This is a genomic window from Brevundimonas sp. DS20 (assembly GCF_001310255.1).
Lineage (GTDB): Bacteria > Pseudomonadota > Alphaproteobacteria > Caulobacterales > Caulobacteraceae > Brevundimonas > Brevundimonas aurantiaca.
In genome coordinates, this window is the sequence record NZ_CP012897.1 from 2,050,050 (window position 1) to 2,106,970 (window position 56,921).

The 56,921-nt window shown below is 67.6% G+C and carries 51 protein-coding genes and 1 pseudogene (2 of these 52 cut by a window edge); 36 read left to right on the forward strand and 16 right to left on the reverse strand.

The window, feature by feature from the left end; genetic code table 11:
• The 11 genes from nuoL to JL11_RS10050 all read left to right on the forward strand — a co-directional run.
• Positions 1-1,118, forward strand: the 3' portion of a protein-coding gene (gene nuoL / locus JL11_RS10000; protein ID WP_054765541.1) for an NADH-quinone oxidoreductase subunit L. It extends 985 nt beyond the left edge of the window; the window shows 1,118 of its 2,103 coding nt (coding positions 986-2,103); its start codon lies off the left edge, out of view; the stop codon is at positions 1,116-1,118.
• A 4-nt stretch (positions 1,119-1,122) separates the two neighbouring features.
• Positions 1,123-2,607, forward strand: a complete 1,485-nt coding sequence (locus tag JL11_RS10005) for an NADH-quinone oxidoreductase subunit M (protein ID WP_054765542.1) — start codon at positions 1,123-1,125, stop codon at positions 2,605-2,607.
• An 8-nt stretch (positions 2,608-2,615) separates the two neighbouring features.
• Positions 2,616-4,058, forward strand: coding sequence for an NADH-quinone oxidoreductase subunit NuoN (gene nuoN, locus JL11_RS10010; RefSeq protein ID WP_054765543.1), 1,443 nt, complete (start codon positions 2,616-2,618; stop codon positions 4,056-4,058).
• Between the two features lie 4 nt (positions 4,059-4,062).
• The gene (locus JL11_RS10015) at positions 4,063-4,812 is read left to right on the forward strand and encodes a biotin--[acetyl-CoA-carboxylase] ligase (protein WP_082382675.1); all 750 of its coding nucleotides are present in this window, start codon (positions 4,063-4,065) and stop codon (positions 4,810-4,812) included.
• Positions 4,809-5,588 (forward strand): type III pantothenate kinase, encoded by a 780-nt coding sequence (locus JL11_RS10020; protein ID WP_054765545.1) that lies wholly within the window; start codon positions 4,809-4,811, stop codon positions 5,586-5,588. Before JL11_RS10015 ends, JL11_RS10020 begins: the two co-directional genes overlap by 4 nt.
• Entirely contained in the window at positions 5,589-7,262 is a 1,674-nt protein-coding gene (locus JL11_RS10025) for a ribonuclease J (RefSeq protein WP_054765546.1), read from the forward strand. It begins immediately after the preceding gene.
• A gap of 49 nt (positions 7,263-7,311) precedes the next feature.
• Complete coding sequence (locus JL11_RS10030) at positions 7,312-7,650, forward strand: DUF3088 family protein (protein ID WP_054765547.1); 339 nt, start codon at positions 7,312-7,314, stop codon at positions 7,648-7,650.
• Positions 7,651-7,793: 143 nt separating this feature from the next.
• Positions 7,794-8,060, forward strand: a complete 267-nt coding sequence (locus JL11_RS10035; protein WP_054765548.1) for a DUF1467 family protein — start codon at positions 7,794-7,796, stop codon at positions 8,058-8,060.
• A 77-nt stretch (positions 8,061-8,137) separates the two neighbouring features.
• The gene (proS, locus tag JL11_RS10040; RefSeq protein WP_054765549.1) at positions 8,138-9,454 is read left to right on the forward strand and encodes a proline--tRNA ligase; all 1,317 of its coding nucleotides are present in this window, start codon (positions 8,138-8,140) and stop codon (positions 9,452-9,454) included.
• Complete coding sequence (locus JL11_RS10045) at positions 9,451-10,737, forward strand: lipoprotein-releasing ABC transporter permease subunit (protein WP_152950078.1); 1,287 nt, start codon at positions 9,451-9,453, stop codon at positions 10,735-10,737. The genes proS and JL11_RS10045 overlap by 4 nt, the downstream gene beginning before the upstream one ends.
• The gene (locus JL11_RS10050) at positions 10,730-11,431 is read left to right on the forward strand and encodes an ABC transporter ATP-binding protein (protein WP_054765550.1); all 702 of its coding nucleotides are present in this window, start codon (positions 10,730-10,732) and stop codon (positions 11,429-11,431) included. The genes JL11_RS10045 and JL11_RS10050 overlap by 8 nt, the downstream gene beginning before the upstream one ends.
• 395 nt (positions 11,432-11,826) lie before the next feature.
• Here the strand turns inward: JL11_RS10050 and msrA are convergent, their stop codons facing one another.
• Positions 11,827-12,459 (reverse strand): peptide-methionine (S)-S-oxide reductase MsrA, encoded by a 633-nt coding sequence (msrA, locus tag JL11_RS10055; RefSeq protein ID WP_054765551.1) that lies wholly within the window; start codon positions 12,457-12,459, stop codon positions 11,827-11,829.
• A gap of 487 nt (positions 12,460-12,946) precedes the next feature.
• On the opposite strand from msrA, the gene dnaE reads away from it, so the two are divergent.
• The 18 genes from dnaE (at position 12,947) to lpxB (ending at position 32,619) form a co-directional block, all read left to right on the forward strand.
• Complete coding sequence (gene dnaE / locus JL11_RS10060) at positions 12,947-16,408, forward strand: DNA polymerase III subunit alpha (RefSeq protein WP_082382676.1); 3,462 nt, start codon at positions 12,947-12,949, stop codon at positions 16,406-16,408.
• Positions 16,408-16,893: a DUF3224 domain-containing protein gene (locus JL11_RS10065; RefSeq protein ID WP_231681256.1), complete on the forward strand. Its 486-nt coding sequence runs from the start codon at positions 16,408-16,410 to the stop codon at positions 16,891-16,893. Before dnaE ends, JL11_RS10065 begins: the two co-directional genes overlap by 1 nt.
• A gap of 97 nt (positions 16,894-16,990) precedes the next feature.
• Positions 16,991-17,584, forward strand: a complete 594-nt coding sequence (locus JL11_RS10070) for a DUF4142 domain-containing protein (protein ID WP_054765552.1) — start codon at positions 16,991-16,993, stop codon at positions 17,582-17,584.
• A 224-nt stretch (positions 17,585-17,808) separates the two neighbouring features.
• Positions 17,809-18,693 (forward strand): 30S ribosomal protein S2, encoded by an 885-nt coding sequence (rpsB, locus tag JL11_RS10075; RefSeq protein ID WP_054765553.1) that lies wholly within the window; start codon positions 17,809-17,811, stop codon positions 18,691-18,693.
• 102 nt (positions 18,694-18,795) lie between these two features.
• Positions 18,796-19,737 carry a translation elongation factor Ts gene (gene tsf, locus JL11_RS10080; RefSeq protein WP_054765554.1) on the forward strand — a complete coding sequence of 314 codons (942 nt, stop codon included), beginning with the start codon at positions 18,796-18,798 and terminating at the stop codon, positions 19,735-19,737.
• Positions 19,738-19,862: 125 nt separating this feature from the next.
• Positions 19,863-20,597, forward strand: a complete 735-nt coding sequence (gene pyrH / locus JL11_RS10085; protein WP_054765555.1) for a UMP kinase — start codon at positions 19,863-19,865, stop codon at positions 20,595-20,597.
• 39 nt (positions 20,598-20,636) lie between these two features.
• On the forward strand, positions 20,637-21,194 hold the full coding sequence (frr, locus tag JL11_RS10090; protein WP_054765556.1) for a ribosome recycling factor: 558 nt from the start codon (positions 20,637-20,639) through the stop codon (positions 21,192-21,194).
• 34 nt (positions 21,195-21,228) lie between these two features.
• Positions 21,229-21,990: a polyprenyl diphosphate synthase gene (uppS, locus tag JL11_RS10095; protein ID WP_054765557.1), complete on the forward strand. Its 762-nt coding sequence runs from the start codon at positions 21,229-21,231 to the stop codon at positions 21,988-21,990.
• Complete coding sequence (locus JL11_RS10100; RefSeq protein WP_054765558.1) at positions 21,990-22,811, forward strand: phosphatidate cytidylyltransferase; 822 nt, start codon at positions 21,990-21,992, stop codon at positions 22,809-22,811. The genes uppS and JL11_RS10100 overlap by 1 nt, the downstream gene beginning before the upstream one ends.
• Entirely contained in the window at positions 22,808-24,004 is a 1,197-nt protein-coding gene (gene dxr / locus JL11_RS10105; protein ID WP_054765559.1) for a 1-deoxy-D-xylulose-5-phosphate reductoisomerase, read from the forward strand. Before JL11_RS10100 ends, dxr begins: the two co-directional genes overlap by 4 nt.
• Before the next feature lie 23 nt (positions 24,005-24,027).
• Positions 24,028-25,245, forward strand: a complete 1,218-nt coding sequence (locus JL11_RS10110) for a M50 family metallopeptidase (RefSeq protein ID WP_054765560.1) — start codon at positions 24,028-24,030, stop codon at positions 25,243-25,245.
• Positions 25,246-25,274: 29 nt separating this feature from the next.
• The gene (gene bamA / locus JL11_RS10115) at positions 25,275-27,689 is read left to right on the forward strand and encodes an outer membrane protein assembly factor BamA (RefSeq protein ID WP_054765561.1); all 2,415 of its coding nucleotides are present in this window, start codon (positions 25,275-25,277) and stop codon (positions 27,687-27,689) included.
• A 37-nt stretch (positions 27,690-27,726) separates the two neighbouring features.
• On the forward strand, positions 27,727-28,329 hold the full coding sequence (locus JL11_RS10120) for an OmpH family outer membrane protein (RefSeq protein WP_054765562.1): 603 nt from the start codon (positions 27,727-27,729) through the stop codon (positions 28,327-28,329).
• A 7-nt stretch (positions 28,330-28,336) separates the two neighbouring features.
• Entirely contained in the window at positions 28,337-29,350 is a 1,014-nt protein-coding gene (gene lpxD / locus JL11_RS10125; RefSeq protein WP_054765563.1) for a UDP-3-O-(3-hydroxymyristoyl)glucosamine N-acyltransferase, read from the forward strand.
• Positions 29,351-29,352: 2 nt separating this feature from the next.
• Positions 29,353-29,829, forward strand: coding sequence for a 3-hydroxyacyl-ACP dehydratase FabZ (fabZ, locus tag JL11_RS10130; RefSeq protein WP_054765564.1), 477 nt, complete (start codon positions 29,353-29,355; stop codon positions 29,827-29,829).
• Positions 29,829-30,617: an acyl-ACP--UDP-N-acetylglucosamine O-acyltransferase gene (lpxA, locus tag JL11_RS10135; protein ID WP_054765565.1), complete on the forward strand. Its 789-nt coding sequence runs from the start codon at positions 29,829-29,831 to the stop codon at positions 30,615-30,617. The genes fabZ and lpxA overlap by 1 nt, the downstream gene beginning before the upstream one ends.
• Positions 30,614-31,453, forward strand: coding sequence for a UDP-2,3-diacylglucosamine diphosphatase (gene lpxI, locus JL11_RS10140; RefSeq protein ID WP_054765566.1), 840 nt, complete (start codon positions 30,614-30,616; stop codon positions 31,451-31,453). Before lpxA ends, lpxI begins: the two co-directional genes overlap by 4 nt.
• On the forward strand, positions 31,450-32,619 hold the full coding sequence (lpxB, locus tag JL11_RS10145; RefSeq protein ID WP_054765567.1) for a lipid-A-disaccharide synthase: 1,170 nt from the start codon (positions 31,450-31,452) through the stop codon (positions 32,617-32,619). Before lpxI ends, lpxB begins: the two co-directional genes overlap by 4 nt.
• Before the next feature lie 82 nt (positions 32,620-32,701).
• Here lpxB and gltA read toward each other — a convergent pair whose 3' ends face one another.
• Complete coding sequence (gene gltA, locus JL11_RS10150; RefSeq protein WP_054765568.1) at positions 32,702-33,994, reverse strand: citrate synthase; 1,293 nt, start codon at positions 33,992-33,994, stop codon at positions 32,702-32,704.
• A 67-nt stretch (positions 33,995-34,061) separates the two neighbouring features.
• The gene (gene gltX, locus JL11_RS10155) at positions 34,062-35,477 is read right to left on the reverse strand and encodes a glutamate--tRNA ligase (RefSeq protein WP_054765569.1); all 1,416 of its coding nucleotides are present in this window, start codon (positions 35,475-35,477) and stop codon (positions 34,062-34,064) included.
• Here gltX and JL11_RS10160 point away from each other — a divergent pair.
• Positions 35,476-37,050, forward strand: a pseudogene (locus JL11_RS10160) (ComEC/Rec2 family competence protein); the annotation flags it as partial. The gene gltX and the pseudogene JL11_RS10160 overlap by 2 nt on opposite strands.
• A gap of 582 nt (positions 37,051-37,632) precedes the next feature.
• On the opposite strand, the gene lexA reads toward JL11_RS10160, so the two are convergent.
• From lexA to JL11_RS10180, 4 genes are all read right to left on the reverse strand, one after another.
• Positions 37,633-38,334 carry a transcriptional repressor LexA gene (gene lexA, locus JL11_RS10165; RefSeq protein WP_054765570.1) on the reverse strand — a complete coding sequence of 234 codons (702 nt, stop codon included), beginning with the start codon at positions 38,332-38,334 and terminating at the stop codon, positions 37,633-37,635.
• A 123-nt stretch (positions 38,335-38,457) separates the two neighbouring features.
• Positions 38,458-39,252: an indole-3-glycerol phosphate synthase TrpC gene (trpC, locus tag JL11_RS10170; protein WP_054765571.1), complete on the reverse strand. Its 795-nt coding sequence runs from the start codon at positions 39,250-39,252 to the stop codon at positions 38,458-38,460.
• Entirely contained in the window at positions 39,249-40,286 is a 1,038-nt protein-coding gene (gene trpD, locus JL11_RS10175) for an anthranilate phosphoribosyltransferase (RefSeq protein ID WP_054765572.1), read from the reverse strand. Before trpD ends, trpC begins: the two co-directional genes overlap by 4 nt.
• Before the next feature lie 16 nt (positions 40,287-40,302).
• Complete coding sequence (locus JL11_RS10180; protein WP_054765573.1) at positions 40,303-40,893, reverse strand: anthranilate synthase component II; 591 nt, start codon at positions 40,891-40,893, stop codon at positions 40,303-40,305.
• Positions 40,894-40,980: 87 nt separating this feature from the next.
• Here JL11_RS10180 and JL11_RS10185 point away from each other — a divergent pair, with 87 nt between their 5' ends.
• The gene (locus tag JL11_RS10185; RefSeq protein WP_054765574.1) at positions 40,981-41,187 is read left to right on the forward strand and encodes a hypothetical protein; all 207 of its coding nucleotides are present in this window, start codon (positions 40,981-40,983) and stop codon (positions 41,185-41,187) included.
• Here JL11_RS10185 and trpE read toward each other — a convergent pair.
• Together trpE and JL11_RS10195 are read right to left on the reverse strand one after the other, a co-directional pair.
• A complete protein-coding gene (gene trpE, locus JL11_RS10190) occupies positions 41,184-42,698 on the reverse strand; it encodes an anthranilate synthase component I (protein WP_054765575.1) in 1,515 nt (504 codons plus the stop codon). The two genes, JL11_RS10185 and trpE, sit on opposite strands and share 4 nt — an antisense overlap.
• The gene (locus JL11_RS10195; RefSeq protein WP_054765576.1) at positions 42,695-44,602 is read right to left on the reverse strand and encodes a peptidylprolyl isomerase; all 1,908 of its coding nucleotides are present in this window, start codon (positions 44,600-44,602) and stop codon (positions 42,695-42,697) included. The genes trpE and JL11_RS10195 overlap by 4 nt, the downstream gene beginning before the upstream one ends.
• 138 nt (positions 44,603-44,740) lie before the next feature.
• On the opposite strand from JL11_RS10195, the gene tpiA reads away from it, so the two are divergent.
• The 4 genes from tpiA to JL11_RS17510 all read left to right on the forward strand — a co-directional run bounded on the left by tpiA (position 44,741) and on the right by JL11_RS17510 (position 48,049).
• Positions 44,741-45,490 carry a triose-phosphate isomerase gene (gene tpiA, locus JL11_RS10200; RefSeq protein ID WP_054765577.1) on the forward strand — a complete coding sequence of 250 codons (750 nt, stop codon included), beginning with the start codon at positions 44,741-44,743 and terminating at the stop codon, positions 45,488-45,490.
• Positions 45,491-45,598: 108 nt separating this feature from the next.
• Positions 45,599-46,018: a preprotein translocase subunit SecG gene (secG, locus tag JL11_RS10205; RefSeq protein ID WP_370513356.1), complete on the forward strand. Its 420-nt coding sequence runs from the start codon at positions 45,599-45,601 to the stop codon at positions 46,016-46,018.
• A 120-nt stretch (positions 46,019-46,138) separates the two neighbouring features.
• Positions 46,139-47,791 carry a CTP synthase gene (locus JL11_RS10210; RefSeq protein ID WP_054765579.1) on the forward strand — a complete coding sequence of 551 codons (1,653 nt, stop codon included), beginning with the start codon at positions 46,139-46,141 and terminating at the stop codon, positions 47,789-47,791.
• 75 nt (positions 47,792-47,866) lie between these two features.
• A complete protein-coding gene (locus JL11_RS17510; protein ID WP_152950114.1) occupies positions 47,867-48,049 on the forward strand; it encodes a hypothetical protein in 183 nt (60 codons plus the stop codon).
• Positions 48,050-48,053: 4 nt separating this feature from the next.
• On the opposite strand, the gene JL11_RS10215 is transcribed toward JL11_RS17510, so the two are convergent.
• The 4 genes from JL11_RS10215 to hemB are packed head-to-tail and all read right to left on the reverse strand — an operon-like array spanning position 48,054 to position 51,384.
• The gene (locus JL11_RS10215) at positions 48,054-49,370 is read right to left on the reverse strand and encodes a hypothetical protein (RefSeq protein WP_054765580.1); all 1,317 of its coding nucleotides are present in this window, start codon (positions 49,368-49,370) and stop codon (positions 48,054-48,056) included.
• Between the two features lie 51 nt (positions 49,371-49,421).
• A complete protein-coding gene (locus JL11_RS10220) occupies positions 49,422-49,820 on the reverse strand; it encodes a hypothetical protein (RefSeq protein ID WP_231681258.1) in 399 nt (132 codons plus the stop codon).
• Complete coding sequence (locus tag JL11_RS10225; RefSeq protein WP_054765582.1) at positions 49,817-50,386, reverse strand: GNAT family N-acetyltransferase; 570 nt, start codon at positions 50,384-50,386, stop codon at positions 49,817-49,819. Before JL11_RS10225 ends, JL11_RS10220 begins: the two co-directional genes overlap by 4 nt.
• Positions 50,386-51,384 (reverse strand): porphobilinogen synthase, encoded by a 999-nt coding sequence (hemB, locus tag JL11_RS10230; RefSeq protein WP_054765583.1) that lies wholly within the window; start codon positions 51,382-51,384, stop codon positions 50,386-50,388. Before hemB ends, JL11_RS10225 begins: the two co-directional genes overlap by 1 nt.
• A 148-nt stretch (positions 51,385-51,532) precedes the next feature.
• Here hemB and JL11_RS10235 point away from each other — a divergent pair, with 148 nt between their 5' ends.
• Positions 51,533-52,333 carry a class I SAM-dependent methyltransferase gene (locus JL11_RS10235; protein ID WP_231681260.1) on the forward strand — a complete coding sequence of 267 codons (801 nt, stop codon included), beginning with the start codon at positions 51,533-51,535 and terminating at the stop codon, positions 52,331-52,333.
• A 4-nt stretch (positions 52,334-52,337) separates the two neighbouring features.
• Here the strand turns inward: JL11_RS10235 and JL11_RS10240 are convergent, their stop codons facing one another.
• The 3 genes from JL11_RS10240 to JL11_RS10250 form a co-directional block, all read right to left on the reverse strand.
• On the reverse strand, positions 52,338-54,323 hold the full coding sequence (locus tag JL11_RS10240; RefSeq protein ID WP_054765584.1) for a M61 family metallopeptidase: 1,986 nt from the start codon (positions 54,321-54,323) through the stop codon (positions 52,338-52,340).
• A 226-nt stretch (positions 54,324-54,549) separates the two neighbouring features.
• Positions 54,550-56,505: a M61 family metallopeptidase gene (locus JL11_RS10245; RefSeq protein WP_054765585.1), complete on the reverse strand. Its 1,956-nt coding sequence runs from the start codon at positions 56,503-56,505 to the stop codon at positions 54,550-54,552.
• A gap of 117 nt (positions 56,506-56,622) precedes the next feature.
• Positions 56,623-56,921, reverse strand: the 3' portion of a protein-coding gene (locus tag JL11_RS10250) for an FKBP-type peptidyl-prolyl cis-trans isomerase (RefSeq protein ID WP_054765586.1). 256 nt of this gene lie beyond the right edge of the window; the window shows 299 of its 555 coding nt (coding positions 257-555); the start codon falls outside the window, past its right edge; it ends in the stop codon at positions 56,623-56,625.

A 56,921-nucleotide genomic window follows, 5' to 3' on the forward strand; every position in this document is an offset into this window, starting at 1 on the left:
TGTTCTTCGCGGCGGGCGTCGGCGCCTATCAGGCGGCCATGTTCCACCTGTTCACCCATGCCTTCTTCAAGGCCCTGCTGTTCCTGGGCGCCGGTTCGGTGATCCACGGCATGCACCACGAGCAGGACATGCGGAAAATGGGCGGTCTGTGGAAGCTGCTGCCGATCACCTATGCCGTCATGACCATCGGCACCATCGCCATCACCGGCCTGGGCATCCCCGGCGTCGGCGGCTTCGCCGGCTTCTATTCGAAGGACTCGATCATCGAGAGCGCCTACGCCTCGGCCGCCAGCGGCCATAGCGCGGTCGGCCTGTTCGCCTTCTTCGTCGGCATCATCGCCGCCGGTCTGACGGCCTACTATTCGTGGCGCCTGGTCTTCATGACCTTCCACAACAAGCCTGAGTGGAAGGAAGAGGGCGACGCTCACCACGCCGACGACCACGCCTCGCACGCCCAGCTGGAAACCCATTCCGAGCCGATCGCCGACGGTCACGACACGCACGGTCACGACGACCATGCCCACGACGACCACGGCCACCACGGCCCGCTGCACCCGCACGAGAGCCCCTGGGTCATGCTGGTTCCGCTGATCCTGCTGTCGGTCGGCGCCGTGGCTGCAGGCTTCGTCTTCGCGCCGCACTTCATCGGCCACCACGAGCATGAGTTCTGGCGTGGCGCCATCTTCACCGGCGAGCACAATCATGTGCTCCACGAAAGCCACGAGGTTCCGACCTGGGTGAAGTGGTCGCCCCTGATCCTGACCCTGATCGGCACGGCCTTCGCCTACTGGATCTATGTGGCGCGCGAGGGCATGGGCCGTCGCATGGCCGAGCGGGACGGCGCGATCTACCGCTTCCTCTACAACAAGTGGTACTTCGACGAGTTGTACGACTTCGTCTTCGTGCGCGGCTTCCGGGCCCTGGGCGACGCCTTCTGGAAGATCTTCGACGTGAAGATCATCGACGGCTTCGGCCCCAACGGCGCCGCCTGGGCCTCGCTGAAATCGGCCGGCTGGCTGTCCAAGTTCCAGTCCGGATTCCTCTACTACTATGCCTTCGTGATGCTGCTCGGGGTGGCTGGTCTGCTCACCTTCGCCATCCTCGCGTGGGGAGCCTGATCCCGTGCCCTACATCCTGAGCCTCGTTACCTTCCTGCCGCTGGTCGGCGCCCTGGCGATCTATCTCGCCCGGCTGGCCTCCAAGTCCCAGGACGCCGCCGCCCCGGCCGCGCGCTGGATCGCCCTGCTGATGACCCTGGTCGTCCTGGGCGTCTCGGTCGTGCTGGTCGCCGGTTTCGATCCGTCGAATACCGCCTATCAGTTCGTCGAAATGGTCCCCTGGTTCGCCGGGGCCAGCTATCATCTGGGCGTCGACGGGGTGTCGGTGCTGTTCGTCCTGCTGACGGCCTTCCTGATGCCGATCTGCATCCTGGCCAGCTGGAAGTCGATCGAGACGCGCGTCGTCGAATATATGATCGCCTTCCTGATCCTGGAGACCCTGGTCATCGGCGTCTTCACGGCTCTGGATCTGTATCTCTTCTACATCTTCTTCGAAGGCACCCTGGTGCCGATGTTCCTGATCATCGGCATCTGGGGCGGCGCCAACCGGATCTACGCGGCCTACAAATTCTTCCTCTACACCCTGCTGGGGTCGGTGCTGATGCTGCTGGCCATGCTGTGGATGTCGCACACCGCCGGCACCACCAGCATTCCGGAGCTGAAGCAGTACGCCTTCAGCCCCGCCGTTCAGCCCATCCTTTGGCTGGCCTTCTTCGCCTCCTTCGCGGTCAAAATGCCGATGTGGCCGGTCCACACCTGGCTGCCCGACGCCCACGTTCAGGCGCCGACGGCGGGCTCGGTCATCTTGGCCGGCATCCTGCTGAAGCTGGGCGGTTACGGCTTCATCCTGTTCAACGTGCCCATGTTCCCGGTCGCGTCCGAGATGTTCCGCCCCCTGGTCTTCACCCTGTCGGTGATCGCCATCGTCTATACCTCGCTGGTCGCCTGGCGTCAGACGGACATCAAGAAGCTGATCGCCTATTCGTCGGTCGCCCACATGGGCTTCGTCACCCTGGGCATCTTCTCGGGCAATGATCAGGGCATGCAGGGCGCCGTCTTCCAGATGATCAGCCACGGCCTGATCTCGGGCGCGCTCTTCCTGTGCGTCGGCGTCGTCTATGACCGGATGCATACGCGCGAGATCGCCTTCTACGGTGGCCTGACGTCGCGCATGCCCTGGTTCGCCGCCATCTTCCTGATGTTCACCATGGCCAATGTCGGCCTGCCGGGCACCTCGGGCTTCATCGGCGAAGTCCTGACCATGACGGGCGCCTATCAGGCCTCGACCTGGGCGGCCCTGGTGGCGGCGTCGGGCGTCATCTTCTCGGCGGTCTACGCCCTGACCCTGTATCGTTCGGTCATGTTCGGCGAGATCACCAATCCGAAGCTGATGACCATCGCCGACATCGACAAGCGTGAGCTGCTGCTGTTCGTGCCGCTGATCGTCGGCACCCTGTGGCTGGGCGTCCAACCCGGCGCCGTCCTCGATTACACCGGGCCCGCCGTCGAGGCCCTGACCAATGCCTATCGCGTCGCGATCGGCGGGTGAGACCAAGCATGCCTGATCTGTCCTCCGCCCTGCACCTCGCCGCCTCGGAGCTGACCCTCGCGGTCGGCGCCCTGGTCTTGCTGATGGTCGGCGCCTTCATCGGCGACAAGAGCGCCCGGCTGGTGTCCGTCCTTTCGGTCCTGCTGCTGATCGCCGCCGCCGTCGTCGCCGTCATGGGACCGTGGGGCGTCGCCTTCAACGGCGCCTATGTGGCCGACCCCCTGGCCATCTACGGCAAGAGCGTCATCTATCTGTCCGCCGCCGTGGCCGTCGTGCTCGGCGACGGCTGGATGAAGCGCACCCGCATCGCCAAGTTCGAATATCCGGTCCTGATCGTTCTCGCGGCGGTCGGCATGGGGATGATGGCCTCCTCGGGCGATCTGATCTCCATGTATGTCGGCATCGAGCTGCATTCGCTGGCCCTGTACGTCCTGGCCGCCTTCCACCGCGACGACGCCAAGGCGTCGGAAGCGGGCCTGAAGTATTTTGTGCTCGGCGCCCTGTCGTCCGGCCTGCTGCTGTACGGCGCCAGTCTGATCTACGGCTTCGCCGGCTCGATGCGCTTTGAGGACATCGCCGCTTTCGCCCAGGACCATCCGGGCCCGGGCCTGGTGTTTGGCCTGGTCTTCCTGATCTGTGGTCTGGCGTTCAAGGTTTCGGCGGCCCCCTTCCACATGTGGACGCCTGATGTTTACGAAGGCGCCCCGACCCCGGTCGTGGCCCTGTTCGCCACCGCGCCCAAGATGGCCGCCATGGTGCTGATCGCCCGCGTTCTGGAAGGCGGCTTCGCCGAGGCCCACGCCCAGTGGTCGCAGGTCCTGATCGCCATCTCCCTGCTCAGCTTCGTGGTCGGCGCCTTCGGCGGCATCGCCCAGAAGGACATCCAGCGTCTGCTGGCCTATTCGTCGATCGCCAACATCGGCTACGCCCTGTTGGGCATCGCCGCGGGCACCAGTGCGGGCCTTCAGGCCATGCTGATGTTCATGACCCTGTATGTCATCGACCAACTGGGCTTCTTCGCCATCCTGCTCAGCCTGTCCAAGTCGGGCCGCCCGATCCGACGCATCGCCGATCTCGCCGGTCTGAAGAAGGATCGTCCGGTCACCGCTGTGGCCCTGACCGTCCTGTCCTTGTCGGTGCTGGGCATGCCGCCGCTGTCGGGCTTCTGGGCCAAATACTATGTGTTCGGGGCCGCTGCCTCCGCCGGCTTGTGGCCGGTCGCCGCTGTCGGTCTGGTCGCCTCGGTCGTCGCCGCCTTCTACTATCTGCGGATCATCAAGCTGATGTGGTTCGATGCGCCCGTGGATGAGATCGCGATGGACAAGGCCTCGCCGGAAACCAACGTCATCGGCTGGGCCTGCGCCGCCTTCGCCTTCCCCCTGGTGATCGTCGGTCTGACCTGGCTGGAGCCGCTGACCAAGGTTGCGAGCGCCGGCTTCGGGAACGGTTAGGGCTTTGACGCCCGCCCCCCTGGTCATCCTCGACGAGATCGACTCGACCAACGCCGAGGCCCGGCGTCTCGCCGAGGCTGGAGAAGCCGGGCCGCGCTGGATCGTGGCTCGGCGCCAGACCGCCGGTCGCGGTCGCCGCGGCCGCAAGTGGGAGACGGAACAGGGCAACCTGGCCGCCACCCTTTTGATCACCACGCCCAAGTCGGCGGCCGAGGCGGCCCAGGCCACCTTCGTCGCCGCCCTGGCCGTCGCCGACCTGCTGGACGTCTTCGTCTCGCCGGCCCTGGTCTCGATCAAATGGCCGAACGACGTCCTGCTGGACGGGGTCAAGGTCTCCGGCATCCTGGTCGAGTCCGGCGCCCATGCGAACGGCGACCTGTGGCTGGCCGTCGGCATCGGCGTGAACCTGGCCCATGCGCCGGACAATACGGAGCGGGGCGCGACTGCGGTCGCCGATCGGCTGCGCGCCGACCTGGCCTTCGCCCCCCCCATCGAGGCCGCCGCCGAGATCCTGGCCGAGACCTTCGCCGTCTGGTGGGGCCGCTGGCAGACCCTGGGCTTCGAGCCTGTGCTGGACGCGTGGAGCAGCCGCCTGACCGGGCTGAACGGCCCGTGCGTCGCCCGCCTGGACAATGAGACCCTGGAAGGCCTGGCCGAGGGTGTCGAGGCGGACGGGGCGCTGCGTCTGCGTCTGACCGACGGCTCCGTGCGGCTGATCTCGGCGGGCGACGTCTTCTTCGGCAAGGCGAACTGATGCTGCTCGCCATCGAACAGGGCAACACCAATACGCTGTTCGCCGTTCACGACGGTTCGGACTGGATCGCCCAATGGCGCGCTGCCACAGAGGCCAGCCGCACCGCCGACGAATACGCCGTCTGGCTGAACCAGCTGATGGTCATGAAGGGTCTGCAGTTCGCCGCCCTGACCGGCTGCATCATCTCCAGCGTAGTGCCCCAGTCCATCTTCAACCTGCGCAATCTGTCGCGCCGCTATCTGAACATCGAACCCCTGGTGATCGGCGAAAACGCCAAGCTCGGCATCGACGTCCGCATCGCCAAGCCCAGCGAGGCGGGCGCCGACCGTCTGGTCAACGCCATCGGGGCCAAGCTTGTCTATCCGGGCGACCTGATCGTGATCGACAGCGGCACGGCCACCACCTTCGACATCGTCGCCGACGACGGCGCCTTCGAGGGCGGTCTGATCGCGCCGGGGATCAATCTGTCGCTCCAGGCCCTGCACGAGGCCGCCGCCAAACTGCCGCGCATCGCCATACAGAAGCCCGAACACGTCATCGGCAAGGGTACGGTCGAGGCCATGCAGTCCGGCGTCTTCTGGGGCTATATTTCATTGATCGAAGGCCTGGTCGCGCGCATCAAGGCGGAATGGGCGCGGCCCATGACCGTCATTGGAACCGGCGGGGTCGCCAGCCTGTTCGAAGGCGCGACCGACAGCATTGATCACTTCGATCCCGACCTGACTATCCGCGGCCTCCTCGAAATCTGGCGTCGTAACGCCCATTTGACGGACTGAATGAAAAAGCAAACCCAAGACGAACTCGTTTTCCTGCCGCTGGGCGGCTCGGACGAGGTCGGTATGAACCTCAACGCCTATGGCTTCGGGCCAGAGGCTGATCGTGAATGGCTGATCGTCGACGTCGGCGTCACCTTCGGCGACCTCTCGACGCCCGGCGTGGACGTGATCGTGCCGGACCCCACCTATCTGGAAGGGGAGACGATCAAGGGCATCGTCCTGACCCATGCGCACGAAGACCATATCGGCGCCCTGGGCTGGCTGTGGCCGCGGCTGAAGGCGCCGGTCTACGCCACGCCCTTCACCGCCTATCTGATCCGCGACAAGCTGCGCGAGCGCGGCATTCTGGACGAGGTCGAACTGATCGAGGTTCCCCTGGGCGGAACCGTCGACATCGGCCCGTTCGGCGTCACCTTCGTCAACATGACCCATTCGATCGCCGAGCCCAGCGGTCTGGCCATCGACACCCCCCTGGGCACGGTGTTCCATACCGGCGACTGGAAGATCGACGACCAACCGGTCATCGGGACCAAGACGGACGCCCCGACCATCCGCGGCCTGGGCGACGAGGGCGTCCTGGCCATGGTCTGCGACTCGACCAATGTCTTCGTGCCGGGCGTGGCCGGGTCGGAAGGCGACGTGGCCGTGGCCCTGGCCAAGCTGATCTCGACTTTGAAGGGCCGGGTCGCCGTCGGATGCTTCGCCTCCAACGTCGCGCGGATGGACAGCGTCATCCGCGCCGCCGAGGCGTGCGGGCGTCGCGTCGCCCTGGCTGGCCGGTCGATGCACCGGATCACGGCGGCCGCCAAACACGTCGGCATGCTGCAGGACGTGAAGCCCTTCCTGTCGGACGAGGAGGCGCGCGTTTGGCCCGCCGACCAGATCCTGTACCTGTGCACCGGCAGCCAGGGCGAGGCGAGGGCGGCCCTGTCGCGCGTCGCCGACGGCACGCACCCCGTCGTGAAACTGGGCCTCGGCGACCACTGCATTTTCTCGTCGCGCCAGATCCCCGGCAACGAACTGGCCATCGGCAATCTGCAGGACCGTCTCGCGGACCGGGGCGTGCGCCTCTACACCGAGAAGGATCACCCCGGCATCCACGTCTCCGGCCACCCGTGCCGCGACGAGCTGAAGCAAATGTACGAATGGGTCCGGCCGCAGATCGCGGTTCCGACCCACGGGGTGCGCCGCTTCCTGCTGGAGCACGCCAACCTGGCCAAGGAAGTCGGGGTCAAGGAGACGGTGACCCCGCGCAACGGCGACATGGTCCGCCTGGCGCCCGGTCCGGCGCAGATAATCGACGAAGTGCCGAACGGCCGGCTCTATGTCGATGGCGGCATGCTGGTGACCGAACAGGGCGAGGCCCTGAAGGAGCGTCGCCACGCCTCGACCAATGGCGTGCTGATCGTCAGCTTCGCCCTGGACAAGCGCGGCCGGATCGTCAGCGACATCGACATCCGCAGCGTCGGCCTGCCGGGCGACACCGCCACGCCTCTGGGCGACGCCCTGGACAATCTGGCCGAGCGGGTCGAGCAGGTGGTCAAGAGCCTGAAGGGCGAGGCTCTGGAGGACGAACTGGTCATCGAACAGGCCGTCGCCCGCGTGCTGAAGAAGGCCAGCCAGCAGATCTGGGATCGCCGTCCCATCGTCGAGACGGTCGTCCTGCGGGTCTGACGGCGCCTTCCGCTGGCGCTCCGGTCATGAGCCGATCTATATCGCGCTCATGGCCGAACGACTCTTCCTGCTGAACCCCGACTGGCACGATGATCAGGGCGGGCCCTGGTTCTGCCCGCCCGGCGCCTATATCGAGGGCGTCCTGGCCTTCTATCCCCAGCTGCGGGAGGCGCTTGAGGTGGTCTATCTGGACCACCCCCGGCCGCGCGCGCCGGTCGTCGCCGAGGTCGGCGAGCCGCATCAGAGCTGCCCTATCCTGATCCTGGACGGCGAACTGGACTGGCCCGAGGCCCAGGTCAGCGAAGTCACCGGCCGCCGCTTCCTCCAGGACCACGCCATCGCCCCCTATCTGGCGGCCCGCTACGGGATCGGTCGGCCGCATCCCTGAGGGCGCGGCTGGGTCCTGCAGTCGATCTCTTCCAGGCAAGGCTGTATGCCTGGCTGATCTGCGGCATGGCGGGGACTCGTCGTGGGGAGGCTGATCCTCTAGATCGGTTTCAACCGGACGCTAAAGTTCCGACAGGAGGTCTCATGCCCATCGGCCCCGCCACCATGTTCGGCATCTACATCATCGTCTGGTGGACGGTTTTGTTCGCGGTCCTTCCGCTGGGAACCTCGCGCGAGACCCACACCCCGCCGACCGACGGCGCCCAATGGGGCGCCCCGACCACGCCGAATCTGAAACGCAAATTCCTCACCACCACCTGGGTGTCGGTGATCGTCTGGGCCTTCGTCATGGTGCTGATCTTCACCGGCTGGCTGCCCCTGCCGGACTTCTCGCGCGCCCCGGCTCTCTAAACGCCATCCCGGCCTAGCTTTCGCCCCGGTCCAGCGGCTAAAGCCTTGGTCTGTCTCTACGCCTAGGATTCCCCATCATGCGCCTGTCGCGCTTTTTCCTGCCCACGCTGAAGGAAGCCCCTTCGGACGCCCAGATTGTTTCGCACCAGCTGATGCTGCGCGCCGGCATGATCAAGCAGGAGGCCGCCGGCATCTACGCCTGGCTGCCGCTGGGCCTGAAGGTGCTGCGCAAGATCGAGCAGATCGTCCGTGAGGAGCAGGTGAGGGCGGGGGCGGTCGAACTGCTGATGCCGACCCTGCAACTGGCCGACCTGTGGCGTGAGAGCGGCCGTTACGACGCCTATGGCCCCGAGATGCTGCGCATCACCGACCGGCACGAGCGCGAACTTCTGTACGGCCCCACCAACGAGGAGATGATCACCGACATCTTCCGCGCCTATGTGAAGTCCTACAAGTCGCTGCCGCTGAACCTGTTTCACATCCAGTGGAAGTTCCGCGACGAGCGCCGTCCCCGCTTCGGCGTCATGCGCGGTCGCGAGTTCCTGATGAAGGACGCCTATTCCTTCGATGTGGACGAGGCCTCGGCCCGCAAGGCCTACAACCGCATGTTCGTGGCCTATCTGAACACCTTCGCCCGCATGGGGCTGAAGGCCGTGCCGATGCGCGCGGACACCGGCCCGATCGGCGGCGACCTGAGCCACGAGTTCATCGTCCTGGCCGAGACGGGCGAGAGCGCCGTCTTCTGCGATAAGAAGCTGGTCGAAATGCCGGCGCCGGGCGCGGACGTGGATTGGGATGATCTTCAATCAATCGTTGATCAACGAACCGCCCTCTATGCCGCGACCGAGGAAATGCACGACGAAGCCCGGTTCGAGGCCGAGACGGCCGAGGGCGACCGCCTGTCGGCGCGCGGCATCGAGGTCGGCCACATCTTCTATTTCGGCGAGAAATATTCGGCGCCGATGAAGGCCCGCGTCGCCGGTCCCGACGGCCAGGACGCCAATGTCCACATGGGCAGCTATGGCGTCGGCGTGTCGCGCCTGCTGGGCGCGATCATCGAGGCCAGCCACGACGAGGGCGGCATCATCTGGCCCGACGCCGTGGCGCCGTTCGACGTGGTGGTGATCAATCTGCGCGCCAATGACGAGGCCGTCTCCGCCGCCTGCGAGGACGCGGTGGCCCAGCTGGAAAAACTCGGCAAGGACGTGCTGTACGACGACACCGACGAACGGCCGGGCGGCAAGTTCGCCACCGCCGACCTGATCGGCGTGCCGTGGCAGCTGACCATCGGTCCCAAGGGGCTGGCCGACGGCGTGGTCGAGCTGAAGCGCCGCGCCACCGGCGAGAAGGTGTCCGTCCCCCTGGCCGAAGCCATCGAAAGGTTGACTGCTTGACCCTGCCGTCCCGTCCTTCCGGCGCCTTCTCCGCATGGGAGATCGGCCTGGCCGTCCGCTACCTGCGCGCCAAGCGCAAGGAGGGCGGGGTGGCGACGATCGCGGTGATCAGCTTCATCGGCATCATGCTGGCCGTCGCGGTCCTGATCAGCGTCATGAGCATCATGTCCGGTTTCCGTGCGGAACTGCTGGGCCGGATGCTGTCGTTCAACGGCCATATGTACGTCCAGGGGCCGGTCCTGACGTCGGAAGATCGGGACGCGGCCCTGAAGCGGATCGCAGCAGTCCCGGGCGTGGCCAGCGTCACCCCTCTGAACGAGAGCCAGAGCCTGGTCCGGGTCGGCAATTTCACGACCGGCGCCATGGTGCGCGGCGTGCGGCCCCAGGATCTTGCCACCACCAAATACGTCTTCGACAGCCTGACGCCCCAGGAGCGGGCGAACTTCGGCAAGGGCGCCTATGGCGGCGACCGCATCCTGATGGGCGCGGCCCTGGCCAATTCCCTGGGCCTGCGGGTCGGCGATCCCGTCACCCTCTATTCGCCCACCGGCGCCGACAGCGCCTTCGGCAATCTGGGCGGGCTGGAAAAGACCTATTTCGTCGGCGGTCTGTTCCGCTCGGGCACGGCCGATTTCGACCGCGCCTTCCTGTTCATGCCGCTGGAACAGCAGCAGCTCTTCTTCGGGAAGGAAGGCGTGTGGGACGCGATCGAGATCAAGGTCGATGACCCCGACCGGGTCGGCGAACTGACCCCCGCCATCCGCGACGCGGCCGGGCCGGGCTCGGTCGTCAGCGACTGGCGCGAGCGTCTGGCCGCCTTCTACGGCGCCCTGAAGGTCGAGCGGGTGGCGATGAGCATTATCCTGGGTCTGGTGGTCGCCATCGCAGCGATGAACATCATCTCCGGCATCGTCATGCTGGTGAAGAACAAGACGCGCGACATCGCCATCCTGCGCACCGTCGGCGCCAGCCAGTCTTCGATCCTGCGGGTCTTCTTCATGTCCGGCGCCCTGATCGGCGTGGCCGGGACCGTAGCGGGTCTGGTGCTGGGCCTGCTGTTCTGCTGGAACATCGGCGCCATCCAGCACGCCCTGGAAGCCATCCTGGGGGTCCAGCTGTTCAACGCCGACGTCTATCAGCTGGACGCCATTCCGGCCCTAGTCGATCCCGTCGACGTGACCTGGGTCGCCCTGCTGTCCTTCAGCATGAGCTGCCTGGCCAGCCTGCCGCCGTCGTGGACGGCCTCGCGCATCGATCCCGTGGAGGCGCTCCGCTATGAGTAGTCCCATCCTGTCGGTGCGCGGCCTGACCCGCACCTATGACACCGCGAGCGGCGGCCTGACCGTGCTGAAGGGCGTGGATCTGGACGTCATGCCCGGCGAGATCGTCGGCCTGATCGGTCCCTCGGGCTCGGGCAAGTCCAGTCTGCTGCATGCCGCCGGCCTGCTCGAAAGGCCGACCGAGGGCACGGTCGCCATCGACGGCGAAATGGTGGGCGATCTGGACGAGCGCGCCCGCACCCGCCTGCGCCTGTCGCGGATTGGCTTCGTCTATCAGTTCCACCATCTGCTGGCCGAGTTCGACGCGCGCGACAACGTCGCCCTGCCGATGCGGATCGCCGGCATGGGCCAGGCCCAGGCGCGCAAACAGGCCGAGGAGACCCTGACCGCCCTGGGTCTGGGCGAACGCCTGACCCACCAGCCGGCCCAGCTGTCGGGCGGCGAGAAACAGCGCGTCGCCATCGCCCGCGCCCTGGCCAACCGGCCCCGCCTGCTGCTGGCCGACGAACCGACGGGCAATCTTGACCCGAGCACCAGCCAGTCGGTGTTCGAAGCCCTGCGCGACCTGGCCAAGACCACGGGCGTCGCCGCCCTGATCGCCACCCATAATATGGAGCTGGCCGGCCACATGGACCGCGTCTTCGCCCTGAAGGACGGCCATCTGGAAGAACGGGCGGCCCAGAGCCAGACCTACTGAGCTAGGCGTACTGGTCTAGGTTCAATCGACATTCAGCCTACTGCGGTCAGGCCGCTCTTTCCGCGTCAGAGGGCCTTGATGCGGCGAGCGGGTTCATCACGGCGAGCACGGCGCATTCACAGCGGTCACGACGCCATCAGTACGCGCCGTGTTCGCCGTGATCTCGTCGTGCTCCGTTGTGATGAACCCACCTCAATCGGCGTTCCGCCGCCAGACGGTTTCCCTTCCGCTGACGCGGGAAGGAAGACCGACATTCAATGGAAGACTGACACTCAATGGAATAGAGTCTTCAACGCCCGAGGCGCCTCTCTTGGGTTGGCGGCTGCGCGCCGCCCGGCAGGACGGCGGCAGGCCCAATGTCGATTGGCCCTAGGCCTACTGATGGCCCGCCTGCCTCACCCCACCGCCGCGTCGCCCCAGATGGCCCGGAGCTGCTGGGGCCGGCGGCAGCCCTGGCGGTAGGCTTCGTAGTGGGCGCGGTGGCGGCGGGCGTAGTCCTGGTGCTCCGGGCCGGCGGGCCAGAACCTCTGGGCGCCGACGACCGGGGTGGTGAAGCTCTTGCCCAGCAGCCGCATGGCCGCGTCGCGCGACGCGACCGCCGTCGCACGCTGATCCGCCGTGGCGAAGACGGCCGTCCGGTATGACGGTCCTCGATCACAGAACTGTCCGTCCGGATCGGTCGGATCAATGGTGCGCCAGTAGCGGTCGACCAGGGCGCGATAGCTGACGACGCGCGGATCGAAGGTGACCTGGACCGCCTCCATATGGCCGGTCCCGCCGCGCACCACCTGCTCATAGGTGGGATTGGCCCTATGGCCCCCGACGAAGCCCGACACGGCCGACCGGACGCCGGGCAGGCCGTCGAACGCCTTTTCCTCAGACCAGAAGCAGCCTCCGGCGAAGACCGCCGTCTGAAATCGAGGCGCGTCGCGGGCCTGGGCGTCGGCCGCCGCACGGGGCAGGGCGAGCAGAACGAGTCCCGCGACGATGGCTCCGACGCCGGTCGGGCGGATCTTTGATTTGAGCATGGTCGTCTCCCTGCTTGCTCTACATACGACGGACGCGCGTGAGTGGTTTCGTACGGAACGCCCCTGTGGATAAGTGTGGGGTTGACGCGAACAAGAGGTGAACATAGAACAAGACGGGAACATTATTCATTGGGGATGAACCGTAATGCCGCGTTTGATGAGAGACCTGTTGTCGTTGGCCTCGTGCGGGGGCTTCGTCTGGATGGTCTGGACCCTGGCCTTCAGCGTCACCGCCTGAAATCGGACACATCGGCCGACAGTCCGACTGTCGGTTTTCAACAGATCAAAGACTTAGGCGGAGGTTTCGGACAGATCGGACAGTTCGGACACTGTTTTTTCCACGACCGGCCCAAGCCTCTATCCACAGCCGGGGCCGGGATCGCCCGCCTCTGGGGCGGTTTGCGGTGTCTCCGCGCGCGACGATGTGAGACTCGGTCCAAGATGGCGTATGCGCCCCTGATCGGCGACGCGAGAGGCGGAAGGTGCAGTGAGCGAAACGGTGAACAGTCAGGGCTTCGTCCATCTGCGGGTCCGCTCGGCCTATTCCCTGCTGGAGGGCGCGATCAAGGCCGGTAAGCTGGGCAAGATGGCGGCCGAGGCGGGCATGCCGGCGGTGGCGATCACGGACCGGTCCAACCTGTTCGGCGCCCTGGAGTTCAGCCAGTCCACCAAGGACGCCGGGGTTCAGCCCATCGTCGGCTGCGCCCTTCCGGTCCTGGGGATCGGCGGTCAGCAGGCCGTGCGCTGGGCCAAGACGCCGACGGTGGTTCTGCTGGTCCAGAACGAGACGGGCTGGCGCAATCTGTGCGCCCTGTCCTCGGCGGCCTATCTGGAGGCCGGCGAGATGGCCGAGCCGGGCGTGGCCTGGAGCATGGTGGCGGCCCGCTCCGAAGGCCTGATCCTGCTGTCGGGCGGCCCCGACGGCCCGGTCGACCCCTTGTTCGCCCAGGGCAAGTCCGGGGAGGGCGCCGCCGCCCTGGCGACGATGAAGTCCGTCTTCGGCGACCGTTTCTATGTCGAGCTTCAGCGCCACGGCCTGGAAGACGAGCGGCGGGCCGAGCCGGGTCTGGTCCAGTGGGCCTATGACAATGACGCGCCCCTGGTCGCCACCAACGACGTCTATTACGCCAAGGCGGCCCAGGCGAAGTCCCACGACGCCCTGTTGTGCATCGCCGACGGCGCCTTCACCGGCCAGGAGGACCGCCGCCGGATCACCGGCGAACACTGGTTCAAGTCGGCCGAGGCCATGCGCGACCTGTTCGCCGACCTGCCCGAGGCTTGCGACAACACCATCGACATCGCTCGGCGCTGCGCCTTCCTGGTCAAGACCCATGCCCCCATCCTGCCGCGCTTCGACACCGGGGCGGGGCGGTCCGAGGCCGACGAACTGGCCCACCAGGCGCGCGAGGGGCTGAAGCTCCGTCTTCAGCAGGTCCCGCCCGCCGTGCCGGAGGAAGACTACTGGACCCGGCTGGAATGGGAGGTCGGCATCATCCAGCAGATGGGCTTCCCCGGCTACTTCCTGATCGTGTCGGACTTCATCAAATGGGCCAAGGAGCACGGCATCCCGGTGGGGCCGGGGCGGGGCTCCGGGGCGGGGTCGCTGGTCGCCTGGTCCCTGACCATCACCGATCTGGACCCCTTGCGGTTCGGCCTGCTGTTCGAACGGTTCTTGAACCCCGAACGGGTCTCCATGCCCGACTTCGACATCGACTTCTGCCAGGAGCGGCGCGAAGAGGTGATCGACTATGTCCAGGCCCATTACGGCAAGGACCGGGTGGCCCAGATCATCACCTTCGGCACGCTTCAGGCCCGGGCCGTGCTGCGGGACGTCGGTCGGGTGCTGCAGATGCCGTTGGGGCAGGTGGACCGGCTCTGCAAGATGGTGCCGAACAATCCGGCCAATCCCGTCACCCTGGCCCAGGCCATCGATCTGGAGCCGCGCCTGAAGGAGGCGAGGGACGCCGAACCGGCGGTTCGCACCCTGCTGGAGACGGCGCTGGAGCTGGAGGGGCTGTACCGCAACGCCTCGACCCACGCCGCCGGCATCGTCATCGGCGACCGCCCCCTGGTCGAGCTGGTGCCCCTGTACCAGGACCCCCGCTCCACCATTCCGGCCAGCCAGTTCAACATGAAGTGGGTCGAGCCGGCCGGCCTGGTCAAGTTCGACTTCCTGGGCCTGAAGACCCTGACGACCCTGGATCGGGCGCACGGCTATCTGTCCCGGCGCGGCGCCGCCCCGGTCTGGAACCAGCTGCCGCTGGACGACGCCAAGACCTATGAGCTGATGGCTTCGGGCCAGACGGTCGGCGTGTTCCAGCTGGAATCCCAGGGCATGCGCGACACCCTGCGCAAGATGCGCTGCGGCTCCATCGAGGAGATCACCGCCCTGATCTCCCTCTATCGGCCGGGGCCGATGGAGATGATCGACACCTATATCGACCGGAAGTTCGGCCGGGCCGAGGTCGACTATCTGCACCCCAGCCTGAAGGAGGTGCTGACCGAGACCTATGGCGTCATCATCTACCAGGAACAGGTGATGAAGATCGCCCAGATCCTGGCGGGCTACAGCCTGGGCGAGGCCGACCTGCTGCGTCGCGCCATGGGCAAGAAGAAGAAGGAGGAGATGGACTTTCAGCGGGCGCGCTTCATCAAGGGCGCTCTGGAGAAATCTGTCCCCGAGAGCCAGTCGGGCTCCATCTTCGACCTGGTGGCCAAGTTCGCCGGCTACGGCTTCAACAAGTCGCACGCCGCCGCCTACGCCCTGATCTCCTTCCAGACGGGCTGGCTGAAAGCCAATCATCCGGTCGAATTCTTCGCCGCGTCCATGAGCCTGGACCTGTCGAACACCGACAAGCTGGCGGTCTTCTATCAGGACGCCAAACGGTTCGACGTGCCGGTGCTGCCGCCCGACATCAACCGCTCCTCGGCCGACTTTGACGTGGCTTGGGAGGAGGGGCGGGGGTCTGTCCTCTATGCGCTCGGCGCCATCCGCAATGTGGGGCTGGAGGCCATGCGGCACGTCATCGAGGTGCGCGAGACCGGCGGCCGCTTCGCCGACATCTTCGACTTTCTGGAGCGGGTCGATCCGCGCAGCGTCAACAAGCGGGCGCTGGAAGGCCTGGCCAAGGCCGGCGCCTTCGACAGCATCCATCCCAACCGGCGTCAGCTGGTCGAACAGGCCGACGTCCTGATGGCCTATTGCCAGAGCGTGGCGGCCGAGCGCGCCTCGTCCCAGGTCAGTCTGTTCGGCGCCGACCAGGCCCATGTCGGACGGCCCCGTCTGAAGAGCGTCGAGCCCTGGGTCGGGCCCGAGCGGCTGGATCACGAACTGTCGGCGGTGGGCTTCTACCTGTCCGGCCACCCGCTGGACGAAATGAGTTCGGCCCTGAAGCGCAAGCGCGTCACCTTCGTCGCCGAGGCCATTCCCCTGGCCGAAGGGGGGCATGAAGCCTTCCAGATGGCCGGGGTGGTGCGTCGCCGGCAAGAGCGCGCCAGCGCCCGCACCGGCGAGAAGTTCGCCTTCGTGACCTTTTCGGATCCGACGGGCGAGTTCGAATGCCTGTTCCCGCCCGAACAGCTGCGCAAATGCCGCGAGGTGCTGGAGCCCGGCGCCACCGTCATGGTGCGCGTGCGCGCCAAGGCGTCCGAGGGCGAGGTGCGGTTCTTCGGCGACGACGCCAGCCGGATGGACAATCTGCTGGATGACGCCAACATCGGCCTGCGGATCCACGTCTCGGCCCGCAGCGCCGACGCCGAGGCCCTGAAGACTCGTCTGGAGCGGGCCCGGTCCGGCGCCATCGGCAAGGGCGGGGAGATCGCCCTGGTCGCTTCGCTGGACGGTCGTCAGGAGGTCGAGATCAAACTGCCCGGCCGTTATCGTCTGGACGGCGCCCTGCGCGGCGCTCTGAAGTCCGCGCCCGGCGTCCTGATGCTGGAGGACGCCTGATGTCGGCTTGCGGTCTGATCCTCGCCCTGGGTCTGGCGGGGGCCGATCCTTCGGGCGCTCCGCCCCTCCAGCCGATCACCGCCTCAAGGAGCCAGACCATGTCCCACGCCGTCGGAACCTTCGAGGTTCAGATCACGCCGATCGCTCCAGACGCCGATGCGCCCGGCGGCGCGCCCGGCCGGATGCGTTTGGCCAAGACCTTTCACGGGGATCTGCAGGGCGAGGGCGCGGGCGAGATGCTGGGGCTGCTCAAGGACGGCTCGGGCGCCTATGTCGCCATGGAGCGGGTGTCCGGCGTTCTGGAGGGGCGACGCGGCGCCTTCGCCCTGGTCCATCGGGGCGTCATGGAGGCGGGCGCTCAGGATCTTCTGATCACCATCGTCCCCGGTTCCGGCGAAGGCGAACTGGCTGGGATTGCGGGCGTCTTTCATCTGAAGATCGAGGGCGGCGTCCACCGCTACGAGCTGGAATACAGCCTGCCCTGAGGCCGCCATATACAGCCAAGCCTATGGCGAAGCTTGTGAATTTTCGGAACCTGACAGCGGCGGGGCGGGTTTTGGCAGTCCATAGGGAGACTGTTCCATGAAAAATCTCGTTCTCGCCGGCGCCGCGTCGCTGGCTCTTCTCGCGGCCTGTAACCAAGGCGGCGACACTGCGGCCCAGAACACCGGCGAAGCCGTGAACGCCACCCAGGACGCGACGTCCGGCATGGTGGGCCAGACTTCGGCGGCCACCCTGGGCGCCAATACGGTGGACGGCTTCGTCACCAATCTGGCGGTCGGCAACATGTATGAGATCGAGGCCGCCAAGATCGCCCAGGCCAAGTCGAACAACGCCGACGTCAAGGCCCTGGCCGCCATGATCGAGAAGGATCACATGGCCGCGGGCGACAAGCTGAAATCGACGGCTGCGACGGCTGCGCCGGACGTGACCGTGCCGACCATGCTGGACCAGCGCCGCCAGGGTCTGATCGACAATCTGAACGCCGCCGCCCCGGACGACTTCAACAAGGTCTATCTGGACCAGCAGGTCGCGGCCCATAATGAAACCCTGACCCTGTTGAACGGCTTCTCCGACAACAGCGACGCCCCGGCCCTGGCCACCCTGGCGCGGGAGATGATCCCGACCATCACCACCCACCGCGACCGGGCTCAGGCCCTGGTCAACGGCATGTAAGACGGTCCTAGGATCGCAGGTGGAAGGGCGGCTCTTGACGGGGCCGCCCTTCGTCCTGTTCACGCGGCGCTTGCTATTGCGGGCCATCCCGACTACATGGCCCCCGCACTTCGCAACGCGGGCGAGGCGCGGTTCGGGGAGACATCCCGCTCCGCTCCATTCCGAGGGTCTTTCAGACCTTTAATCCCCGCGCCACGTTAGATCGGAAAAAGGACTGAACGATCATGGCTCTGCCTGAATTCTCGATGCGCACCCTGCTGGAAGCGGGCGCCCACTTCGGCCACCAGACGCACCGCTGGAACCCGAAGATGGACCGCTACATCTTCGGCTCGCGCTCGAACATCCACATCATCGACCTGTCGCAGACGATGCCGCTGTTCCACCAGGCCCTGGTGGCGGTGCGCGACGTCGCCGCCAAGGGCGGCCGCGTCCTGTTCGTCGGCACCAAGCGCCAGGCCGCCGAGCCGGTCGCCGAAGCCGCCAAGCGCTGCGCCCAATACTATATGAACAACCGCTGGCTGGGCGGCACCCTGACCAACTGGCGCACCGTCTCGGGTTCGATCGCTCGCCTGCGCGAGCTGGAAACCATCCTGGCCAACGGCGGCGAAGGCCGGGTCAAGAAGGAGCTGCTGAACCTGCAGCGCGAGAAGGACAAGCTGGAACTGTCGCTGGGCGGCATCAAGGACATGGGCTCCATTCCGGACATCATGTTCGTGATCGACACCAACAAGGAAGCGATCGCGATCCAGGAAGCCCGCAAGCTGAACATCCCGATCATCGCCATCCTGGACACCAACTCGGACCCGGACGGCATCACCTATCCGGTGCCGGGCAATGACGACGCCGCCCGCGCCATCCAGACCTACTGCGACCTGATCGCCGACGCCGTCCTGGACGGTCTGGCCGCCGGCGCCTCGGCCTCGGGCATCGACCTCGGCGCCTCGGAAGCCCCGGTCGAGCCGATGCTGCGCGAAGCCTCGGCCCCGGCCGAAGCCGAGCCCGCTCCGGCCGGTACGGAAGCGGTCGCCGAAGAGCTGCTGGCCTCGGACGACGCCGCGGCCAATACGGCGGCTCTGGACGCGGTCGAGACCGAACAGGCTGCCGGCTGACGCCGGGCGGCCTTCAAGACGAGGGCCGTGCGTTGAACTGACACACGGCCGGGCTAAGTCAGCCCGGCCGTTACCACATACGAATCCCCCAAGGAGAAGAACATGGCCGAGATCACTGCCGCCCTCGTGAAGGAACTTCGCGAGCGTTCGGGCGTCGGCATGATGGACTGCAAGAAGGCCCTGCAGGAAAATGACGGCAATATCGAAGCCGCCATCGACTGGCTGCGCGCCAAGGGCCTGTCCAAGGCCGCCAAGAAGGCTGACCGCGTCGCCGCCGAAGGTCTGGTGGCCGTGGCGTCCAAGGAAGACGGCAAGGGCGAAGTCGCCGCCGCCATCGAGTTCAATGCGGAAACCGACTTCGTCGCCCGCAACGAACTGTTCCAGAACGCCGCCAAGGCCTTCGCCCAGCTGGGCCTTGAGCACCACACGGTCGAGGCCCTGCACGGCGCCGAGCTGGAAGCCGGCAAGACGGTCCAGGACGAGGTGACCAACCTGATCGCCACCGTCGGCGAAAACATGCAGCTGCGCCGCGCCGCCCGCCTGTCTGTGTCGCAAGGCGTGGTCGCGACCTATGTCCACAACGCCGTTTCTCCGGGCGTCGGCCGCATCGGCGTTCTGGTGGCGCTGGAAGGCGAGGGCGACAAGACCGCCCTGCGCGACCTGGGCCGCAAGATCGCCATGCACGTCGCCGCCACGGCGCCGCTGTCGCTGAACACCGACGATCTGGACCCGGCCGCCATCGAAAAGGAACGCGCCGTCCTGATCGAAAAGGCCAAGGAAGAGGGTCGTCCCGAAGCCATGATCGACAAGATCGTGGAAGGCCAGATCAACAAGTTCCAGAAGGACGTGGTGCTGACCAAGCAGCCGTTCGTGATGGATCCGGACGTGACCATCGAACAGCTGGTCGCCAACTCGGCCAAGGAACTGGGCTCGTCCAACCTGCACCTGGCGGGCTTTGTCCGCCTGGCTCTGGGCGAGGGCGTGGAGAAGGTCGAAGGACCCGATTTCGCGTCGGAAGTCGCCTCCATGATGGGCGGAAACTAAGATCCTTTCCCTCATTCGTGAGGGTTTTGTATCAGAGGGGCGCGTTCGGCTTTGATGGCCGGCGCGCCCTTCGTCTATAAGAAGTCGCCTGATTCAACGGCGCCGCAGACAACGGACCACACCGCATGCCCGACGCCCCGTCGAACTTCCGCTACAAGCGCGTCCTGCTCAAGGTGTCCGGCGAGGTGCTGATGGGCGACCAGGCGTTCGGCGTGGACATGAAGACGGTGGACACGGTCGCCAAGGCCGTGGCCCAGGTGGCGGCCGAGGGCGTGGAAATCTGTCTGGTGATCGGCGGGGGCAACATCTTCCGCGGCCTGTCCAAGGCGGCCGCCGGCATGGAGCGGGCCCAGGCCGACTATATGGGCATGCTGGCCACCATCATGAACGCCCTGGCCATGCAGTCGGCTCTGGAGAAGATCGGCGTCTCGACCCGGGTGCAGAGCGCCATTCCGATGGCCGCCATCGCCGAACCCTACATTCGCCGCCGCGCCCTGCGTCATCTGGAAAAGGGCCGGGTGGTGATCTTCGCCGCCGGGGTGGGCGCGCCCTTCTTCACCACCGATTCCGGCGCGGCCCTGCGCGCCGCCGAAATGGGCTGCGACGCCCTCTTGAAGGGCACCAGCGTGGACGGCGTCTATACGGCCGATCCCAAGAAGGACCCGACCGCGACCCGCTATGACACCCTGACCTATCAGGACGTTCTGGCCAAGGACCTGAGGGTGATGGACGCTTCCGCCATCGCCATGATGCGCGATACGGGCATCCCGATCGTCGTCTTCTCCATTCGCGAAGACGATTCCCTGCGCCGGACCCTGACGGGCGAGGGCACCTGCACGATCATCCAGGACCGCGGCTGATCGTTCGGACGACGAATAGAGACGAGAGAGACCAAGACCATGGCCAAGCCTGACGTGAAGACCTACCGCGACCGCATGGACAAGGCGGTCGCCGCCCTGAAGGAAGAGTTCAGCGGCCTGCGGACCGGACGCGCCAACGCCGGCCTCCTGGAGCCCGTGCGGGTCGAGGCCTACGGCTCGACCTCGCCGCTGACGGCCGTCGCGGCCATCAGCGTGCCCGAGCCGCGCATGATCACGGTCAACGTCTGGGACAAGGGGATGGTGGTCTCGGTCGAAAAGGCGATCCGCAACGCCAATCTGGGCCTGAACCCCATCGTCGACGGCCAGACCCTGCGTATTCCGATCCCGCCCCTGACGGAGGAACGCCGCAAGGATCTGGTCAAGCTGGCGGGCAAGTACGCCGAACAGCAGAAGATCGCCGTTCGCAACGTCCGCCGCGACGCCAATGACGACTTCAAAAAGGCCGAAAAGGCCGGCGAGATCAGCCAGGACGAACAGAAGAAGCTGGAGACCGAAGTTCAGAAGGAGACGGATGCGGCCATCAAGCGTATCGACGAAGCCTTGAAGACCAAGGAACAAGAGATCATGCAGGTCTGACGGACAGACCGGGCCTGATGGGATCGTAAGACAGATGACGGCAGACAGCGCCGCGCCTTCAGGCTCGCGTCCTCCCGCTGGACCGCGCCATGTCGCCATCATCATGGACGGCAACGGTCGCTGGGCGAAGGCGCGCGGGCTGCCGCGCGCCGTGGGCCATCGCGAGGGCGTCCAGGCCCTGAAGCGCACCATCCAGGCGGCGCCGGATCTGGGCATCCAGTGTCTGACCGTCTTCGGCTTTTCGACCGAGAACTGGAGCCGCCCCCCCGACGAGGTCTCGGACCTGATGGGGCTGGTGCGAACCTATGTGGCCAGCGATCTGGCCCGTCTGGAAAAGGCGGGCGTGCGCCTGAGGGTTCTGGGCCGTCGCGAGGGCCTTCCGGCCGACATCGCCGCCATCATCGAAAGGGCCGAGGCCCAGACCGCGCACAATGATCGGTTCCTGCTTCAGGTCGCCTTCAACTACGGCGGCCGTGCGGACCTCATCGACGCCGCCCGTCGCCATATGCAGCGGATGCTGGCCGGCGAGACGATCGAGCCGATCGGCGAGGCCGACATCACCGACGGCCTGGCCACGGCGGGTTCGCCGCCGCTGGACCTGATCATCCGCACCTCGGGCGAGCAGCGGCTGTCGAACTTCCTGCTGTGGGAAGCCGCCTATGCCGAACTGGTGTTTCAGGACGTGCTCTGGCCCGACTATGGACCGAAGGCGCTGGAGGAGGCGGTGCTGATCTTCCGGCAGCGCGAGCGCCGCTATGGCGGTCGTGCGGTCGAGCCTGCGCGCGTGTCGGCCTGATGGCGGTCAAGGGACGCGACATCGCCTTGCGGGCCGCCTCCGCCGCCGTCCTGGCGCCGGCGGCTGTGGCCGCGACCTGGATCGGCGGCGTCTGGTTCCTGGCCCTGATCACGGCCGCGAGCGTCGTTCTGGCCTTCGAATGGGCGGCGATGAGCGCCCCGCATGCGCGACGCCTGATCGGCGGGGCCGTCAGCCTGGGCGTGGTCGCCGCAGTGGTCAGCGCCTATTTCGGCGTCATGTCGGTCGCCTTCGTGATGTTGGTGTTCGGCGCCGCCGCCGCCGGCCTCTATGCGCGCAGCCGAGGGCAACAGGCCTTGGACGCCGCCTATGGGGTCCTCTATCTGGGCTGGCCGTCGGTCCTGCTGATCTGGTTGCGGGACGTGGACGCCACGGTCGGCCTGCATTGGACCGTGCTGGTCTTCGCCGTCGCCTGGTCGGCTGACATCCTGGCCTATCTGGCCGGATCGACCTTCGGCGGGCCCAAGCTGTGGCCCCGCTTTTCGCCCAACAAGACCTGGTCCGGCTTCGTCGGGGGCATCCTGGCGGGCGCTGTCGCCGGAGCCGTCATGACGGCCTGGTTCGACATGGGGCGGTTGACCGTCTTCTGGGGCGGCGTGCTGGGTCTTGCGGCCGCCCTGGCGACCATGGCGGGCGACCTGTGGGAATCGGGCCTGAAGCGGCGCTTCGGGGTGAAGGACGCGGGCAACACCATTCCCGGCCACGGCGGCCTGCTCGATCGGGTGGATGGGCTGATGTTCGCCGTCGTGGTCGTCGCCGTCGGACGGCTGATCGTTCTGATGGTCGAGCGGGGCGCGTCTTGATCCGCCGTCGCGTCTCCGTCCTGGGCTCTACGGGCTCGGTGGGTTCGTCCACCCTTGATCTGATGGACCAGGCCGAGGCGGGCGGGGCCGCCGCCTTTGAGGTCGAGGCCCTGACGGGCGGATCGAACATCGCCCGGCTGGCTGAACAGGCCCGGCGCTGGAAGCCGCGTGTGGCCGTGACCGCCGACGCCGCGCGTCTGGACGAGCTTCGCGACGCCCTGGCCGGCACGGACGTGGGGGCGGCGGCGGGAGAGGCGGCGGTCGTCGAGGCGGCGAGCCGTCCCGTCGACTGGGTCATGGCCTCCATCGTCGGAGCGGCGGGGCTGAAGTCGGCCTGGGCGGCGGCCGACACCGGCGCGACCCTGGCCCTGGCGAACAAGGAAAGCCTGGTCTGCTGCGGCGCGACCCTGATCGAGCGCGTGAACCGGGCGGGGGGACGTCTTATCCCGGTCGATTCCGAACATTCGGCCATCTTCCAGGTGTTTCCGGCCGAGGCGCCGGAGCGGGTGGCCAAGCTGGTGCTGACCGCCTCGGGCGGGCCTTTTCGCCAGACCCCGCGGGCCCAGATGATCGGGATCACGCCGGAACAGGCCGTGGCCCACCCCAACTGGAGCATGGGCGCCAAGATCTCGGTCGACAGCGCGACCATGGCCAACAAGGGGTTGGAGATGATCGAGGCGGCCTATCTGTTCGCCATGCCCGCCGATCGGATCGACGTCGTGGTCCACCCCGAATCGATCATCCACAGCCTTGTGGAATATGTGGATGGTTCGACCCTGGCCCAGATGGGCCCGCCGGACATGCGCACGCCGATCGCCTGCGCCCTAGCCTGGCCTGACCGGATCGCCTGGCCCGCGCCCAAGCTGGACCTGCCGGCGCTGGGGCGGCTGACGTTTGAAGCGCCGGATCTGGCGCGGTTTCCGGCCCTGGACCTGGCCCGTCAAGCCCTGAAGGCGGGCGGGGCGGCGCCGGCGGTGTTCAACGCCGCCAATGAGATGGCGGCCTTCGCCTTTCTTGACCGCAAGCTGGCCTTTCTCAATATTGCCGCAGTCGTCGCCGAAACCCTTGAGCGTGCGATGAAAGCGGGGATGGTGTTCGGCTCTGGAGACGCCTGCAGCGCGGCCCTTTCGGTCGATGCTGAGGCGCGACGGATCGCCGGATCCATTATCGCCGGACTGGCGAACGCGGCCTGATCGGCCAGGGGAGACGATTTACGATGCTGGGCGCCCTGGGTCAGATCCTGATCTATATCGTGCCGTTCCTGCTGGTGCTGACCTTCATCGTCACCATCCATGAACTGGGCCATTTCCTGGTCGCCCGCGCCTTCGGCGTGAAGGTGGATCGGTTCGCCATCGGCTTCGGCCGGGCGATCTTCAGCCGCACCGACCGCCACGGGATCGAATGGCGGCTGGGTTGGATGCCGCTCGGCGGCTACGTCAAATTCTCCGGCGATCTGGATGCATCCAGCGTGCCCGATCAGGCTGGGCTGGCCGAACTGCGCCAACGCCTGGTCGCCCAGGGCGGTGCGGGGGCCGAACGCGACTACTTTCATTTCAAACCCGTCTGGCAGCGCGCCCTGATCGTCGTCGCCGGCCCGGCGGCCAACTTCATCCTGGCGATTTCGATCTTCGCCCTGGTCTTCATGACCATCGGCACGCAGATCCGGCCGGCGCGGGTGGCCCAGATTCAGGCCGGTTCCCCCGCCGCCGCCGCCGGGTTCCGGGTCGGCGACTTGATCACCGGGGTCAACGGCCGCACAGTGCGGGACGGGGGAGAGGTGACCCAGACGGTCATGCTGTCCACCGGCGACCCGGTTCGCTTCACCGTCGAGCGCGGCGCGCAGACGGTGGAACTGGTGGCGGTGCCGGAGCGCCGGGAAGAAAACGATCCGATCGCCGGCCGCATCAAGGTGGGTCGGATCGGCCTGGGGCTGGGCGCCAGCCGGGCCGATGTCCGCCATATCCGCTATGGGCCGCTCGAGGCCGTGACCGAGGGGGTGCGTCAGACCGGCGAAATCATCGGCTCGACCCTGACCTATCTGGGGCGGCTGGTCACGGGGCGGGAGTCGGGCGATCAATTCAGCGGACCGCTGGGGATCGCCAAGGCGACCGGCGCCCTGACCACGGCGGCGGTGGAGGCCGATCCCGCGCCTCAGGCAATGGCGCTCAACCTCCTTCTCACCCTGACAAGCTTCGCCGCCATACTTTCGATCGGAATCGGATTTCTAAATCTTTTGCCCATTCCGGTTCTGGACGGCGGCCACCTGCTTTTCTACGGCTATGAAGCCGTGGCGCGGCGACCCGTGGCGGCGCGGTATCAGGAGATGGGCTATCGCGCAGGTCTTGCGCTTCTGGCGGGATTTATGTTGTTCGCGACGTGGAACGACCTACAGAAGCTCAACCTCTTCCAATTCCTCGGCGGGCTCGTCTCGTGAGCCGACGCCAGCCCCCGATGGTTTTCAGAATGAACGACATGAAATCTCGCGCCGCCGTCCGACTGAGCGCCCGATCCAGCCTCCTGGCGCTGGCCGTGGCCGCGGGCTTTTCCGCTCCCGCCCTGGCTCAGTCGGCTCCGGCGCCCGCTGCCGAGGGCGCGGCCCCGCAACAGCCGCCGCGCGTCGAGGTCGCAGCGCCCCAGGCCCTGACCGTCAATCGGATCATCGTCCAGGGCGCCCAGCGGATCGACCAGACCACGGTCCTGTCCTATCTGCCGATCCGCCCCGGCGACACCGTTGACGCCGCCGTGCTGGACGTGGCCGTGCGCACCCTGTCGCGGACCGGCCTGTTCGCCGACGTGCAGTTGGGCGTGCAGAACGGCGATCTGATCGTTCAGATCGTCGAAAACCCGATCATCAACCAGGTGGTGTTCGAAGGGAACAGCGCCGTCTCTCAGGACAAGCTGACCAAGGAGGTCACCCTCCAGCCGCGCGGCATCTACACCCGCGCCAAGGTGCAGGAGGACGTCGGCTCCATCGTCGAGCTCTACCGCCTGCAAGGCCGGATTTCGGCGACGGTGACGCCCAAGCTGGTGCAGTTGGAGCAGAACCGCGTCGATGTGATCTTTGAGATCAACGAAGGGCCGCAGACCGGCATCAGCGCCATCAACGTCCTGGGTAACAAGGCCTTTTCGGACAACGACGTCCGCGACGTCATGGTGACAGAGCGGTCGCAGTGGTGGAAGTTCTTCTCCAACAACGACAATTACGATCCCAACCGGCTGGAGTACGACCAGGAGCAGCTGCGCAAGTTCTACACCAACCGCGGCTATTACGACTTCCGCATCATTTCGTCGGTTGCGGAACTTCAGCCGGATAATCAGGCCTTCCAGATCACCCTGACGCTGAACGAAGGTGACAAGTACAACTTCGGCAAGATCGACGTGGTCACTCAGAACGACCGCCTCAACGCCCAGTTCCTGAAGGCCCTGGTCCCGATCCGCGAAGGCCAGCTGTACGAAAGCGACAAGATCGAACAGGCGGTCGACGCCTTGACCTTCGCCGCCGGCTCTGCGGGCTATGCGTTCGTCGAGATCAATCCGACGTACCGCGCCAATCCCGACACCGATACGGTCGACGTCACCTTCAACGTCTCAGAAGGCCAGCGGGTCTACATCGACCGCATCAATGTGGTCGGCAACACCCGCACTATCGATCCCGTCATCCGGCGCGAGCTGATGCTGACCGAAGGCGACGCCTTCAACCGCGCCCTGATGGAACGGTCGCGCAACAATCTGCGCGCGCTGGGCTTCTTCAAGGACGTGACGATCGAAGAGACCCGCGGCAGCGCCCCGGACCGGAGCATCGTCAACGTCAACGTCCAGGAACAGCCCACCGGCGAACTTTCGGTCGGGGCCGGCTTCAGCTCGGTCGATTCCTTTACGGTGAACCTGGGCATTTCAGAGCGGAACTTCCGCGGTCGGGGCCAGAACGTCGTCGCCCGGCTGGAGTGGGGTTCGCTGCGTCAACAGGTCGATTTCCGCTTCACCGAGCCTAAATTCCTGGGTCGCGACCTGCGCGCGGGCTGGGACCTGTTCCACTCGCGCTATGACCTCAGCGAATACTCCTCCTACGACTACCGGTCGACCGGCGGCGGCCTGCGGCTGACCTATCCGCTGAACGGCAATATGTGGCTCAGCACCCGCTACTTCCTGAAGTCCGACGAAATCATCGTCCCGACCGGCTATTGCAACACCAGCGGCAGCGGCTCGTCGGCCCTGTGCGACCAGGTCGGCAGCTACATCAACTCGTCTGCGGGCTATACGCTTCAGATGAACTACACCAACGATCCGATCCGGCCGACGCGCGGCTGGTCCGGCTCCTTGCGTCAGGACTTCGCGGGCCTGGGCGGCGACGTCAACTATGTGAAGACCGAGGCGGACGCCGCCTGGTACTACGGCATCACCCCGCGCTGGATCGTCAGCCTTCAAGGCTCCACCGGCTATGTCAGCGGCTGGAACGGCGACCCGATCCGCATCAACGATCGCTTCTTCAAGGGCGGCAACAGCTTCCGCGGCTTCGAAACCGCCGGCATGGGGCCGCGCGACCTGGACACCACCGACGCCCTGGGGGGCAACTTCTACGCCATCGGCACCGTCGAACTGACCGTGCCCAACTATCTGCCCGAACAGTACGGCATCAAGACCTCGCTGTTCGCCGACGTCGGCACCCTGGGAGTTCTGGATGACCGTTATAAGCTGACCTCGACCGGTACGGTCGACACCACCATCGCCGACGAGCTGTCGCTGCGGGCTTCCGCCGGCGTCAGCATCCACTGGAAGTCGCCGATGGGCCCGATCCGGTTCGACATCTCAAAGGTCCTGTCCAAGGAAGACTACGACAAGACGGAATCCTTCCGCTTCTCGACCTCCACCCAATTCTAAGGAAGCGACGCAAAAAAGCGTTCGCAGAGGAATACCCATGAAAGCTCTGATCATCGCCGCCACGGCCGCCGCCTCGCTGGTCGCCACCGCCGCCTCGGCCCAGACGGCCGCGCCGGCCAACCCCGGTCCGGTCATTCCGGGCGTCTGCGTCTATTACAACGCCCGCCTGCTGGCCCAGTCGGCCGCCGGTCAGGCGGTCGAGGCCCGCATGCAGCAACTGGCCCAGGAGGTTCAGGGCGAGCTTCAGCCCTATGCCACCGCCATCCAGTCGGAAGCCCAGCAACTGCAAACCTCGGGGGCTAGCCTGCCCGCGGACCAACTGCAACAGCGCCGTCAGGCCCTGCAGCAGCGCGCCCAGGAGGCCCAACAGCTGGAAGCCACCCGCGAGAACGAGCTGCGCTACACCCTGGCCATGCAGCGCCAGGCCATCACCGAGGCTGTGTCGCCGATCCTGACCGCCCTCTATCAGGAAAAGGGCTGCGGCCTGCTGTTGGACCGCGAGAGCGTCTTCATGATGAACCCGGCCATGGACCTGACCGACGCGGCGATCCAGCGGCTGAACACGGCCCTGCCGACCCTGTCGTTCAACCGCATGCCGGTGCCGGCGCAGCAGCCGCAACAGCCGGCCGCCGCCAACTAAGGCCCTCATGCCCGATTCCCGCTTCTTCCAAACCCTTTCGCCCCTGTCCGTCGTCGAACTGGCGGCCAAGACCGGGGGTGAGGCGGTCCGGGGCGGGGACCGGATGATCGGTTCCGTCGCGCCCCTGTCCTCTGCGGACGGGGGCGCGATCGCGTTTATGGGCGACCGCAAGTTCGTGGCGGCCCTGGCGGCGACACAGGCGGGCTGCGTCATCGTGCCGGAACAGGCGGTGGGCTCGGTTCCGGCCGAGGCGGCGGTGATCGTCTCGCGCACGCCCCAGGCCTCCTGGGCCATGGCCTCGGCCCTGCTGCACCGCCCGTTGAGCCTGGACCGCGCCATCGCCCCGTCTGAGGCGTCCGAGGACGACAGCGTGGTGATCGAACCCGGCGCGGTTCTGGGCGAGGGCGTCCGCATCGGCCGCGGCACGCGCATCGGCGCCAATACGGTGATCGGTCCGGGCGTCCAGATCGGGCGCGACTGCGTGATCGGTTCGAACGTCACCGTCGGCTTCGCCCTGATCGGCGACCGTGTGAAGCTCTATGCCGGCGCGCGCATCGGCGAGGCGGGCTTCGGCGCCACCGGCACGGCGGCCGGCGCCATGGACATTCCCCAGCTGGGCCGCGTGATCTTGCAGGACGGCGTGACGGTCGGCGCCAACAGCTGCATCGACCGCGGCGCCTATGACGACACCGTCATCGGCGAGAACACCAAGATCGATAATCTGGTCATGGTGGGCCATAACTGCGTCATCGGCCGCAACAATCTGATGGCGGCCAATACGGGGATCTCCGGCTCCGTGACCAGCGGCGACAATGTCATCTTCGGTGGCAAGGCGGGGATCGGCGACCATCTGACGATCGGCGAAGGCGCGCGGGTGGCGGCTGGCGCGGGGGTCCTGGCCGACATTCCGGCGGGCGAGACCTGGTCCGGCTATCCGGCCCGCCCGATCCGACAGTTCTTGCGTGAAACCGTCTGGCTCGCCAAACAGGCGTCTTCAAAGAAGGCCCCAAGGGAATCATAGGGATGAGTGAAGACGGCAAGATCGACTACGCCGAGGTGATGCGGCGGCTGCCGCACCGTTATCCCTTCCTGCTGGTGGACAAGGCCGAGGAATTTGTCCCCGCGACTTCCATCGTGGGGATCAAGAACGTCACCCACAACGAGCCCTTCTTCCCCGGCCATTTCCCGATCGATCCGGTCATGCCGGGCGTGCTGATCGTCGAAGCCATGGCGCAGACCGGCGCCTTGCTGATGTCCAAGACCCTGGACGTCGCCGTGGCGGACAAGGTCATCATGTTCATGTCGATCGACGGCGTGCGTTTCCGCAAGCCGGCGCGGCCCGGCGATCAGCTGCGCATGCAGGTCAAGGTGATCAAGGCGCGCGGCGACGCCTACAAGTTCCGCGGCGAAACCTTCATCGACGGCAAGCTGGCGGCCGAGGCCGAGTTCATGGCCATGGTGGTGACGGTGCCCACGCCGGCGACGGAGCCCGCCGCCTGATGGCCATCCACCCCACCGCCCTGATCGACGCCACGGCGACCCTGGCCGAAGGGGTCGAGGTCGGCCCCTGGTGCACGGTCGGACCGAATGTCTCCCTGGCCGAGGGCGTGCGCCTGGTCAGCCATGTGGTGGTCCAGCAGGACACGACGGTCGGGGCTGGAACAGTGATCCATCCCTTCGCCGTCATCGGCGGCGATCCGCAGCACAACGGCTACAAGGGCGAGCCGGTGCGGCTGGAGATCGGCGAGAACAATCTGATCCGCGAGCACTGCACCTTCAACCGGGGCACGCCCCAGGGAACGGGCGTGACCGTCGTCGGCTCCAACAATCTGTTCATGACCGGCGCCCATATCGGCCATGACTGCGTGGTCGGCAGCAACCTGGTCATGGCCAACAACGCCACCCTGGGCGGTCACGCCCAGGTCGGCGACAAGGTCTTCCTGGGTGGACTGTGCGCCGTCCACCAGAACGGGCGCGTGGGGCAGGGAGCGATCATCGGCGGTCTGGCCGCCGTGACCCGCGACGTCATCCCTTACGGTTCGGCCTGGGGCAATCATGCGCGGCTGCGGGGGCTGAACCTGATCGGGCTGAAGCGCAAGGGCTACGGCAAATCCCAGATACGAAGATTGCTGGCCGCCTATCGCGACCTGTTCGAAGGCGAGGGTGAGTTCGCCGGAAGGGTCGACGCCGTCGCCGGCCAATACGCCGATCTGCCCGAGATATTGGAGATCATCGCCTTCATCCGCGACGGGGGGCGGCGGCCTCTGTGTCTTCCGAACGCGGAATGATCGGCGCCGGAAAGCTGGGCCTGATCGCCGGCGGCGGCGATCTTCCGGCGGCCGTGGCGGCCCGATGCGACCTCGAGGGACGGCCGGTCTTCGTCATCCGTCTGGCGGGCTTCGCCGATCCGCACTTGGGCCGCTGGCCCGGCGCCGAGTTCGGCATGGCCCAGATCGGGGCGATATTGAAGGCTCTGAAGGCTGAAGGCTGCACCAGCGTCTGTCTTGCCGGCATCGTCAATCGACCCGATTTCAAGACCTTGAAGCCCGATCTGAAGGGCGCATCTCTGCTGCCGGGCATCGTCGCGGCGGCGACCAAGGGCGATGACGCCCTGCTGAGGAAGATTCTGTCCATCTTCGAGGCCGAAGGATTTACGGTTGAAGGCGCCGACGACATCCTGGGCGGCGAGACCCTGGCAGGCGGAGCGCTGGGGGCGGTCGTCCCGACCTCGCAGCAGATGGACGATCTGAGAAAGGCGCTTCACGTCGCCGAAAAGTCCGGCGAACTGGATATCGGCCAGGGTGCGGTCGTCTGTGACGGCCTGGTCCTGGCGGTCGAGGCGCAGGAAGGCACCGACGCTATGTTGCGCCGCGTGGCGGACCTGCCCGCCGATCTCCGCGGCGCTCCGGCCTCGCCCAGGGGCGCCTTGGCCAAGGCGCCCAAGCCGATCCAGGACCTGCGCGTGGACATGCCGGTGATCGGACCGCGCACGGTGGAGCTGGCGGCGGCGGCAGGGCTGGCGGGGATCGCCGGCGTCGCCGGGCGGTTGATCCTGATCGACCGGTCCGCGATCGTGGCGGCGGCGGATCGGTTGGGCCTGTTCGTCTGGGGTGAAACGCGATGAGCCGTCCGTTGAAGATCATGCTGGTGGCGGCCGAGGCGTCGGGCGACGCCTTGGGCGCCGGCCTGGCGCGGGCTTTGAGAGTGCGGCTGGGTCAGGGGGTTAGCTTCGTCGGCATCGGCGGCCCGCGCATGGCGGCCGAGGGCGTCGTCAGTCCCTTCGACATCGCCGAACTGTCGATTCTGGGCTGGATCGAAGGTCTGCGCGCCTACCGGACGGTGCGCCGTCGCGTGGCGGAGACGGCCGCCCTGGCGGCGCGTGAACAGCCGGACGCGGTGGTTCTGATCGACAGCTGGGGCTTCACCATTCGGGTCGCAGAGGCGATCCGCGCCGCGCGGCCGGACGTGCCCTTGATCAAATACGTCGGGCCCCAGGTCTGGGCGTCTCGTCCTGGTCGGGCCAGGACCCTGGCGCGGGCCGTGGATCATCTGCTGGCCCTCTACAGCTTCGACGCGCCCTGGTTCGAGCGTGAAGGTCTGCCGACGACGGTGGTCGGCTCGTCCGCCCTGCACGTCGACATGGGCGGGGCCGACGGCGCCGCCTTTCGCGCCCGGCGCGGCGTCACGCCAGACGCCAAGCTGCTGCTGATCCTGCCGGGCAGCCGACCGGCTGAAATCGCGCGGATGACTCCGGTTTATGAGGCGACCGTCAAGCGGTTGAAGGCCCAGGATCCAGGCCTGGAAGTCGCGGTGGTCGCGGCGGGGACGGTGTCAAAGGACGTGGTCGGGCGCGTATCCGCCTGGCCTTTCCGCGTCCATGTCGTCGATGAGGCCGAAAAGTACGACGCCATGCGGGCGGCGACGGCGGCCCTGGCGACCAGCGGCACCGTCTCGACCGAACTGGCCCTGGCGGGGGCGCCGATGGTGATCGCCTATAAGATCGGGGGGGTAAGCTATCAACTGATGAAGCGGCTGGTGACGGCCGAACACATCACCCTGTTCAACATCGCCGCCGGCGCACGGATCGCCCCGGAGTTCATCCAGGGCGAGGCGTCTGCGGAAAATCTGGCGGCGGCCGTCGGGCGGCTGTTGAACGATCCCGAGGCTGCGGCCGAGCAGGCAAGGCGTCAGACGGCGGCGCTGGACCTGATGGGGCGGGGCGGGCCGGATCCCTCGACCCTGGCCGCCGAGGCCGTGTTGCGGGTCATCGAGGCCAAGGCGGCTGGATAGGCGGCTCCATCCCTGTCTCAGACAAAGAAAAACGCCGGGGCCTGCGCCCCGGCGTTCTGCATTTCAGGCCTGTGGCGCTTGATCAGCCGCGCTGTTCGATCGGCACGTAATCGCGCTGCGTCGGGCCGGTGTACAGCTGACGCGGGCGGCCGATCTTCTGCGACGGATCGGCCATCATTTCCTGCCACTGGGCGATCCAGCCCACAGTGCGGGCCAGGGCGAACAGGACGGTGAACATGGTGGTGGGGAAGCCCATGGCCGACAGGGTGATGCCCGAATAGAAGTCGACGTTCGGGAAAAGCTTGCGCGAGGTGAAATATTCGTCGTTCAGCGCGACCTTTTCCAGCTCCTTGGCGACCTGGAACAGGGGGTCGTTTTCGCGGCCCGTGGCGGCCAGAACCTCATAGGCCGACTGCTGCATCACCTTGGCGCGCGGGTCGTAGTTCTTATAGACCCGGTGGCCGAAGCCCATCAGCTTGTATTTGCGGTCCTTCACGCCCTGGATGAACTCGGGGATCTTGTCGGGGGTGCCGATCTCCTTGAGCATGTTCAGCGCCTCTTCATTGGCGCCGCCGTGCGACGGGCCCCACAGGCAGGCGATGCCGGCGGCGATACAGGCGAACGGATTGGCGCCCGACGAACCGGCCAGGCGGACGGTCGAGGTCGAGGCGTTCTGCTCGTGGTCGGCGTGCAGGGTGAAGATGCGGTCCATGGCGCGCACCAGGGCCGGATCGACGTGATAGTCCTCGGCCGGCACGGCGAAGCACATCCGCAGGAAGTTTTCGGCGTAGGACAGGTCGTTGCGCGGCGAGATGAAGGGCTGGCCGACATGATATTTGTAGGCGCGGGCCGCGATCGTCGGCATCTTGGCGATCAAACGGATGGCCGAGATATCGCGCTGGACCGGATCATGGATGTCCAGGCTGTCGTGATAGAAGGCCGACAGGGCGCCGACCGTGCCGACCATGATCGCCATCGGGTGGGCGTCGCGGCGGAAGCCCTCGAAGAAGCGGTCGAACTGGGCGTGCAGCATCGTGTGCATGGTGATGCTGTCTTCGAACTTCTCGTACTGAGCCGCCGTCGGCAGTTCGCCGTGCAGCAGAAGGTGGCAGACCTCGATGAAGTTCGACTGGGCCGCGAGCTGGTCGATCGGATAGCCCCGGTGCAGCAGGACGCCGGCGTCGCCGTCGATATAGGTCAGGCCTGACTCGCAGGAGGCGGTCGAGGTGAAGCCCGGATCGAAGGTGAAAGCGCCCGTTCCGCCATAGAGCTTGCGGATGTCGATAACGTCCGGACCGGTCGAACCCGACAGAACGGGCAGATCGACGCTCTTGCCCTCGAAGGAGAGCGTGGCGGTTTTGGCTTGGTCAGTCATCAATGCCCCTTTGCATTTGGACGTCCGATCGCGGGGAGGCGCCGGGCGCTCTTAGGTTTGTGGTTGATCACTTAGTCTGTTGCAGCGCATCATCCAAGCGTCCGAGACTTTCGTCGCGCCCAAGAGCGGACAAAGTTCGTGCGATATCGGGTGAAGTTGACCCTGCGGTAAGGGCCGCCCGCATGGGCGGACCGATCTTGCCGAAGCCGACCTGTTCGGATTCGGCGAAGCTTTTCAGCTCGGCTTCCAGGGCGAAGACGTCCCAGGACTGGAACAGGGCCAGCCGATCGCGCAGGCGCGCCAGGCGGTCCAGGGTTTCGCCGGACAGCAGGGCGCGGCCCTTGTCGTCGATGTCCAGGGGACGTGTCTTGAGCACGAATTCGGTCTGGTCGGCCAACTCCAGTACGGTCTTGGCGCGGTCCTTCACGAACGGCATGGCGCGCTGGAGCCGGGCCTCGTCGGCCTCGGCCAGGCTGCGACCCCGGGCGAGGTGGACGTCCAGCGTCAGCTTGGCCAGGCGTTCGTCGTCGGCGAGCCGCAGCCAATGCGAATTGACGTGGGCCAGCTTGTCGAAGTCCAGCCGCGCCGGCGCCTTGCCGATGCCGGCCAGATCGAACCATTCGATCGCCTGGGCGTCGCTGAACAGTTCGTCGTCGCCGTGACCCCAGCCGAGGCGCGCCAGATAGTTGCGCATGGCCTCGGGCAGATAGCCCATTTCGGCGTATTCGTGGACGGCCTGGGCGCCGTGCCGCTTCGACAGCTTGGCCCCGTCCGGCCCGTGGATCAGGGGGATATGGGCGAAGGTCGGTCGGGTCCAGCCGAGGGCGTCATAGATCAGGCTCTGGCGGGCGGCGTTATTCAGATGGTCATCGCCGCGGATGACGTGGGTCACCCCCATGTCGTGGTCATCGACAACGACCGCGAGATTATAGGTCGGCGCCCCGTCCGAGCGCAGCAGGACCAGATCGTCGAGGTCGTCGGTCGACCAGCTGACCGAACCCTGGACCTCGTCCGCGACGGTGACGGTCGCGGACTGGGGGCGACGGAAGCGGACGACGTGCGGCTGGGCCAGGTCGTCGACGGTCGGGGTGCGGTCGCGCCAGGGCGATTCAAAGGTGCGACGCTCGGCCTTGGCGGCGTCGCGCAGACGTCCGGTTTCCTCGGCCGTGGTGAAATCGCGATAGGCGTGGCCGGTCTCCAGCAGTTGATCGACGACTTCGCGATGGCGGTCGGCGCGGCTGAACTGGAACACCGGCTCTTCGTCGGCGAACAGCTCCAGCCAGCTCAGGCCGTCGAAGATGGCCTGGACGGCCTCCTCGGTCGACCGTTCGCGATCCGTGTCTTCGACCCGGATCAGGAAGCGTCCCGCGTGTCTCTTGGCGTACAGCCAGTTGAACAAGGCGGTTCTCGCCCCGCCGATATGCAGATAGCCTGTCGGCGAGGGGGCGAAGCGGGTGACGACAGTCGAAGAAGGCAAGGTCATGGGGGAAGGGTCCGTAAGCGAGGCCCTTATACGCCCCGAGACGACAAAGCCTACCCCCGGCGCGCGTTTGCGGGCCTGGCTGGCCGACGAGGTCAAGGCGCAGGCGCTGAGATGGCGGCTTTGGGCGCCGGTGGCCTTCGGCGGCGGCGCCGCCTGCTATTTCGCCCTGAGGACAGAGCCGAGCCTGTGGCCTCTGGTGATCACGGCGGCGGCGGCTGTCGCGGCATGGCTGGCGGCGCGGCGGCGCGGCTTGAGGCGGCGTCTTACCTGGCCGCTGATGATTCTGGCCTGCCTGACCTGCGGCCTGGCGGCGGCGAAGATTCGCACCGAAAGCGTGGCCGTCCCGATCGCGCCGGCCCTGCCCGAGGGGGTGGTGATCGAGGCCTGGGTCGTCGATGTCGACAGCCCTGGCGAGAACGGCGCGCGGATCGTGGCGGCCCCGGTCTGGATCCGAGGCCTGAGCCCGGAGGAGACCCCGGTTAGGCTGCGGGTCACGGTGAGGGGCGAGCCGCCGAGGCCCGGCGAGGCGATCCGACTGTTCGCCATTCTCAATCCGCCCCCTGCGCCCGCCAGTCCCGGCGCCTATGACTTCGGTCGCAACGCCTTTTTCGAGGGCTTGGGCGGCGTGGCCTTCGCTCTGGGAGAGACACGGCGGATCGATCTGCCGCCGGCGCCGTGGCGGCTTCGACTGGCCATGGCGGTGAATGGGGCGCGCTATGCCCTGGCGGAGCGGATCGTGGCGCGGCTGGGGCAGCGGACCGGCGGGATCGCGGCGGCCATGACCACCAGCCACGAGGCCTGGATCAGCCAGGACGACATGGATGTGATGCGGGAATCCGGCCTGGCGCACATTTTGTCGGTCTCGGGCCTGCACATGGCCATCGTCGGCGGATTTGTCTTCTTCGCCGTGCGGTTGGGCGTGGCGGCCTGGCCCTGGCTGGCCTTGCGCGTTCCCGGCAAGAAGGTCGCCGCCGCGGCGGGCCTGACGGCTGTGGGGGTTTATCTGGTGATTTCCGGCGCCCCGCCGCCGGCGGAGCGGGCGGCCATTACCGCCTCCATCGCCTTTGCGGCCATCTTGCTGGACCGGCAGGCCGTGACCATGCACGGGCTGGCCGTGGCCGCCTTCGCCGTCCTGGCGATCCAGCCCGAGGCCATCGTGACGCCGGGGTTCCAGATGTCGTTCGCGGCGACGGCGGCCCTGGTGGCCCTGGTCGAAATCTGGCCCAAGCGGACCCGAGAGATCTCGGCGCCCTGGCCCATTGTGGCGGTCCAGAGGTTCGGCGGTTGGCTGACGGCGGCGGTGGCGGCCAGCGTCGTGGCGGGGCTGGCGACGGGACCCTTCGCCATGCAGCATTTCAACCGGACGGCCATGTATGGGCTGCTGGCCAATCTGGCGACGGCGCCGGTGGCGGACTTCGTCCTTATGCCCGCCCTCGCGTTGGGCGCGGCCTTGGAGCCCGTGGGCCTGGGCGGCCCGTTCCTGGCGGTGGCGGGGTGGGGCGTCGATCTGACGCTGGCGATCGGCGGCTGGACGGCCGGCTTGCCGGGCGCGGTGCGGACGGTGGCCAGCGCGCCGGACCCTGTGCTGCCCGTGGCCTTTCTAGGCGTGCTGTTCGTCTGCCTCTGGCAGGGGCGGCTGCGGTGGCTGGGCCTGCCCCTGGCGGCGGCGGTGCTGGTCTGGCCGCGCGCGCCGACGCCGGACGTCTGGATCGGCGACGGCGGGACCAATGCGGCCTTTCATCGGGAGGGCGAGGCGATCGTCGTCCGGCCCGGCGTGCGTGAGTTTGCGACGGACCTGTGGTCCCGGCGGCGCGGTCTGATCTTGGCGGACCGCCCCGAGGCCGGCTGGGCCTGCGACCGCGCTTCATGCCGTCCCGAACTCACTGGGGCGGGGCCGGTCGCCCTGTGGTGGGGCAGGCGGACGCCGGACATGCAGCAGATGGACGCCCTGTGCCTTGCGGCCCCGGTCGTCAGCGTGCGGGCGGTGGTTCACGCCCTGCCGCCCTCATGCGACGGGCGGCTGGTTCTGGACGGGGCGGATTTCGCACGCGGCGGGGCGGTGGAGCTGTGGCGCGACGGAGCGGACCGCTGGAAGGCGGTGTGGACGGCCACGTGCGCGGAGATCGACCCTGGGCGCGCCGGCCGGATCCGGCTGTCAGTGATAGCGGCGCATGAGGCCGACCAGCTTGCCCTGAACCTCCACCTGGTCGGGACCGAAGATGCGGGTCTCATAGTTGCGGTTGGCGGGCTCCAGGGCGATGGAGCCGCCCTTGCGGCGCAGACGCTTCAGCGTGGCCTCTTCGCCCTCGACCAGGGCCACGACGATCTCGCCGTTGTTGGCGGTGTCGCCGCGCCGGATGACCACCAGGTCGCCGTTCAGAATGCCGGCCTCGATCATGGAGTCGCCCTCGATTTCGAGGATGTAGTGATCGCCCTTGCCCAGCATGGATTCCGGCACCGGCAGCCGCTCCTGTTCGTGCTGGATGGCGGCTATGGGGGTGCCGGCGGCGATCTTGCCCAAGAGCGGCAGTTCGCGGGTGTCGTTGGCGGCTGAGGCCGCAGCGACGGGACGCGCGCCGCCGCCGCCTTCGATGACATCGGGCTTGAACCCGGCCCGGCCGCGCGGAGCGCCGGCTGTGGCCTGTTCAGGCAGTTTGGTCACTTCCAGGGCGCGGGCGCGGTGGGCGAGGCGGCGGATGAAGCCGCGCTCCTCCAGCGCCGTGATCAGCCGGTGAATGCCCGACTTGGACGCCAGATCCAGCGCCTCCTTCATCTCGTCGAACGAGGGGGAGACGCCGGTCTCCTGAATCCGTTCGTGGATGAACATCAGCAGTTCGTGCTGTTTGCGCGTGAGCATCGCCGGCCCCTCATGCGCCCGACCGACGAATCGGAACGGGCCGTGAACATTGACGATGTTCTGTAAGTGTTCCTTCCTAATGTCAACTTAACGGCGTCGCTTCACCACGCGCGTCGAGTTGAATCAAGCGGCCAGCAGCTTGCGCGTCGCTTCCTCGACGTCGGCCTGACGCATCAGGCTCTCGCCGACCAGAATGGCCTGGGCGTGGGCGGCGGAGACGCGCGCGACGTCGTCGGGGGTGAAGATGCCGCTCTCGGCGACCAGGAGGGCGCGCACGGGGCTGAGCATCGCCAGGCGTTCGGTCGTTTCCAGGTCGACTTCGAACGTTCGCAGCGACCGGTTGTTGATCCCCACCAGATCGCCCCCGAGAGCGCAGGCGCGCGCCATTTCGGCCTCGTCGTGGGTTTCGATCAGGGCGTCCATGCCGAAACGCTCGGCCTCGGCCAGCAGTTCGGCGGCCAGCCGATCGTCGATCATGGCCAGGATGATCAGGATGCAGTCGGCGCCGAGCGCCCGGCTCTCGGCGACCTGCCAGGGATCGACCAGGAAGTCCTTGCGCAGGCAGGGCAGGGCGGTCGCCGCACGGGCCTGGCCCAGATAGGCGTCGTCGCCCTGGAAGCTGGGGCCGTCGGTCAGGACCGAGAGGCAGGACGCGCCGCCGGCCTCATAGGCCTTGGCGAGGGCCGGGGGATCGAAGTCGGGACGGATCAACCCCTTGGACGGGCTGGCCTTCTTGATCTCGGCGATCAGGGCGGGGCGGCCGGTGTCCTCGACCGTTCGATCCAGGGCGGCGCGGAAGCCGCGCGGGGCCGAGGCGGCCTGGGCCAGGGTCTCGATCGCGTCCTGAGAGGTCGCGGCCTTGCGGGCGGCGACGTCCTCGCGCTTGTAGGCGGCGATACGGTCCAGAACGTCGGTCATGGGGCGTCCTCCGTCTCCAGCGGGGTCGAGGTGATGCGGGCCAGCCGCTCCAGGGCCTGGGCGGCCCGGCCGTCGTCGACGGCGGCGGCGGCGAGGGCGGCGCCTTCCGACAGGTCCGCCGCCCGATCCGCGACCACGAGGGCGGCGGCGGCGTTCAGCAGGACGATGTCGCGGTAAGGGCCGGTCTGGCCCGCCAGCAGGGCGCGAAGGGCGGCGGCGTTCTCCTCGGCGTCGCCGCCGCGGATGGCGTCGATGGAGGCGCGGGGCAGGCCGGCGTCCTCGGGCGTGACCTGGAAGCGACGGACGGCGCCGTCCTTCCACTCCGCCACTTCGGTCGGGCCGGAGGTCGCCAGTTCGTCCAGGCCCTGGCCATGGACGGTCCAAGCGCGGGTCGCGCCCAGCCGGCCCAGCACCTCGACCAGGGGCTCGAGCAGGCGGGGGTCATAGACGCCCATGACCTGGCGTTTCGCCTGGGCCGGGTTGGACAGGGGGCCCAGCAGATTGAAGACGGTGCGGAAACCGATCTCGGCCCGGACGGGGCCTACATGGCGCATGGCGCCGTGATAGGCGGGGGCGAACAGGAAGCAGATGCTGGCCTCGTCCAGCGCCTTGCGCTGCTGGGCCGGGCTGGCGGCCAGATTGACGCCCAGGATCGACAGGACGTCGGACGAGCCGGATTTCGAGGACATGGCCCGGTTGCCGTGCTTGGCGACCTTCAGGCCCGCGCCGGCCAGGACCAGGGCGGCGGCCGTGGAGATGTTGTAGGTGTGCTGGCCGTCGCCGCCGGTGCCGCAGGTGTCGATCACCTCGTAGGGATGATCCAGCGTCAGGGCGGCCTCGCGCATGGCCTGGGCGAAGGCGGCGATCTCGTCCACGGTCTCCCCCCGAATGCGCAGGGCGGTCACGGCGGCCGCGACCTGGGACGGGGTCGGTTCGCCGCGCAGGCAGGCGGCGAAGAAGTCGTGCGCCTGTTCGGACGTCAGGGGGTGGCCCTCGACCAGTCGGGCGAGGATCGGCTTGAAACCATCGGCCATGGTCAGGCGGCCATGATCAGGCGGCCGCGAGGCGCTTCACGCCGGCGATCTGAAGGAAGTTGGCCAGCATGTCGTGGCCATGTTCAGTGGCGATGGATTCCGGATGGAACTGAACGCCATGGATCGGGCGGCTGCGGTGCTGGAGCCCCATGATCTCGCCGTCGGCGGTCCAGGCGGTCACCTCGAGACAGTCGGGCAGGGTTTCGCGCTTCACGGCCAGGGAATGATAGCGGGTGGCGGTGAAGGGCGAGGGCAGGCCGGTGAAGACGCTCTTGCCGTCGTGATGGATCGGCGAGGTCTTGCCGTGCATCAGGGTCTTGGCGCGGATCACGTCGCCGCCGAAGGCCTGGCCTATGGCCTGGTGACCCAGGCAGACGCCCAGGATGGGCATGGAGGGCGGCGCGCTCTCGATTAGAGGCAGGCAGACGCCCGCCTGGTCCGGCGCGCAGGGGCCGGGGGACAGCAGGACGGCGGCGGGGTTCAGCGCCCAGGCCTCGTCCGCCGTCAGGTCGTCGTTGCGCACCACATGGGTCGGCGCGCCCAACTCCGCGAGGTAGTGGACGAGGTTGTAGGTAAAGCTGTCGTAGTTATCGACGACGAGGATCATGATCAGGCTTCTAGGCGTGACAGGCGTCCGCGCCAAGCATATGCGTCGCTAAAGCGCATCTTAACGGTCATGGGGGCAGGTGGAGGGGTGAAACTCGCTGCCGAACAAGAGATCGCCGACAAGATCGCCGCTGCAAAGGCGAAGCTGGTCGTGGCCGAACCCAAGCCGATCAGCCCCTATGCGGCCCTGGGCGCCGCCGCCCTGGCCGCCACGGCCGCCGTGGTCATGGCCGGTGTCGTGGTGCTGGGGCCGGGCGTCCGATTCGACGAACCCCCGGCGACCTACGCGCCCTAGCGATTGCCGGTGCGGAAACGCCAGGCCTCCTCGGCGGCCCGCATGGGGGCGCGGGCCTTGTGCCGGGTCTCGGCGTATTCGGCCGCAGGATCGCTGTCGGCGACCACGCCGGCGCCGGCCTGGACGAAGATCTGATCATCAGCAAACAGGGCGGTGCGCAGGGTGATGCAGATGTCCGCCTCGCCCCCGGCCGAGATATAGCCGACGCCGCCGCCGTAGCCGACGCCGCGCTTTTCGGCTTCCAGCTCGTCGATGATCTCCATCGCCCGGACCTTGGGCGCGCCCGACAGGGTGCCGGCGGGAAGGGCCGCCAGCAGGGTGTCGACGGCGTCCAGTTTCGGATCGGCCTTGCCGCGCACATTGGAGACGATGTGCATGACCTGGCTGTAGCGTTCGACGACGAAGCTTTCGGTCACCTCGACCGTGCCCGGCGCGGCGACGCGGCCGACGTCGTTGCGGCCCAGGTCCAGCAGCATCAGATGTTCGGCCCGCTCCTTGGGATCGGCCAGCAGTTCGGCCTCCAAAGCCTTGTCCGCCTCGGGCGTGGCGCCGCGCATCCGGGTGCCCGCCAGCGGTCGAATGGTGACCTGGCCGTCCTTCAGCCGGACCAGGATCTCCGGGCTGGACCCGGCCAGCTGGAAGCCTTCGAAGTTCAGATAGAAGAGATAGGGCGACGGGTTCTGGCGACGCAGGGAGCGGTAGAAGGCGAACGAATCTTCGGTCCAGGGCGCCGAGAAACGGTGGCTGAGCACGACCTGAAAGATGTCGCCGGCGGCGATATAGTCCTTGGCCCGGGCCACCATCTGGCCGAAACCGGCCTCGTCCACGGGCGAGGCGAAGGTCGGGGCGGGCGTGGGCTGCGGCGCGGCGCGCACCGGCAAGGGCTCGCGCAGGCCCGTCTCGAAAGCGTCCAGCCTGGCGACGGCGGCGTCGAAGGCTTGCCGCGCGTCGCCGCCCGTGTCGGGATAGGCGGCGGAGACCAGGATGATCTCCTGGCCGACGGAATCGAAGATCGCCACCAGCGACGGTCGGGTCAGGACCGCATCGGGCAGGTTCAGCGGGTCGGGATTGGGTTCGCCCAGCGGCTCGAGCAGGCGCACCATGTCATAGCCGAAGACGCCGAACAGGCCGGCCGCCATCGGCGGCAGACCGTCGGGCAGGTCGAACTTGGAGGCGGCGATCAGGGCGCGCAGCGACTGAAGCGTGGGCAGGGGCTCGGGAATGAAGCGGCCTTCGGCGACGGCTGGACCGCGCGCCAGTTCCGCCGCGTTCGACCGACAGCGCCAGACCACGTCCGGGTCCAGGGTCAGGATCGAATAGCGGCCCTTGACGGCGCCGCCCTCGACCGATTCCAGCAAGCAGGCGTAAGGCCGGTGGAGCCCCAGCTTCAGATAGGCCGAAACCGGGGTCTCCAGGTCGTCGATCACCCGACGCACGATCACCTGGGGCCGACCGGCCGAGAGGCCGGCGGCGAAGGCGTCGAAATCGGGCCCGCTGTCCGCCTGCGTCATTGCGCCGGAGCGGCGGGCGCGGTCGGTTCGGCCGACAGGCCCAGGGCCTGACGCGCCAGGCCGACGTCATGCTTGGCCTTGGAGCGTTTGGCCGCCGCCGCCATCTCGGTCTGAACCATGGCCTGGACGATCTCCTGGGTGATGCGCGGGCGGGCCTGTTCGGCGAGCGGACCGGCGACCGCTGGATTGGCGGCGTGGATGTCATCGACCCGGCCGATCAGGACGCCGCCCTGTCCCGGTTGGGAGAAGACCTGGCCCTTGGACTGGCCGAACAGACCTTGCAGCACGCCCTGACCCAGGGCCTCCTGGGTGGCCTGATCACGGACGACGCCGGTGCGGACGGTCAGGGGGGCGTTGACGGAACGGGCCACGGCGGCGATGTCCTGGCCTTGGCGCACGCGACCGGCCAGCTCCTCGGCCTTGGCGGCGAGGCGACGCGAAATCTCACGCTGTCTCCACTGGGCGGCCAGGGGCTCGCGCACCTCGGCCAGGGTCGGCAGGGCCGAGGGACGGATGTCGTTCAGCCGGACCGCGAAATACTGGCCCTGGCCGGCGTCCACCACATCGCTCTCGCCGCCCTTGGTCAGGGACCAGGCCGTTTCGAACAGCTGCGGCGGGGCGTTCAGCGGCTGGCCGTTCGGCAGTTTGCCGTCCTGGGTGAAGGGGGGCAGGTCGACGATCCGCGCCCCGGCTTCACGCGCGGCGTCGGCCAGGCTCTTGCCGGCGGTTCGGGCGGTTTCGTACTTTTCGACCTTGGCGTAGGTCTGGCCCTTGATGTCCTCGGCGCGCAGTTCCTGAATGATCTGCTCGCGCGAACCCTCGAGGCTGGCGGGCTGACCGGGCTGGACCGCCGTCAGCTTGGCGACGGCGAAGCCGACGCCCGCCTGGACCGGGTCCGACACCTGGCCGGGCTGAAGGCCGAACACGGCCGCGGCCGTGGCGGCGTCGCCGACGGCGGAGCGAGGCGTGGCGTTGAACTCGGCCGGCTGGATGCTGTTGGCGCGGCCGACGTCTGCGGGCGACTGACCGGCGCGCAGGGCGGCGGCGATCTTCTGGGCCGCGTCGCGGCTGGGCGCCGTCAGGGTGACGAAGGTGCGTGTCTCGGGCTTGCCCAGGCTGTCCTTCTTGAATTCGAACCGCTCGCGGATCCGCTCTTCCGACACGGCCGGGGCGGCGCCGGGCTCCGGCGAGAACAGGACGACGGAGGCCATGCGGAACTCCGGCGCGCGCAGCCGGGCGGCGTTCTCCTGGATGAAGGCGTTCAACTGGGCGTCGGTCGGGGCGGGGATGTCGCCGGCCATGGCCGGGGTGATTTCGAACCAGCGGCCGTCGCGGCTCTCGAAGGCGGCGCCGGCCAACAGGGCGCCGTAGATCCGGGGCGCACGGGCGCCGGCGAAGACGGCGGCGTTGAAATGTTCGGTCGCATACTGGTCGCGCAGGTCCTGTTCCAGCATTGCGGGGGTCAGGTTCTGCTGGGCCAGGGCGCTCTCATAGGCCTTCTGGTCGAACTGGCCCGTGACCGAGTTGAAGAAGGCCGGGATCTGGCGGATCTGTTTGACGATCAACTCCTTGCCGGGGCGGATGCCCGCCTTCCACGCCCAGTTGAGGAAGCCCAGCTGTTCGGTCTGGCTTTCCAGAAAGCGGACATGGATGTTTTCGGCGATCAGGTCCTCGTTCGTCACCGGACGACCGGCCTGCTGCTGAATGTTCTCGCGCACCCGTCCGAAGGCGGCCGAGAACTCGGCCTCGTTCATCGAACGGTCGCCGGCGTCGATGACGTGTTTCGGTCCCAGGTTGGCGAAGACGTCCATGCGCGCCCCCACGATCACGAAGCTGATCGCGATCAGGACGAGCAGGGCGGCGGCCCATTTGGAGCGCGAGAAGGCGCGGAAGGCGGTGATCATTCGTGGACCCGGAGACTTGCCGACGATGGCTTCGCTTCGGCGTATAGTCGGCCCGGGCGGGCCGCCGCAAGAACGGCTTGATGTCCAGATTGGGGCGCCCCTCTTGGCGCGGCGGTTTTCGCCCCCTAGACAGGGGCGATGAAACAATCCGTGAAGTTGATCGTCGGCAATTGGAAGATGCACGGCCTGACGGCCGCCCTGTCCGAAGCCGAGGCGCTGAAGACCGCCCTCTCCGCCACGCCGACCGAGGCCCGCGTGGCCCTGTGCCCTCCCGCCACCCTGGTTCATCAGATGAGCGCGGTTCTGAGCGGAAGCGCGATCGAGACCGGCGGGCAGGACTGTCATGACAAGCCGTCGGGCGCCTTCACCGGCTCGATCTCGGCGGAAATGCTGGCGGATGCGGGGGCCGGGCTGGTGATCCTGGGCCATTCCGAACGCCGGGCCGCCTTTGGAGAGACCGACGCCCAGGTGGCGGACAAGGTTCAGGCCGCCGTTGCGGCGGGACTGGAGCCGATCGTCTGCGTCGGCGAAACGCTGGAACAGAGACAGGCCGGCCAGGCCGTCGCGGTCGTCAGCGCCCAGGTGGCGGGCTCTCTGCCCCACGGACTGGCGGAGCGGACGTTTGCGGTGGCGTATGAGCCGGTCTGGGCGATCGGCAGCGGCCTGACCCCGAGCCTCGAACAGATCGCCGAGGTCCATGCGGCGATCCGCAGCGCCCTGATCGACCGGCTGGGCGAGGCGGCGCGTCGGGTCCCGATCCTGTACGGCGGCTCGGTCAAGCCGGACAATGCGGCCGATATTCTGGCGACGGCGGAGGTCGGCGGGGCCCTGGTCGGGGGCGCCTCGCTGAGGGCCGAGGACTTTCTTCCGATCATCCGCGCGGCCTGAACGACGCGGCAGGGCGGTCGGGCGCGGCTATAGGTTTGCCCCTGGGCGGCATCGGTGATAGAGGCCGCCGCTTGATCGGCGCAGCTCCGCGCCCACATGAATGACGCCATGCTCCAGACCATCCTGCTCGTCGCCATCATCCTGGTCGCCGTCTCCTTGACGGGCGTCGTTCTGCTGCAACGCTCGGAAGGCGGCGCCCTGGGCATGGGCGGCGGACCTTCGGGCTTCATGACCGCGCGCGGCGCGGGCAATCTGCTGACCAAGGTGACCTGGGTTCTGGCCGCCCTGCTGTTCGGCCTGACCATCATCCTGACCGTGGTCGGCAATATGGACCGCGCCTCCACCTCGGTGATCGACGCCGACGCCGTGGGCTCCCTGGCCACGACGCCCCGGCCCCAGCAACAACAGCCCGCCCAAGCCCAGCCGGCCGCCCCCGCCCAACCGTCGGCCCCGTCGCTGGACGATCTGGAAGCCAGCCTGCCGTCGGCGGCGCCGGCGCAGCAGCCGGCCCCCACCCCGGCCCAGTAAGGCCCCGCCGACCCAGAGTTCCGAAAGCGCGCCGCAGGGCGCGCTTTCTTCTTTTGATCAACAGTTCGATTCGCCGAGGCCCATGCGTCGTTCGCGAATCATGGAGTAAGGTGTCCGCCCATGGCTCGCTATGTGTTCATCACCGGCGGCGTGGTTTCCTCGCTTGGAAAAGGCCTCGCCTCCGCCGCTCTCGGCGCTCTTTTGCAGGCGCGCGGCTACAAGGTCCGCCTGCGCAAGCTCGACCCCTATCTGAACGTCGATCCGGGGACGATGAGCCCCTATCAGCACGGCGAGGTCTTCGTGACCGACGACGGCGCCGAGACCGATCTGGACCTGGGCCACTATGAGCGGTTCACCGGCGTGTCGGCGGCCAAGTCCGACAACATCACCACCGGCCGGATCTATTCGACCATTCTGGAGAAGGAGCGGCGCGGCGACTATCTGGGCGCGACCGTCCAGGTCATTCCCCACGTCACCGACCAGATCAAATCCTTCTGCCTGACCCCGGCCTTGACGGATGCGGGCGAGGACGTGGACTTCGTCCTGGTTGAGATCGGCGGCACGGTCGGCGACATCGAGGGCCTGCCCTTCTTCGAAGCCATCCGCCAGCTGGGTCAGGACCTGCCGCGCGGCAAGAGCTGTTTCGTCCACCTGACCCTCTTGCCCTTCATCAAGACGGCCGGTGAGATGAAGACCAAGCCGACGCAGCATTCGGTCAAGGAGCTGCGCTCGATCGGGATCCAGCCCGACATCCTGCTGTGCCGCTGCGAACAGCCGATCCCGCCCGAAGAGAAGCGCAAGATCGGCCAGTTCTGCAACGTCCGCGAAAGCGGCGTGATCCAGGCGATGGACTCGGCCGACATCTACGCCGTGCCGCTGGACTATCACCGCGAGGGGCTGGACAAGGAGGTCCTGGCCCATTTCGGCATCGAGGACGCGCCCGAGCCCGATCTGACGCGCTGGCGGGAGATCGCACGGCGCCGGCTGCAGCCCGACGGCGAGGTCACCATCGCCGTGGTCGGCAAATATACGGTGCTGAAGGACGCCTATAAGTCCCTGATCGAGGCCCTGCACCACGGCGGGGTCGCGAACAACGTCAAGGTCAATATCGACTGGGTCGAGGCCGACACCTTCGAAGGCGATCCGGAAGCCTGTGAGGAGCGGCTTCAGGGCGCCCACGCCGTTCTGGTGCCCGGCGGCTTCGGCGAGCGTGGGTCGGAAGGCAAGATCGAGGCGGCGCGGTTCGCCCGTGAGCGCAACATCCCCTATTTCGGCATCTGTTTCGGCATGCAGATGGCGGTGATCGAGGCGGCGCGGAACTTGGCCGGTTTTCCCAAGGCCTCCTCGACGGAGTTCGGGCCTACGACCGAGCCGGTCGTGGGTCTGATGACCGAATGGACCCAGGGCAACCAGCGCGTCCTGCGCCAGCAGGGCGGCGACCTGGGCGGCACCATGCGGCTGGGCGCCTATGAATCGACCCTGGCCGAAGGGTCTCGGATCGCCGAAATCTATGGGACCACGACCATCAGCGAACGGCACCGCCATCGCTATGAGGTCAACATCAACTATCGCGAGGCGATCGAGGCCAAGGCCGGTCTGGTCTTCGCCGGGCTGTCGCCCGACGGCGTCCTGCCCGAAACAGTGGAGCGGCCGGACCATCCCTGGTTCATCGGCGTCCAATATCACCCGGAGCTGAAGAGCCGCCCCTTCGCGCCGCATCCGCTGTTCGCCAGCTTCATTGCGGCGGCCGTGGTGCAGAGCCGGCTGGTGTGAGAACGGCGCTCACGGACCTGCGATTCCAGTTGGCGTCCTTTTTGCGATAAAATGCCTGGAACGGATCGAATTAGGATGATCCGACAGGATGGACCGTCGATGATCGGCGCCTTGCTCTATTACCTGCACCGGCATGTCCGCCTGGTGCTCATTGTCGCGGGCCTTGGGCTCATGTTCGGCGTCGGCGTGATCGGCTATGAGGTCGTTCGCGGCCTGGCGGCGGCGTCGGCCCACCCGGCGCAAACCGGGCGGGCCTGAGCCGTCAGTCGATCTTCAGCCGCATGAAGATCATGCCGCCGTCCGGATCGCCGCCGTAGATCGGCTCCAGCGCGTCCGGCACGCGGTTCATCGCATAGAGGGCGCCGAGGCCGAAGCGGACGCGCGGGGCGATCCGCCAGTCGCGGACGGCGCCCAGAGAGGCCTTGCCCACCGTATAGAGCGGGCCATGACCGCCGTGGTCGCCGGGAACCAGTTCGTCCGTTTCGATCCGCTCGGCGCGGGCGAAGACGGTCCAGCGGTCGTTCGGATGGAGGGCGGATTCCAGCAGCCAGCCGTCCTTGGATTCATCGTGACTGTTGGTCTTGCGGCCCCAGGCCAGGGTCGAGGACCACCAGCCGGTCGCGCCCAGGCGGCGGGTGTGGAGGACGCTGGCCGACCATTTGGTCTCGTCCTCGTCAGGCTCGAGCTGTTCGGGAGCCGAGACCTCGGCGTAGGAGGCTTGGAGGGACCAGTCGGACGACGGGTTCCAGGAGGCCCGCACCGACCAGCTGTCCAGTTTCGGCGAATCTATGCCCCAGCGTTCCTCGTCCGGCTCGCGCCCCTTGAAGGCCGAGGTCTCGATCTTGAACCGGTCGTGGGCCCAGCCCAGGGTGGTGACGCCGAAGACAATATGGGTCGAGTCCAGCCAGTGGTGGGTGATGGGCGCCTCGGGACTGTCCATGGCGCTCATCCGGTGCATGAAGGCGGGCGGGCCGAAGGCGGGTTCGCCGGGCAGGCCGATGTAGCCGTACAGGCTGTCCTTGTCGGACAGGCGTTTCGAATAGCTGGCCGACAGCTCCATAAAGAAGTCGTGCGGATGCTGGCGGTCCACCAGGGGATCGACGCCGTTCGCCGTTTCGCCGGCGGCCAGCAGCAGGGGATAGCCGGACTTGCCCATCAGGGGGTCGGGGCTGAGCATGGCGCGCAGGTTCAGGGTCGAACCGTCGTCGAGGTTACGGCGAGCCGTCGTCATCAACATGCCCGAGACGAAGGTCTTGTCGCCGCCGCGCGGGCCGGATTGGGTGTCGTAGGTCAGGTTCAGCAGGGCGTGGGTCATCACCGTCCAGTCGCCCCGGACGGTGTGGATGCCGGCATGTTCGCCCGAGTCGGGTTGCCAGCTGGTGCCTGAGGCGTCGCGGTTCATGGGCCAGGGGCCGTAGGGGCTGGTCATGGCGTGGGCCATGTCGGCCATGTCGTGGCCGGCGTGGGGATCGGCGGCCGGCTCCGCCTGGTGGTGAGAATGGTCCTGCGCCGTCGCCACCTGAGCGAGGGCGAGCAGGGAGACGCCGGCGAGGGCGCCGACGAGCGTATGGGGAGCCATGATGGCCTCCTTGAATGATCGGGACTGAGGGCGCCGCGAGAGCGCGTCGGTTCAGGCGATCAGGAGGCGGGGTGGGCCGGGCTCGGGCGAAGGCCGACGGCCTGACGGCAGGGCCGGCGAAACGGCGGTCAGGCGAAGCGGCGCCGCCGCCGTCTGAGGACGGGCGGCGGGCGGAATGGTCGGCGCCGCGACGCAGGCGACGCAGCAGGTCATGGCCTTCATGGCCTTATCGGGGCCTTTGTCGGGGGCCTTGCCGGACGGGTCCGGGGTCGCATGGCCCATCTCATGGCAGGGCGGCTCGGCCATGGCCGGCCCCGCCCCGACGCCGAGGGCGCCCAGGGTCAGCACCGCCAGGGCGCCGATCAGCAGCAGAAGGGACGAGACGATCTTCACGCCGTTGAGGATAGGCGTAGCAACCCGGCGTCGCAATGGATCGCCTGCGTCCTTCACCGCACCGGCTTCTTGTCGACCAAGGGCAGACCCGGCGCGTCCGGCGGGGTCTGTCCCCCCTGACCCAGCTCGCGCTGCATGAAGACCACGTCGCGCCAGTCGTCATGTTTCCAGCCCGCCGCCCTGAAAAGTCCCGCGTCGGCGAAGCCGCGCGCGCGGTGCAGGGCGATGGAGCCCTGGTTCGCGGAGTCGCCGATCACGGCGACCATCTGGCGCAGGCCGAGCGCCTCGCAATGATGGATCAGGGCGTCCAGCAGGGCTCCGGCGACGCCGCGGCCGCGGGCCTCGGGCGACACATAGATCGAATCCTCGACCATGTAGCGATAGGCTTGGCGGGTGCGGAACGGCCCGGCGTAGGCGTAGCCGACCACGGCGCCGTCGATCTCGGCGACCAGGCGGGGCAGGCCCAGGGCCTGGACGGCGGCGAACCGGGCCGTCATCTCGATCTCGTCCGGGGGCTCCAGCTCGAAGGTGCCGCGCCCGTTGGCGACGCTCTCGGCATAGATGGCGGTGATCGCCGCCATGTCGGCGGGGGTCGCCTCGCGGATCAGAACGTCGGCGCCCATCAGCCCAGCAGCCGCGCGGCCTGAGGGGCGAAATAGGTCAGGACGCCCGCGCAGCCGGCCCGCTTGAACCCGTGCAGGGTCTCAAGGATGGCCCGGTCCTGGTCCAGCCAGCCGTTGGCGATCGAGGCCTGCATCATCGCATATTCGCCCGACACCTGATAGGCGAAGGTGGGGACGCGGAAGGTTTCGGACACGCGCCGCACGATGTCGAGATAGGGCATGCCCGGCTTGACCATGACGGCGTCGGCGCCTTCCGACAGGTCCATGGCGACCTCCTTCAGGGCCTCGTCGGAGTTGGCGTAGTCCATCTGATAGGTCTTCTTGTCGCCCTTCAGCGCCATCGAGGAGCCGACGGCGTCCCGATAGGGGCCGTAGAAGGCCGAGGCGTATTTGGCCGCATAGGACAGGATCAGGGTGTCCTGGAAGCCGTTGGCCTCCAGAGCCTCGCGCACCGCCTGGATGCGGCCGTCCATCATGTCCGAGGGGGCCACCACGTCGGCGCCGGCGTGGGCGTGGATGAAGGCCTGTTCGGCCAGGCGATCCAGGCTGGCGTCATTGACGATACGCTCGCCCTCCAGCACCCCGTCGTGGCCGTGGTCGGTGTAGCAGTCCAGCGCCACGTCGGTCATGATCCCGATCTCGGGCGCGGCGTCCTTGATGGCCTTGATGCTCTCGGGGATCAGGCCGTCGGGATCGGTGGCGCCCGTGCCGACCGCGTCCTTGATCGCCCCGTCGACGTTCGGGAAGAGGGCCAGCATCGGAATGCCCAGATCGCGCGCCTCGACCGCCGCCTTTGCCGCTTCCTTGGGCGACAGGCGGGAGACGCCGGGCATGGAGGCGACGGGGACGCGATCCTCGGCGCCGTCGTGGACGATCAAGGGCCAGATCAGGTCGGCCGGGGTCAGGACGGTCTCGGCGACCATGCGGCGCACCCAGGGGCTGGCGCGCAGACGCCGGGGACGGGCGAGCGGGAAGGGAGCAGGCTGATAGGGGAGCATGGCGAGACCTTGGAAATCTGTCGCCGGACTAGCGCCGCCGGGGTCGGGGCGCAAATCGCATGAGGATTCGGATCGTTTCAAGCGGGATACCGGCTTGCGCCGGGCGACGAAATGCGAGCCTATCGCAACGAAACGGAGGGAGACGAAGATGATGAGACGATGGGCGGCGGGCGCGGCGGTTTTGGCCCTGGCGGCGGGACTGTCAGGATGTATCATCATCGACTCCGACGGCGGCGAGCGGACGGTGGTCTTGGACAGCGCGTCCTCGGCCGCCCCCGCCTATGTCTCCCTCTATGCCGACGCCGTCGCCGATCCGAAGCGCCCGGCCGAGGAGGCGGCGCGCGATCCTCTGCGTCATCCAGCCGAGATCCTGGCCTTCGCCCAGGTCGCGCCCGGCGACAAGGTGGCCGACATCCGCCCCGGCGCCGGCTATTTCACCCGTCTGTTCTCCAACGTGGTCGGGCCGACGGGCCGGGTCTACGCCTTCGTGCCCGAGCGGACGATGGCGCGGGAGAACCCCCTGGCCGACGCCCTGGTCGCGGCCTATCCCAATGTGACGCGGGTCAACGGCCTGCTGGACTCCATGACCTATGACCAGCCCCTGGACCTGGTCTTCATGAGCCAGGAGTACCACGACTTCCACATTCCCGGTTTCAACACCGATGTGGCCAGGATGAACGCCGCGGTGTTCGCCGCCCTGAAGCCCGGCGGCCGCTATATTCTGATCGACCACCAGGCGGCGCCGGGGACGGGGATTTCGGCGGTCCAGACCCTGCACCGGATCGAGGGCGACTATCTGAAGCGCGAGGTCGAGGCCGCCGGCTTCGTCTTCGAGGCCGAGAGCCGGGCGGTGGCCAACCCCGACGACGACCACAGTCTGAACGTCTTCGACGCCGCCATCCGCGGCAAGACCGACCAGTTCGTCTATCGTTTCAGAAAGCCGGGCTGAGACCTCAGCGCCGGCGCGGGGCCAGGATGTCGGACAGCCGGTCCGGGGTTCCTTCGATCCGCTCCAGACGCGGATAGCGCAGGCCGTCGTGATAGTCGAAGGCGACGGTGCGGAACCGGTCGCCGGACTTGATCAGCAGCTCCAGGGGGGCGTCCGTCCCCTTGGCGGCCGTGACGGCGTCGCGCAGAACCTCCGCCGAGCCCGCCTTGCCGTTGACGGCGACAAGCGACCAGCCGGCGCCGATCCCCTGTTCGAAGGCCGGGCCGCCCCAGCGGATATTGGCCAGCTTGTCACCCGACAGGCTGAAGCCCAGCGAATATTGGAAGTCATTGGCCCAGCCGCCGTTCACCGCCTTTTCATCGGCGTTGGGCGTGTCGGTATAGGTCAGGCGCCAGCCGCCCCGTTCGATCCCCGCCAGGGGCGCGCGGGCGTCAGGGCCGACGGCGTCCAGCCTTTCGCGCAGGAAGCCGGCCCAGTCGTGCGGATGGACGGCGTTCAGGGCGGCGACGACCTGATCGAAGGTGTAGCCCTGGGGCGCCCAGGCGCCGTCGCTGTGGCCGAAGAAGGTCCGGGCGAAGTCGTCGAGCGACTTGCGCCCGTTCGTCTCGGCCCGGATCAGGGTGTCGGCGTCCAGCCAGACCAGCAGGCTTTCACGATAGTAGTCGCCGGTGCCCCGCATCCAGGAGGGGTATTGGCCGGGCACGCGGTAGCCCAGGAGATTGTGGTTGTTGGTGTCCTGAAGGGCGCGCCACTGACGGCCGGGCTGGTTGTCATAGAAGGCGGCGATCGAGGCCAGGGTCGCCAGGGCCACCCCCTTGGAATGCAGGCCCGAACGGGCGGCCAGGACATCGCCCCAATATTCCGTCTGGCCCTCATAGACCCACAGCAGGGTGTTCTGGGTCGGGACGTTGTGGTTGGCGGTCAGCTCATCCGCCGGGCGCATGAACTTGCCGTTCCAGGAGTGGGTGTATTCGTGGGGCAGAAGGGCGCGGTCCCCGGCGCTCTTGGCCCAGTCGGTGAAGAAGCCTGGGGCGCCGGTGTTCTCGGAGGAGCGATGATGCTCAAGGCCGATTCCGCCCATCTGGTCGGTCAGGGCGAAGAGGAACTCATAGTTGTCGAAGTGACGGGCGCCGAACAGGCGGTCGGCCTGCTGGACCATGTTCTCGTAGAGCTTCAACTGCTCTTCGGTGGCGGCGAGACCTTTCTCCTCGTCGGCGAGGAGGTTCAGGTGGACCCTTGATTCAGACGGGGCGCCGTTCGGGTCGATATCGACGCGGCGGTAGTGGGCGCCGGCGAAGACCGGGCTGTCGATCAGGGTGTAGAGGTCGGTGGTCTCCAGCCGGGCCAGGTCGCCGTCGCGGCCTTCGGTCTTCAGGGCCGTGCCGTAGTTCCAGCCGGCGGGCAGGCGGATGGAGGGGGCGACCTGGATCTGGCGGCTGAAATAGCCGGCCGGATAGAGGATGGCCTTCTCCCACTGCAGATTGACCATGGCCGGGGTCATCAGGACGCGCCAGTTGGAGCTGTCCGGCTGGGTCAGCTGTTCGAAGGCGACCTCGATCGCCGTCACGCCCGCCGGGACCTCTAGATGGAAGGCGTAGGGATCGAGGGTGTCGCGCAGCCATTCCAGCCTCTGGCCGTTCGCCGTGACGGTGAGGCCGGCCAGCAGCTGGATGGGGCCGGTGGCGGCGTGGTTGCCCGGCAGATATTTCGGATAGAGCAGGGTCAGCGGGCCGGGAGCGGCGACGGGGATGGTCTGGCTGACGCGGATGATTCGCCGGTCCAGGTCGGTGATGTCGGCCCGGTACTGGATGACGCCCGGATAGGGCCTGTCCGCAGGGGCGGGGATGGCCGGTTGGGGCCGGGGCAGGGCCAGGGCCGCGTCGCGCGCCTCGACCACCACCGGCGTCGACTGGAAATCCTGGGCCAGGGCCGGGGCGGCCGTCATCAGGGCGGCGAGGCAGGCGGCGGCGGTCAGGCGGGTACGCGGCATCAGGTCATCCGAACAGCAGGGCAGATCTGCACCGTCGGGGAGCGGGCAAGGGGCGTCAAGTGCAGCAGGCGCGGTGCGGCGTTAGAGCCCCTCCTTCACGGCGCCGAACGGCGCCGCGCCACCTCCCCACAGGGTGGGGAGGAGACGGTGCTGTCTCCTCCCTGTCGCAAGGCGATGGGGAGATGGCTCGGAACGAAGCGGAGAGACGGAAGGGGGTCTACCGGCGTCAACGTCGGCGCGGCGTCAGTATGTCGCCCAGCCGGTCCGGGGTTCCGGGGATGCGTTCCAGGCGCGGGTAGCGAAGGCCGTCGTGATAGTCGAGGACGACGGTCCGGTACTGGTCGCCGTCCTTGACGATCAGGGTGATCGGCACGGCGGGGTCCTTGGCGGCGGTGACGGCCTCGGCCAGTCGGTCCGGCTTGGCGGCCTGGCCGTTGACGGCGACGATCTCCATGCCCGGCGCCAGGCCGGCCTTGAAGGACGGACTGCCCCACTGGACGCTGCGGATCGCATTGTTCTCGCCGGTCTGCAGGCCCAGGGAATAGGTGAAGTCGTTGCGCTTGAACTCGCCGTACAGGGTCTTCTGATAGGCGGTCGGGGTCTCGCCGTAGGTCAGCCGCCAGCCGCCGCGCTCCAGCCCGTCCAGGGGCGCGCGGGCGTCGGGACCGACGGCGTCCAGGCGGGCGCGCAGGAAGGCCGCCCAGTCGTTCTCGACCACCCCGTTCAGGGCCGCCACCACGTCGTCGAAGGTGTAGGGCGCCGGTTCGAAACTGCCGTCCTGGACGCCGTAGAAGGCGCGGGCGAAGTCGTCGAGCGACTTGCGCCCGCCGGTCTTCTCACGGATCGTGGTGTCGACGTCGAGCCAGATCAGCTGGCCCTCGGAATAGTAGTCCTCGTCCCTCTGCCAGGACAGCCAGGCCTTGGGCCGGCGCTGGCTGATGATCGGGTCGTTGGTGGTGTCCTGAAGCGCGCGCCAGCCGCGCCCGACCCGGTAGTCATAGGAGGCCGCCGTCATGGCCAGGGAGTCCATGGCCTGTTCCTTGGTCAGAAGGCCCGAACGGGCCGCGACGACCTGGCCGTAGTATTGGGTCTGGCCTTCATAGACCCACAGCAGGCTGTTCTGCATCGGGCTGTTGAAGTTAGGCACATACTGGTCCGCCGGGCGACGCCATTTGCCGTCCCAGGAGTGGTTCATCTCGTGGCTGAGCAGATCGCGGTCGCCCAGATGGGTGGCCCAGCCGGTGAAGAACTCGGGATCGACCGAGTTCTCGGAGGAGCGATGATGCTCAAGACCGATGCCGCCCAGCTTGTCGGTCATGGCGATCAGGAAGTCGTAGTGGTCGAAATGGCGCGCGCCGTAGAGGCGGTCCATCTGGGTCACGAGGTTGCGCAGAATCTGAATCTGCTCGTCGGTGGCTTCCAGGCTCTTGGCCTCGTCGGCGACGATGTTGGCGCGGACCGGCGAGCGGCCGCCGGGATCAAGGTCGATCTGGCGATAGTGGAGGCCGGCGAAGACCGGGCTGTCGACCAGGACCTCCAGATTGACCGGCTTGAAGGTCTGGACGTCGCCGGTCTTGGTTTCCGGCTCCAGGGCCGTGCCGAACCGCCAGCCGGTGGGGAACCTGACCGTGGGCTGGACCATGATGTTCCGCGACCAGTGGCCGGCGGGATAGAGCAGCATCTTCTCCCACTGGATGTTCAGCATCTCGGGCGTCATCGTCACCCGGCCCTGGGCGCCGCTGGTCGGCGACAGGTGCTGCATGGCGATCTTCAGCTCGGTCGCCCCGGCCGGAACCGTGATGTGATAGGCGAAGGGGCTGAGGGTGTCGCGGACCCATTCGACCCGCCGGCCGTTCGCGGTGATCTCGATCCCCGCCAGCTGGGTGATCGGCCCGACCGGACCGTGGTTGCCCGGCAGCCATTCGGGGAAGAACAGGACCATGGGGCCGCTCTGGGCGACGGGAAGGGTCTCGGTGATCGAGAAGATGTGCTGGCCCAGGTTGGTCGCGTCGATCTCCAGACCGATCACCCCCGGATAGGCGACGTCGCGCGCCGCTGGGATGGGCGTCAGGGGCGCCGGCAGGGCGGGCGCCGCCGTCGACGCCTGTTGCGCCAGGGCGGCCGGTGCGGCGGAGGCCAGCAGGAGGGCGAGGCCGACGGCGCGAAGGCGGGTGCGGATCATGGACGCGGACTTTCGAACTCAGGAAAGGGAGAGGCGCGACAGTCCGCCGCACCGCGTGGATCGTCAAGCGGTCGGGCCGATCGGACGCCGAAAATCTCGTTCGCCCGGACCCAGGCGTCAGGCGCCGGGGGTCACGTCCAGCAACTCCACCGAAAAGCGCAGGGTGGAGTTGGGCGGAAGCTGATCGCCGCCGACCCAGCGCGAGCCATAGGCCAGGGCCGGCGGAATGACGAATTCAAAGGTCTCGCCGACCCGCATCAGGGCGACCCCTTCGGTCCAGCCCTTGATGACCCGGTTCAGCGGAAACTCGGCCGGTTCGTTGCGGGCGTAGGAGCTGTCGAACTCCCGCCCGTCGATGAAGGTCCCGCGATAATGGACCTTGACCGTATCGGTCGCCGACGGCTGGGCGCCCTCGG

What these genes read in the sequence shown, in the direction of transcription:
- nuoN (WP_054765543.1), top strand. Translation starts at nt 2,616, where the DNA reads ATGCCTGATCTGTCCTCCGCCCTGCACCTCGCCGCCTCGGAGCTGACC.
- JL11_RS10025 (WP_054765546.1), top strand. Translation starts at nt 5,589, where the DNA reads ATGAAAAAGCAAACCCAAGACGAACTCGTTTTCCTGCCGCTGGGCGGC.
- JL11_RS10030 (WP_054765547.1), top strand. Translation starts at nt 7,312, where the DNA reads ATGGCCGAACGACTCTTCCTGCTGAACCCCGACTGGCACGATGATCAG.
- JL11_RS10035 (WP_054765548.1), top strand. Translation starts at nt 7,794, where the DNA reads ATGCCCATCGGCCCCGCCACCATGTTCGGCATCTACATCATCGTCTGG.
- proS (WP_054765549.1), top strand. Translation starts at nt 8,138, where the DNA reads ATGCGCCTGTCGCGCTTTTTCCTGCCCACGCTGAAGGAAGCCCCTTCG.
- JL11_RS10050 (WP_054765550.1), top strand. Translation starts at nt 10,730, where the DNA reads ATGAGTAGTCCCATCCTGTCGGTGCGCGGCCTGACCCGCACCTATGAC.
- msrA (WP_054765551.1), bottom strand. Translation starts at nt 12,459, where the DNA reads ATGCTCAAATCAAAGATCCGCCCGACCGGCGTCGGAGCCATCGTCGCG.
- JL11_RS10065 (WP_231681256.1), top strand. Translation starts at nt 16,408, where the DNA reads ATGTCGGCTTGCGGTCTGATCCTCGCCCTGGGTCTGGCGGGGGCCGAT.
- JL11_RS10070 (WP_054765552.1), top strand. Translation starts at nt 16,991, where the DNA reads ATGAAAAATCTCGTTCTCGCCGGCGCCGCGTCGCTGGCTCTTCTCGCG.
- rpsB (WP_054765553.1), top strand. Translation starts at nt 17,809, where the DNA reads ATGGCTCTGCCTGAATTCTCGATGCGCACCCTGCTGGAAGCGGGCGCC.
- tsf (WP_054765554.1), top strand. Translation starts at nt 18,796, where the DNA reads ATGGCCGAGATCACTGCCGCCCTCGTGAAGGAACTTCGCGAGCGTTCG.
- pyrH (WP_054765555.1), top strand. Translation starts at nt 19,863, where the DNA reads ATGCCCGACGCCCCGTCGAACTTCCGCTACAAGCGCGTCCTGCTCAAG.
- frr (WP_054765556.1), top strand. Translation starts at nt 20,637, where the DNA reads ATGGCCAAGCCTGACGTGAAGACCTACCGCGACCGCATGGACAAGGCG.
- uppS (WP_054765557.1), top strand. Translation starts at nt 21,229, where the DNA reads ATGACGGCAGACAGCGCCGCGCCTTCAGGCTCGCGTCCTCCCGCTGGA.
- JL11_RS10100 (WP_054765558.1), top strand. Translation starts at nt 21,990, where the DNA reads ATGGCGGTCAAGGGACGCGACATCGCCTTGCGGGCCGCCTCCGCCGCC.
- JL11_RS10110 (WP_054765560.1), top strand. Translation starts at nt 24,028, where the DNA reads ATGCTGGGCGCCCTGGGTCAGATCCTGATCTATATCGTGCCGTTCCTG.
- bamA (WP_054765561.1), top strand. Translation starts at nt 25,275, where the DNA reads ATGAACGACATGAAATCTCGCGCCGCCGTCCGACTGAGCGCCCGATCC.
- JL11_RS10120 (WP_054765562.1), top strand. Translation starts at nt 27,727, where the DNA reads ATGAAAGCTCTGATCATCGCCGCCACGGCCGCCGCCTCGCTGGTCGCC.
- lpxD (WP_054765563.1), top strand. Translation starts at nt 28,337, where the DNA reads ATGCCCGATTCCCGCTTCTTCCAAACCCTTTCGCCCCTGTCCGTCGTC.
- fabZ (WP_054765564.1), top strand. Translation starts at nt 29,353, where the DNA reads ATGAGTGAAGACGGCAAGATCGACTACGCCGAGGTGATGCGGCGGCTG.
- lpxA (WP_054765565.1), top strand. Translation starts at nt 29,829, where the DNA reads ATGGCCATCCACCCCACCGCCCTGATCGACGCCACGGCGACCCTGGCC.
- lpxI (WP_054765566.1), top strand. Translation starts at nt 30,614, where the DNA reads ATGATCGGCGCCGGAAAGCTGGGCCTGATCGCCGGCGGCGGCGATCTT.
- lpxB (WP_054765567.1), top strand. Translation starts at nt 31,450, where the DNA reads ATGAGCCGTCCGTTGAAGATCATGCTGGTGGCGGCCGAGGCGTCGGGC.
- gltA (WP_054765568.1), bottom strand. Translation starts at nt 33,994, where the DNA reads ATGACTGACCAAGCCAAAACCGCCACGCTCTCCTTCGAGGGCAAGAGC.
- gltX (WP_054765569.1), bottom strand. Translation starts at nt 35,477, where the DNA reads ATGACCTTGCCTTCTTCGACTGTCGTCACCCGCTTCGCCCCCTCGCCG.
- lexA (WP_054765570.1), bottom strand. Translation starts at nt 38,334, where the DNA reads ATGCTCACGCGCAAACAGCACGAACTGCTGATGTTCATCCACGAACGG.
- trpC (WP_054765571.1), bottom strand. Translation starts at nt 39,252, where the DNA reads ATGACCGACGTTCTGGACCGTATCGCCGCCTACAAGCGCGAGGACGTC.
- trpD (WP_054765572.1), bottom strand. Translation starts at nt 40,286, where the DNA reads ATGGCCGATGGTTTCAAGCCGATCCTCGCCCGACTGGTCGAGGGCCAC.
- JL11_RS10180 (WP_054765573.1), bottom strand. Translation starts at nt 40,893, where the DNA reads ATGATCCTCGTCGTCGATAACTACGACAGCTTTACCTACAACCTCGTC.
- trpE (WP_054765575.1), bottom strand. Translation starts at nt 42,698, where the DNA reads ATGACGCAGGCGGACAGCGGGCCCGATTTCGACGCCTTCGCCGCCGGC.
- JL11_RS10195 (WP_054765576.1), bottom strand. Translation starts at nt 44,602, where the DNA reads ATGATCACCGCCTTCCGCGCCTTCTCGCGCTCCAAATGGGCCGCCGCC.
- tpiA (WP_054765577.1), top strand. Translation starts at nt 44,741, where the DNA reads ATGAAACAATCCGTGAAGTTGATCGTCGGCAATTGGAAGATGCACGGC.
- secG (WP_370513356.1), top strand. Translation starts at nt 45,599, where the DNA reads ATGCTCCAGACCATCCTGCTCGTCGCCATCATCCTGGTCGCCGTCTCC.
- JL11_RS10210 (WP_054765579.1), top strand. Translation starts at nt 46,139, where the DNA reads ATGGCTCGCTATGTGTTCATCACCGGCGGCGTGGTTTCCTCGCTTGGA.
- JL11_RS17510 (WP_152950114.1), top strand. Translation starts at nt 47,867, where the DNA reads ATGATCCGACAGGATGGACCGTCGATGATCGGCGCCTTGCTCTATTAC.
- JL11_RS10215 (WP_054765580.1), bottom strand. Translation starts at nt 49,370, where the DNA reads ATGGCTCCCCATACGCTCGTCGGCGCCCTCGCCGGCGTCTCCCTGCTC.
- JL11_RS10225 (WP_054765582.1), bottom strand. Translation starts at nt 50,386, where the DNA reads ATGGGCGCCGACGTTCTGATCCGCGAGGCGACCCCCGCCGACATGGCG.
- hemB (WP_054765583.1), bottom strand. Translation starts at nt 51,384, where the DNA reads ATGCTCCCCTATCAGCCTGCTCCCTTCCCGCTCGCCCGTCCCCGGCGT.
- JL11_RS10235 (WP_231681260.1), top strand. Translation starts at nt 51,533, where the DNA reads ATGATGAGACGATGGGCGGCGGGCGCGGCGGTTTTGGCCCTGGCGGCG.
- JL11_RS10240 (WP_054765584.1), bottom strand. Translation starts at nt 54,323, where the DNA reads ATGCCGCGTACCCGCCTGACCGCCGCCGCCTGCCTCGCCGCCCTGATG.
- JL11_RS10245 (WP_054765585.1), bottom strand. Translation starts at nt 56,505, where the DNA reads ATGATCCGCACCCGCCTTCGCGCCGTCGGCCTCGCCCTCCTGCTGGCC.